Origin of the sequence: Pseudomonas sp. USHLN015 (genome assembly GCF_037153275.1) — a bacterium.
GTDB classification, from domain to species: domain Bacteria; phylum Pseudomonadota; class Gammaproteobacteria; order Pseudomonadales; family Pseudomonadaceae; genus Metapseudomonas; species Metapseudomonas tohonis.
This window is the reverse complement of record NZ_JBBCKP010000008.1, coordinates 1-57,671: the sequence shown is the minus strand read 5'-3', so window position 1 is coordinate 57,671 and position 57,671 is coordinate 1. Positions and strand designations below refer to the sequence as shown.

41 protein-coding genes and 2 pseudogenes (1 of these 43 running past the window's edge) are annotated in these 57,671 nt (G+C 68.7%); 23 read left to right on the top strand and 20 right to left on the bottom strand.

The window, feature by feature from the left end:
* The 5 genes from WFQ67_RS17120 to WFQ67_RS17100 form a co-directional block, all read right to left on the bottom strand.
* Window positions 1-957, bottom strand: the 5' portion of a protein-coding gene (locus WFQ67_RS17120; protein ID WP_442969601.1) for a 3-hydroxybutyryl-CoA dehydrogenase. 33 nt of this gene lie to the left of the window's left edge; 957 of the gene's 990 nt are visible here — the first part of the coding sequence; the start codon lies at window positions 955-957; its stop codon lies beyond the left edge, outside the window.
* Complete coding sequence (locus WFQ67_RS17115; RefSeq protein ID WP_213630154.1) at window positions 957-2,063, bottom strand: NAD/NADP-dependent octopine/nopaline dehydrogenase family protein; 1,107 nt, start codon at window positions 2,061-2,063, stop codon at window positions 957-959. The genes WFQ67_RS17120 and WFQ67_RS17115 overlap by 1 nt, the downstream gene beginning before the upstream one ends.
* A 444-nt stretch (window positions 2,064-2,507) precedes the next feature.
* Window positions 2,508-3,437, bottom strand: a complete 930-nt coding sequence (gene catA / locus WFQ67_RS17110; RefSeq protein ID WP_285961744.1) for a catechol 1,2-dioxygenase — start codon at window positions 3,435-3,437, stop codon at window positions 2,508-2,510.
* A 54-nt stretch (window positions 3,438-3,491) separates the two neighbouring features.
* On the bottom strand, window positions 3,492-3,782 hold the full coding sequence (gene catC, locus WFQ67_RS17105; protein ID WP_021217318.1) for a muconolactone Delta-isomerase: 291 nt from the start codon (window positions 3,780-3,782) through the stop codon (window positions 3,492-3,494).
* 23 nt (window positions 3,783-3,805) lie between these two features.
* Entirely contained in the window at window positions 3,806-4,927 is a 1,122-nt protein-coding gene (locus tag WFQ67_RS17100) for a muconate cycloisomerase family protein (RefSeq protein WP_337057652.1), read from the bottom strand.
* A gap of 124 nt (window positions 4,928-5,051) precedes the next feature.
* Between WFQ67_RS17100 and WFQ67_RS17095 the strand changes: the two genes are divergently transcribed.
* Window positions 5,052-5,933 (top strand): LysR family transcriptional regulator, encoded by an 882-nt coding sequence (locus tag WFQ67_RS17095; protein WP_173178074.1) that lies wholly within the window; start codon window positions 5,052-5,054, stop codon window positions 5,931-5,933.
* A 354-nt stretch (window positions 5,934-6,287) separates the two neighbouring features.
* Here the strand turns inward: WFQ67_RS17095 and WFQ67_RS17090 are convergent, their stop codons facing one another.
* From WFQ67_RS17090 to WFQ67_RS17045, 10 genes are all read right to left on the bottom strand, one after another.
* Window positions 6,288-7,565 (bottom strand): OprD family porin, encoded by a 1,278-nt coding sequence (locus tag WFQ67_RS17090; RefSeq protein WP_213630151.1) that lies wholly within the window; start codon window positions 7,563-7,565, stop codon window positions 6,288-6,290.
* Window positions 7,566-7,846: 281 nt separating this feature from the next.
* Window positions 7,847-8,347, bottom strand: a complete 501-nt coding sequence (locus WFQ67_RS17085; protein ID WP_337057651.1) for a flavin reductase — start codon at window positions 8,345-8,347, stop codon at window positions 7,847-7,849.
* A gap of 18 nt (window positions 8,348-8,365) precedes the next feature.
* Complete coding sequence (locus WFQ67_RS17080) at window positions 8,366-9,322, bottom strand: PDR/VanB family oxidoreductase (protein ID WP_213630149.1); 957 nt, start codon at window positions 9,320-9,322, stop codon at window positions 8,366-8,368.
* Window positions 9,323-9,399: 77 nt separating this feature from the next.
* The gene (locus WFQ67_RS17075; protein WP_337057649.1) at window positions 9,400-10,140 is read right to left on the bottom strand and encodes an SDR family NAD(P)-dependent oxidoreductase; all 741 of its coding nucleotides are present in this window, start codon (window positions 10,138-10,140) and stop codon (window positions 9,400-9,402) included.
* A gap of 153 nt (window positions 10,141-10,293) precedes the next feature.
* Complete coding sequence (locus WFQ67_RS17070; protein ID WP_173178070.1) at window positions 10,294-10,770, bottom strand: aromatic-ring-hydroxylating dioxygenase subunit beta; 477 nt, start codon at window positions 10,768-10,770, stop codon at window positions 10,294-10,296.
* Between the two features lie 179 nt (window positions 10,771-10,949).
* On the bottom strand, window positions 10,950-12,224 hold the full coding sequence (locus WFQ67_RS17065) for an aromatic ring-hydroxylating oxygenase subunit alpha (RefSeq protein WP_173178069.1): 1,275 nt from the start codon (window positions 12,222-12,224) through the stop codon (window positions 10,950-10,952).
* A 137-nt stretch (window positions 12,225-12,361) separates the two neighbouring features.
* Window positions 12,362-12,883, bottom strand: coding sequence for a nuclear transport factor 2 family protein (locus WFQ67_RS17060; RefSeq protein ID WP_271103042.1), 522 nt, complete (start codon window positions 12,881-12,883; stop codon window positions 12,362-12,364).
* Window positions 12,884-12,888: 5 nt separating this feature from the next.
* Window positions 12,889-13,251 (bottom strand): hypothetical protein, encoded by a 363-nt coding sequence (locus WFQ67_RS17055; protein WP_021217328.1) that lies wholly within the window; start codon window positions 13,249-13,251, stop codon window positions 12,889-12,891.
* A 27-nt stretch (window positions 13,252-13,278) separates the two neighbouring features.
* The gene (locus tag WFQ67_RS17050; protein WP_337057644.1) at window positions 13,279-14,451 is read right to left on the bottom strand and encodes an acyl-CoA dehydrogenase family protein; all 1,173 of its coding nucleotides are present in this window, start codon (window positions 14,449-14,451) and stop codon (window positions 13,279-13,281) included.
* Between the two features lie 24 nt (window positions 14,452-14,475).
* A complete protein-coding gene (locus WFQ67_RS17045) occupies window positions 14,476-15,588 on the bottom strand; it encodes an amidase (RefSeq protein WP_337057642.1) in 1,113 nt (370 codons plus the stop codon).
* Between the two features lie 785 nt (window positions 15,589-16,373).
* Here WFQ67_RS17045 and WFQ67_RS17040 point away from each other — a divergent pair.
* The 7 genes from WFQ67_RS17040 to WFQ67_RS17010 all read left to right on the top strand — a co-directional run bounded on the left by WFQ67_RS17040 (window position 16,374) and on the right by WFQ67_RS17010 (window position 24,678).
* Window positions 16,374-17,525: an ABC transporter substrate-binding protein gene (locus WFQ67_RS17040; RefSeq protein ID WP_337057641.1), complete on the top strand. Its 1,152-nt coding sequence runs from the start codon at window positions 16,374-16,376 to the stop codon at window positions 17,523-17,525.
* 157 nt (window positions 17,526-17,682) lie between these two features.
* Complete coding sequence (locus tag WFQ67_RS17035; RefSeq protein ID WP_213630135.1) at window positions 17,683-18,720, top strand: branched-chain amino acid ABC transporter permease; 1,038 nt, start codon at window positions 17,683-17,685, stop codon at window positions 18,718-18,720.
* Entirely contained in the window at window positions 18,717-20,519 is a 1,803-nt protein-coding gene (locus WFQ67_RS17030; RefSeq protein WP_337057640.1) for a branched-chain amino acid ABC transporter ATP-binding protein/permease, read from the top strand. Before WFQ67_RS17035 ends, WFQ67_RS17030 begins: the two co-directional genes overlap by 4 nt.
* A 5-nt stretch (window positions 20,520-20,524) precedes the next feature.
* Complete coding sequence (locus WFQ67_RS17025; RefSeq protein ID WP_442969600.1) at window positions 20,525-21,310, top strand: ABC transporter ATP-binding protein; 786 nt, start codon at window positions 20,525-20,527, stop codon at window positions 21,308-21,310.
* Between the two features lie 49 nt (window positions 21,311-21,359).
* Window positions 21,360-22,340 (top strand): ketopantoate reductase family protein, encoded by a 981-nt coding sequence (locus WFQ67_RS17020; protein WP_337057636.1) that lies wholly within the window; start codon window positions 21,360-21,362, stop codon window positions 22,338-22,340.
* Window positions 22,341-22,354: 14 nt separating this feature from the next.
* Window positions 22,355-23,119 carry a class II aldolase/adducin family protein gene (locus tag WFQ67_RS17015; RefSeq protein ID WP_213630129.1) on the top strand — a complete coding sequence of 255 codons (765 nt, stop codon included), beginning with the start codon at window positions 22,355-22,357 and terminating at the stop codon, window positions 23,117-23,119.
* Between the two features lie 2 nt (window positions 23,120-23,121).
* Window positions 23,122-24,678: a methyl-accepting chemotaxis protein gene (locus tag WFQ67_RS17010; protein ID WP_213630128.1), complete on the top strand. Its 1,557-nt coding sequence runs from the start codon at window positions 23,122-23,124 to the stop codon at window positions 24,676-24,678.
* Between the two features lie 118 nt (window positions 24,679-24,796).
* On the opposite strand, the gene WFQ67_RS17005 is transcribed toward WFQ67_RS17010, so the two are convergent.
* Complete coding sequence (locus WFQ67_RS17005) at window positions 24,797-25,849, bottom strand: AraC family transcriptional regulator (RefSeq protein ID WP_337057633.1); 1,053 nt, start codon at window positions 25,847-25,849, stop codon at window positions 24,797-24,799.
* Between the two features lie 254 nt (window positions 25,850-26,103).
* Here WFQ67_RS17005 and WFQ67_RS17000 point away from each other — a divergent pair, with 254 nt between their 5' ends.
* The 4 genes from WFQ67_RS17000 (at window position 26,104) to WFQ67_RS16985 (ending at window position 29,625) form a co-directional block, all read left to right on the top strand.
* On the top strand, window positions 26,104-27,447 hold the full coding sequence (locus WFQ67_RS17000; protein ID WP_337057632.1) for a spinster family MFS transporter: 1,344 nt from the start codon (window positions 26,104-26,106) through the stop codon (window positions 27,445-27,447).
* Between the two features lie 171 nt (window positions 27,448-27,618).
* A complete protein-coding gene (locus tag WFQ67_RS16995; protein WP_021217341.1) occupies window positions 27,619-28,095 on the top strand; it encodes a MarR family winged helix-turn-helix transcriptional regulator in 477 nt (158 codons plus the stop codon).
* Window positions 28,096-28,189: 94 nt separating this feature from the next.
* Window positions 28,190-28,933 (top strand): hypothetical protein, encoded by a 744-nt coding sequence (locus tag WFQ67_RS16990; protein ID WP_213630124.1) that lies wholly within the window; start codon window positions 28,190-28,192, stop codon window positions 28,931-28,933.
* A 119-nt stretch (window positions 28,934-29,052) separates the two neighbouring features.
* Window positions 29,053-29,625, top strand: a complete 573-nt coding sequence (locus tag WFQ67_RS16985; RefSeq protein ID WP_337057629.1) for a hypothetical protein — start codon at window positions 29,053-29,055, stop codon at window positions 29,623-29,625.
* Window positions 29,626-29,757: 132 nt separating this feature from the next.
* On the opposite strand, the gene pvdQ is transcribed toward WFQ67_RS16985, so the two are convergent.
* The 3 genes from pvdQ to WFQ67_RS16970 form a co-directional block, all read right to left on the bottom strand.
* Window positions 29,758-32,019, bottom strand: a complete 2,262-nt coding sequence (gene pvdQ / locus WFQ67_RS16980; RefSeq protein WP_442969599.1) for a bifunctional acylase PvdQ — start codon at window positions 32,017-32,019, stop codon at window positions 29,758-29,760.
* 58 nt (window positions 32,020-32,077) lie between these two features.
* A complete protein-coding gene (locus WFQ67_RS16975) occupies window positions 32,078-33,412 on the bottom strand; it encodes a lysine N(6)-hydroxylase/L-ornithine N(5)-oxygenase family protein (protein ID WP_337057628.1) in 1,335 nt (444 codons plus the stop codon).
* Window positions 33,413-33,534: 122 nt separating this feature from the next.
* Window positions 33,535-34,020, bottom strand: coding sequence for a sigma-70 family RNA polymerase sigma factor (locus WFQ67_RS16970; protein ID WP_337057627.1), 486 nt, complete (start codon window positions 34,018-34,020; stop codon window positions 33,535-33,537).
* Between the two features lie 185 nt (window positions 34,021-34,205).
* Between WFQ67_RS16970 and WFQ67_RS16965 the strand changes: the two genes are divergently transcribed.
* The 4 genes from WFQ67_RS16965 to WFQ67_RS16950 all read left to right on the top strand — a co-directional run bounded on the left by WFQ67_RS16965 (window position 34,206) and on the right by WFQ67_RS16950 (window position 40,392).
* On the top strand, window positions 34,206-35,237 hold the full coding sequence (locus WFQ67_RS16965) for a FecR family protein (RefSeq protein WP_244862896.1): 1,032 nt from the start codon (window positions 34,206-34,208) through the stop codon (window positions 35,235-35,237).
* Between the two features lie 612 nt (window positions 35,238-35,849).
* Window positions 35,850-36,992, top strand: a complete 1,143-nt coding sequence (locus WFQ67_RS16960; RefSeq protein ID WP_337057626.1) for an efflux RND transporter periplasmic adaptor subunit — start codon at window positions 35,850-35,852, stop codon at window positions 36,990-36,992.
* Complete coding sequence (locus WFQ67_RS16955) at window positions 36,989-38,965, top strand: MacB family efflux pump subunit (protein WP_337057625.1); 1,977 nt, start codon at window positions 36,989-36,991, stop codon at window positions 38,963-38,965. Before WFQ67_RS16960 ends, WFQ67_RS16955 begins: the two co-directional genes overlap by 4 nt.
* A complete protein-coding gene (locus tag WFQ67_RS16950) occupies window positions 38,962-40,392 on the top strand; it encodes an efflux transporter outer membrane subunit (protein WP_337057624.1) in 1,431 nt (476 codons plus the stop codon). The genes WFQ67_RS16955 and WFQ67_RS16950 overlap by 4 nt, the downstream gene beginning before the upstream one ends.
* Before the next feature lie 699 nt (window positions 40,393-41,091).
* On the opposite strand, the gene pvdP is transcribed toward WFQ67_RS16950, so the two are convergent.
* Window positions 41,092-42,723 carry a pyoverdine maturation tyrosinase PvdP gene (gene pvdP / locus WFQ67_RS16945; RefSeq protein ID WP_337057623.1) on the bottom strand — a complete coding sequence of 544 codons (1,632 nt, stop codon included), beginning with the start codon at window positions 42,721-42,723 and terminating at the stop codon, window positions 41,092-41,094.
* Between the two features lie 178 nt (window positions 42,724-42,901).
* On the opposite strand from pvdP, the gene pvdM reads away from it, so the two are divergent.
* From pvdM to WFQ67_RS16915, 7 genes and pseudogenes are all read left to right on the top strand, one after another.
* Complete coding sequence (gene pvdM, locus WFQ67_RS16940; RefSeq protein ID WP_337057621.1) at window positions 42,902-44,275, top strand: pyoverdine-tailoring dipeptidase-like protein PvdM; 1,374 nt, start codon at window positions 42,902-42,904, stop codon at window positions 44,273-44,275.
* Window positions 44,275-45,564, top strand: a complete 1,290-nt coding sequence (gene pvdN / locus WFQ67_RS16935; protein WP_337057620.1) for a pyoverdine-tailoring periplasmic protein PvdN — start codon at window positions 44,275-44,277, stop codon at window positions 45,562-45,564. The genes pvdM and pvdN overlap by 1 nt, the downstream gene beginning before the upstream one ends.
* Window positions 45,565-45,590: 26 nt before the next feature.
* Entirely contained in the window at window positions 45,591-46,445 is an 855-nt protein-coding gene (pvdO, locus tag WFQ67_RS16930; protein WP_337057618.1) for a dihydropyoverdine dehydrogenase, read from the top strand.
* 112 nt (window positions 46,446-46,557) lie between these two features.
* Entirely contained in the window at window positions 46,558-48,210 is a 1,653-nt protein-coding gene (locus WFQ67_RS16925) for a cyclic peptide export ABC transporter (RefSeq protein ID WP_337057617.1), read from the top strand.
* A gap of 141 nt (window positions 48,211-48,351) precedes the next feature.
* Window positions 48,352-54,306 (top strand): annotated as a pseudogene (locus WFQ67_RS16920) (amino acid adenylation domain-containing protein); the annotation flags it as partial.
* A 3-nt stretch (window positions 54,307-54,309) separates the two neighbouring features.
* A pseudogene (locus WFQ67_RS30420) lies at window positions 54,310-56,157 on the top strand (amino acid adenylation domain-containing protein); the annotation flags it as partial.
* A gap of 83 nt (window positions 56,158-56,240) precedes the next feature.
* Window positions 56,241-57,671 (top strand): condensation domain-containing protein (locus WFQ67_RS16915; protein WP_337057615.1); only part of this gene is annotated, 1,431 nt, incomplete at its 3' end.

Below are 57,671 nucleotides of genomic sequence, written 5' to 3'. Positions count from 1 at the left end.
GGCGAGCCCCATCAGGTCGAGCTTGCGGGTGAACTCGCCGAGGCGCCGCAGCTTGTAGGCCTCCACGTCCACGCCCGCGTAGTCGTAGAAACCCTGCCCCTCGCGCAGGCCGTTGCGTCCCTCGTGCATGTTGTCGGCGATCACCTGGGGCGATGCGAAGCGCGGGTCGATGGCGCCGGCCAGGTAGCGCGAGGCGTAGTAGAGGATGTCGCCGCCGCCCCAGTCGATGAACTCCAGCAGGCCCAGCACCGAGAAGCGCAGGCCGAAGCCGACGCGGATCGCCGTGTCGATGTCCTCGGCGCTGGCCACGCCCTCTTCCACCATGCGCGCGGCCTCGTTCATCGCCAGGGCCTGGATGCGCGGCACGATGTAGCCCGCCGCCGGGGCGCAGAGCACCGGCACCTTGCCCACCCGCCGCAGCAACGCCAGCAGGCGCTCGACCACAGCGCCGTCGGTGGCTGCACTGCGGCTCACCTCCACCAGCGGGATCAGGTAGGCGGGGTTGAGCCAGTGGGCGTTGACGAAGCGCCCGGGGTGGCTGACCAGCCCGGCCAGCTCGGTGACCAGGAATGTGGAGGTGGTCGAAGCGATGATGCAGTCCGCGCCGCACTGCCCGCTCAGCCAGGCGAAGCACTCGCGCTTGACCTCCAGCACCTCGGGCACCGCCTCGAACACCAGCTCCGCGCACGCCAGGTCGCCCCGCGCCTGGTCGCGATCGCACAGGCGCACGCGGCCCAGCGCCTCGTCCGCCTGCCCGGGCTCGAGCACGCCGAGGCGCACCAGGGTCTGCAGTTCATTGGCCAGGCCGGCGCGCACCTTGGCGAAGTACAGCCGCTGCTGCTCGGGCTCGCGGGCCTTGATGTCGATGAGGGTCACCGGCAGCCCGGCATGCATGAAGGCCAGGGCGATGCCTTCGCCCATGCGCCCGGCGCCGACCACGGCGATGCGCGCGGCCATCAGTGGATGCCCTCGCGCAGCAGCTCGGCCATCTCCGCGCGGCTGAGGCCGGCCAGGCCCAGGCGTTCCAGGGTGCGGCCCTCGGCATAGAGGTCGAAGCCGGCCACCGCCGAGGCGATGCTCAGCAGGCCCTGGGCGACGGGCATCGGCACGCCGGCCCAGCGGCCGACCGAGACCAGAAAGGACAGGCCCAGGCGGGTGTCTTCGAGCATGTAGCGGTGGCGCTGCAGGTCGATGTCCTCGCGCCAGTCGCCACTGTCGGTGAGCTTGCCGTGGGCGCCACGGCCGTACATCCACTCATCGCCCTCGGTGGTGTTGTAGTGGTCGGCCAGGGGGAAATGTGGCGCCGGGTAGCCGAGGGCCTCACGCAACGCCATGCGCTCGGCATCCAGCGCGGTGGTCACGCGGCGGATGGCCGGCTGGGTGCCTTCGTTGTGGATGTCCCAGGTCTCGAAGTGCTCCAGCGGGGCGGCGTTCATCAGGATCAGCGGCGGGTGGATGATCGGCCCGGCATTCATCAGCGCGCCGGCGAGGCCATCCTCGATCGGCTCGACGCTCGGGTAGGCCTGGCGCAGCAGGGCGAAGGCCGGCTCGGCCAGGCGGCTGGGGAACACCCCGGTGGGCAGGCGCGTGGCGTAGCCGCTGATCACCACGTCCGCCGCGCCATGCTTGCGGGCGAGGTAGGGCAAGGTGCCGGTCTCGGCGAAGGCCACTTCGGCGCGGTTACCGGCCTCGTGCATGGCCTTGGCGAACAGGTAGCTGCCGAAGGTGCCGGGCGGCAGGAACACCACCTGGCCGTCGCGCAGCAACGGGGCCATTTCCGGTGCCAGGCTCTCATGGGTGGTGGACGGCAGCGGGACCACCAGCAGCTCGGCGAAGGCCACGGCTTCGGCCAGGTCGTCGGTCAGGCCGAGGTTGGCGCCCTCGCCGCCCACCGCCACCTGGCGGGTGCCCCGGTAGTCCTTCACGGTGAGGCTGCCGATCGCCGCCAGTTCCTTGAGCGCCACTCCGTCACGCCGCCACAGGCATACGCGATGGCCCTTCTCCGCCAGTTCGATGGCTGCTGCGTAGCAACCGTGTCCACCGCCGATAACGCTGATATTCATGGGTCAAGCTCCTCGTTCAAGAGCCTCGATCCTAGGGGGCCCACCCGCCACCGGCTGCGCGGGATGCGCAAGGAGGATTCGGAATGTGCAACCGATTGCACACCCTGGATTCGACACCGCGTCGTTGATCGGAAAAGGCACGATGCTGCGGCTCACCGTGGGAGCGGCTTCAGCCGCGAAAGGCCCACCGCTGGCACCTGGCTGCCAATGGCCGGATATTCCATCGCGAATGAATTCGCTCCCACGGGGTGGGCAACGGCGTGTGGCTCGACATCGCCGCGTGGATGAAGGAGCGCCATCGTTCCGTGGGTTCCCGCGTTCGCGAGAATGAGGAGTCCCTTTAGCGGCCTGAGCCGGGGCACAAAAAAACCACGCCGGCATGACCACCGGCGTGGTTTAAAACAGCGGGGAAAATCGGGTGAATCCCCGCCGCAACCGGGAGCCTCAGCCTTCCAGGGCGCGGACGCGATCGCGGCGCGCTTCTTCATCCGGCTTGGCGGCGGCCTGCAGCTGGAAGTCGAAGTCGATCTCGGCGAAGCGCCCTTCGATGCCGCGGGCGTCGGCTGCGGCGGCGTCCTCGATGAAGCGCACCTCGGCCACCAGGCCTTCGCGGGTGGCGTAGGCGAAGTCGTCCCACAGGTACTGGTCGCCCGAGAGGTTGATCTGGGTGGTCAGGTGGCGATGGCCGGGGGCGGAGATGAAGAAGTGGATGTGCGCCGGGCGGTTGCCGTGGCGGCCCAGGCTGTCGAGCAGCTCCTGGGTCGGGCCGTCCGGCGGGCAGCCGTAGCCGGAGGGCACGATGCTGCGGGCGCGGTAGCGGCCTTCGCTGTCGGTGATGATGCGGCGGCGCAGGTTGAACTCGGACTGGGTGCTGTCGAAGTAGGAATAGGTGCCATTGGTATTGGCGTGCCACAGGTCGACGGTGGCGCCGGCGATGGGCTGGCCGTCGGCGTCCAGCACCTGGCCCTGGAGGAACAGCACGGTGCCCGGGTCGGTGCCATCGTCCATGCGTGCCTCGCCCTCGGACAGCGGCGCACCGGCCACGTAGAGCGGGCCTTCGATGGTGCGCGGGGTGCCGCCGCTGTAGCCGGCGGCTTCGTCCTGGGCATCCAGCAGCAGGTCGAGGTAATGCTCGACGCCGAGGCCGGCCACCAGCAGGCCGGCTTCCTGGCGGCTGCCCAGGCGGTTGAGGTAGTCAACCGCCTTCCAGAACTCCTCGGTGGTCACGTCCAGGTCCTCGATGATCTTCACGGTGTCGAGGAGGATGCGGTTCACCAGCGCCTTCATGCGCGGGCTGCCCTGGTCGTTGTCGAAGCCGGAGGCTTGCTTGAAGAACTGCTGGACGCTTTCGGTCTGGGAGAGTTTGACAGTCATGGTTGGAACCTCATCTTGTAGTTATTGGCCGGGCTTGGCTGGGCGATGCGGCGATCAGCGATCGTCCTGGTGGATCGACGAAGGGTGGCGGCAGAGCCCGTCGACCTCGATCTCCATGTAGGGGAACAGCGGCAACTGCATCAGGGTGTCATGCAGCTCCTCGACGCTGGCCAGGTCGAACACGCTGTAGTTGGCGTAGTGCCCGGCGATGCGCCACAGGTGGCGCCACTTGCCCTCGCGCTGCAGGCGCTGGGCCAGTTCCTTCTCGTCGGCCTTGAGCTTCGCGGCCTTGTCCGGGTCCATGTCGAGCGGCAGCTTCACGGTCATCTTCACGTGGAACAGCATGCGTGTGTCTCCTTCAGGCGGTATCAGGTGCGACGGAAGCGCGCCAGGCGCTCCTCGTCCAGGGTCAGGCCGAGGCCGGGCAGGCGCGGTACGTGCAGCTGGAAGTCCTCGTAGCGCGGTGGCTCGGTGACGATCTCCTCGGTCAGCAGCAGCGGGCCGAACAGCTCGGTGTCCCAGGCCAGCTCGGCCAGGGTGATGAAGGCGTGGGCGGAGGCCAGGGTGCCGACGCTGCCTTCGAGCATGGTGCCGCCGTAGAGGCCGATCCCGGCCGCCTCGGCGATCGCGGCGGTGCGCAACACGGCGCGCGGGCCGCCGTTCTTGGCGATCTTCAGGGCGAACACCGGGGCCGCGCCTTCACGGGCCAGGTTGAAGGCGTCCTCGACGCACTCGATGGATTCGTCCGCCATGATCGGTGCCGGGCTGCGCAGCGCGAGGCGGGCCTGGCCGGCGCGGTTGTTGCGCGAGATGGGCTGCTCGATCAGGTCGATGCCGTTGTCGCCGAGCACCTGGCAGGCGCGCAGGGCCACGGCCTCGTCCCAGTACTGGTTGACGTCCACGCGCACGCTGGCGCGGTCGCCCAAGGCCTTCTTGATGGCGATGACGTGGCGCAGGTCCTGGTTCACCTCGTTGGCGCCGATCTTCAGCTTGAAGATGCGATGGCGACGCACCTCCAGCATGTGTTCACCCTCGGCGATGTCGCGGGCGGTGTCGCCGCTGGCCAGGGTCCAGGCCACTTCCAGGCTGTCGCGCACGCGGCCGCCGAGCAGCTCGCTCACCGGCAGGCCCAGGCGCTTGCCCTGGGCGTCCAGCAGCGCGGTCTCCACTGCCGAGCGGGCGAAGGTGTTGCCGGTGATGGTGCGGTCGATACGCTGCATCGCGGCATTGACGTTGCTGGCGTCCTGGCCGACCAGCAGCGGCGCGAAGTAGCGGTCGAGGTTGGTCTTGATGCTCTCGGGGCTTTCGTAGCCATAGGCCAGGCCGCCGATGGTGGTGCCTTCGCCGATGCCTTCGATGCCGTCGGCGCAGCGGATGCGCAGGATCACCAGGGTCTGGTTCTGCATGGTGTGCATCGCCAGCTTGTGCGGGCGGATGGTCGGCAGGTCGACGATGATCGCTTCGAGGGACTCGATCGCGGTAGAAATCATTTCAATACCCATCAGGTTCTGTTTTCAATGAACCGGAGCCTAAATCCGCGATTGAACCGGTTCCAATATTGAGTTTGTCTGGCACCATACTCGCCAGGTATAGAACCAGCACCACGGAGATCCCATGGAGCTTCGCCATCTGCGCTACTTCCAGGCACTCGCCGAAACCCTCAACTTCACCCGTGCCGCCGAGCGCCTGCATATCGCCCAGCCACCCTTGAGCCGGCAGATCCAGCAGCTCGAGGAAGAACTCGGCGTCACCCTGCTCGAGCGCGGCCGCCCGTTGCGCCTGACCGAGGCCGGGCGCTTCTTCCATGAGCACTCCAGCGCCCTGCTGGAGCAACTGGCCAAGGTCTGCGACAACACCCGGCGCATCGGCCAGGGCGAGAAGACCTGGCTGGGCATCGGCTTCGCCCCCTCGACCCTCTACGGCGTGCTGCCGGAGCTGATCCGCCGCCTGCGCAGCGACGCCGAGCTGGAGCTGGGCCTCAACGAGATGACCACGCTGCAGCAGGTGGAAGCGCTCAAGGCCGGGCGCATCGACATCGGCTTCGGCCGCATCCACATCGAGGACCCGGCCATCCAGCAGCAGGTGCTGACCCTGGACCCGCTGGTCGCCGCCCTCCCCGCCGGCCACCCGTTGCTGGCCGCCCCGGCGAGTCTCGAGGCCCTCGCTCGCGAGCCCTTCGTGCTCTACCCGGGCAACCCGCGGCCGAGCTACGCCGACCATGTGCTCGCGCTGTTCGCCACCCACGGCTTGCAGATCCGCGTGGCGCAGTGGACCAACGAACTGCAGACCGCCATCGGCCTCGTCGCCGCCGGCATCGGCATCACCCTGGTGCCCGCCTCGGTGCAGCTGCAGCACCGCGACGACATCGGCTACACCCGCCTGCTGGAAGGCAACGCCACCTCGCCGATCATCATCAGCCGCCGCGTCGGCGACAGCTCCCCGGCCTTGGCGGACTGCCTGGCGCTGATCGAGCAACTGGTGACGCAGGACGCCTGAGCACGCAGGCGCATCGCAATAAAAAAGGCCCGCAAAGGAGTGGCCGGGCCGAGGTGAAAACAAAGGGGTTGGTACAGGACGCGGGCTCACTACCCGCACGATCCGTAGGAGCGAGCTCTGCTCGCGAAGCGCCCTCATGCGGGCTCGCAATCCGTGCCTGTCGGGGCCGCCCGCAGCACATAGGATGGACCGTTCGTAGGATGGGTAGAGCGGAGCGAAACCCATGCTGTGTCGGGGCCGCTGCGCATCCCTTGGCGAATGAATTCGCCCCTACGGGTTGGGTCCGGCCCGGGCGCGCGCTTCCGGCCTTTGCAGGAAGCGACGACGCCGGGCCGGTCCTTCATGCCCCGCTCCTCAGAACTTGAAGGTGTAGGTGGTGATCAGGCGGTTCTCCTTGTAGTCCGCCCCCGAGGCCGCGCCGTTGCCGTAGCGGGTCTTGACGTCGATGTTGCGCCACTCGAAGCCGACACCCTTGAGCGGGCCGCTCTGCACCACGTAGCTGAGGAAGATGTTGCGTTCGCTCTCGACGTTCTCGTCCAGCGCGTTGTTGCCCCGGTCGATGCCGGTGCCGCGCATGTAGCGGGTCATCAGCTTGAGGCCGGGCACGCCGTAGCCGGCGAAGTCCAGGTCGTAGCGCAGCTGCCAGGAGCTCTCGTTGGGCTTGACGAAGGCGACGGTGGACCAGTTCACCAGGTACGGCTGCGGCGCATAGCCATTGAGCGTGGGGAAGGTGCTGTCGCCGAGCATGCGCTGGTAGCCGACGCCGATGGCGTGGGCGCCCTTGCGCAGGGTGGTCATGGCCCCGTAGGAACGGTTGTCGATCTCGCCGTAGAGCGCCTTGCCGTCCTCCTTGTTGTCGAAGTAGCGCAGGTCGGTCTTCAGGCCGAAGCCGTCCCCCAGGTCGGCGTTATGGGTCAGCCCGCCGTAGTGCTGCTCGTAGATGTCCTCCAGCTGGCCGTAGAAGTAGGTGGCCGAGAGCGAGGGGCTGAAGGCGTAGGTGGCGCCGCCGAAGTTGAGGCCGTCGCTGCGGCGTTTGATGTCCGGGCCATTGAACAGGTACATCTTCTCCCGGTCGGACGACTCGCGGCCGCTGATCTCGGTGAAGCGCCCGCCGGTGAGGGTGAGCTTGTCGATCTCGCGGGACTCGACCAGGAAGCCGTGGTAGGTGGTGACCAGTTGCCGCGAGTCGTCCATGAAGGCCACCGGCAGCATCGGCCGGTGCTCGCCGATCTTCAGCTCGGTCTTGGAGTACCTGACCTTGGCGGTCAGCGCGGCGCGGCCATAGTCGCGCACCTGCTCACCCTTGCTGTCGTCGTAGGGGATGATGCTGTCCGGGCCACGGCCACCGCCGCCATCCAGGCGATAGGCATATTGCGCGGACAGATCGAGGCCGAACTGAATGGGGCCTTCGGTATAACCGGAGATGGCGCGGAAGTCGAAACCCTGGGTCCAGCTGCCGATACGCGACTTCGGTGCATCGCTCTGCTTGTAATCACGGTCGATATAGAAGTTGCGCAAGCCGAGGCTCACTTGCCGATCATCGATGAAGTCCGCCTGGGCGGTAATCGGCGCGAGCGCACCCATCAGGCTCGCGGCAGCAACGCCGCGGGCCAGCCAGCTTTTCTGAAACATGGGATGTTCCTTTAATACATGTGCAAGGCACTAGAGTGGGAGCAGATTAATTGGCAAATCAGCAAACGCAGGCAGTTAATCCGCAGTGTTGTTTTTATGACCACTTACTGCAAAAAGGCGAAACAGACCCTGTTACCCGAACAGAAGTAACGGGCACCCTCCTTTATTGTTATGTGTTTCATACAGCAGACTTTGCGCGGGAATAACTCGCAAAGTTTCCGGTAACGAGTACCGAAACCTTCAATACCGGGACGTTGCTCGCCCCCGGTCTCCGGCCCGTGTCAGCAGGCCGCCTTGGAAGCGTCGCCGAGGCGGTGGTAGGCGCGGTCGAAGTACACCAGCCCCTCCCGGTTGTCGCCGTGGCGGATACCCAGCACCTCGCAGTAGAAGATGGTGTGCGAGCCCACTTCATGGGCCTGGGCGATGCGGCAGTCGAAGCTCACCAGCGCGCCGTTCAGCAACGGGGCGCCGCTCTCCAGGGTGCTCCAGCTGGCTGCGGCGAAACGCTGCTCGGAATCCAGTTCGCGGTTGGCGAATACCGCCGAGATGTCCTTCAGCTCGGCGCTCAGCACATTGACGCTGAGCACGCCGTTGCTCTTGAAGTGCACGTTGGAGAACGAGGAGCGGTTCATGCACACCAGCAGCGTCGGCGGCTGGTCGGTGACGCTGCACACCGCCGAGGCGGTGAAGCCGAAGCGCCCGGCGGCGCCATTGGTGGTGATGACCGAGACGGCGCCGCCCAGCAGCGCCATCGCATTACGAAATCCCGTGGTGTCGACCATGGTTCTACCCTCCGGTATTCAGATGTCCAGGACCAGCTTCGGGGTCCTGGCGCGCGAGCAGCAGACCAGGATCTGGTCGTTGGCGGCCTTCTCCTCGTCGGTCAGGTAGACGTCGCGGTGGTCCGGTTCGCCTTCCAGCACGTCGCACAGGCAGGTGCCGCAGACGCCCTGCTCGCAGGAGATCTCCACCTTGATGCCGACGGTCGCCAGGGCTTCGAGGATGCTCTGCCCCTGGGCCACCTGCACCGTCTTGCCGCTGCGCGCGGCGACCACTTCGAAGGCATCGCCACTGGCGTCGACCTCGACCTGGAAGTACTCGCGGTGGATGTTGGCCTCGGCGTAGCCCGCCTCGCGCGCCGCGCCGATCACCCAGTCCATGAACCCGGCCGGGCCGCATACGTAGACGTGCACGTCGGCCCGGGGCGTGCCCAGCACGCGCGGCAGGTCGAGCTTCTGCGCCGGCTCATCGTCGAAATGGGTCTGCACGCGCCCGGCGAAGGGTGCGGCGGCCAGCTCGTCGAGAAAAGCGGTGCGGCTGCGCGAACGGCCACAGTAGTGCAGTTCGAACTCGCTGCCGGCAGCCTGCAGTGCATGGGCCATGGCGATCATCGGGGTGATGCCGATGCCGCCACCGATGAGGATCGAACGGCGCGCATCGGTGGCCAGCGGGAACAGGTTGCGCGGGGTGCTGATCTGCACCTCGGTGCCTTCCAGCAGGCTGTCATGCACGCCCAGGGAGCCCCCGCGCGAGGCCGGGTCCTTGAGCACGCCAAGGCGATAGAGGCTGGAGTCGGCCGGATCACTGCACAGCGAGTACTGGCGCACCAGGCCGGGGGCGACGTGGATGTCCACGTGGGCCCCGGCTTCGAAGGCAGGAAGCGTCGTGCCGCCGACGGGAAGCAGGTCGAGGACGACGACGCCGTCGCCCTGCAACTGGCGCTTGTGCACCACGACCTTGAGGAGTTGTTCTGTCATCTCGGGTTCACCCGCATTGCACGTCATGGAAAGAAGGCGGCCGTTCGGCGGCCGTCGCATCGTTGTTCGGTTGCGCCTCAGCGCATGTACAGGCCGCCGTTCACGTCCCAGGTGGCGCCGGTGGTGAAGTAGGCTTCCGGCCGCGTCAGCTGCACGACCAGGTCGCCGACGAAATCCGCATCGCCCAGGCGCCTGACCGGGATATTGGCCAGCAGCCCCTCCATGCGCTCCGGCGGGATCGCCGCGCGCACCGCCGGGGATTCGATGGGCCCCGGGGCGATGGCGTTGACGGTGACGCCGCTGGCCGCCAGCTCCTTGGCGAAGACCTTGGTCAGGGTGACGATGGCGCCCTTGGAAGCGGCGTAATGCGCGCCGGTGGCGGTGCCGCCGTTCTGCCCGGCCAGGGACGCCAGGTTGACGATGCGCCCGTAGCCGGCCGCCGCCATGTGCGCGCCGAACACCTGGCAGCCGACGAACACGCTGCGGGTGTTGAGGCTCAGCACCCGGTCGAACTCCTCGGGGCTGATCTGCATCACCGGCGTCGTCAGGGTCATCGCGGCGTTGTTGACCACTGCGTGCAACGCGCCGAAGCGCTCAAGGGTCGCACCCAGCGCCGCCTCGAAATCGGCCTTGCTGGCCACGTCGAGCTGCAGCGCCAGGCTGCGCTGGCCACCCGGGTCGAGGCGATCGGCGGCGGCCTGGGCGCGTTCCAGCGACAGGTCGGTGATCACCACCGAATGGCCGGCGGCGAACAGTCGGCCGGCGATGGCGAAACCCAGGCCCTGGGCGGCGCCGGTGACGAGTGCGATCTGGGTCATTTCAAGCTCCCAAGGGTCTGCTCATGGGCTCGCGAGCTAGAGCGAGACAAGGAAGCAATGGCTGAGAGAGCGGAATTTACGTGCTGTAAATGAGCATCTCGAAGCCATTGATGACGCCGTATCGCCGACGCGCAGCAGCTCATGGGCAGACCCTCACAGGATGTAGCCGATACCGGCAAGGGTATCGGTGGAGTTGATGAGTTGAATCAGCTTGCGCTGGATGCGGAAGCCCTCGCCTTCGCGCTGGAGCTCGAAGGTGATGTCGGCGGTGTAGTGCTTGAGCACGTCCTTGCGGAACTCCCGCAGGTTCTGTGCACAGCGCACGGTGACCACGCCGTCCTCGTCGCCCAGCACGCGGAAGCGCGACAGGGCGCGCACGGTGCGGGCGCGCGGGCTGGTGGAGATGGATTCGCCACCGATCAGGCGCTGCACGCGCAGCTTGCGCATGTGATGGTCGTCGTAGGCGTAGTTGAGGGTGTTCTCGAAGTCGGTCTCGTTGGGGTCGATGGGGATGATGTAGGTCCCCTTGTCGGCCCAGAGGTCCAGCCAGGCGTCGAATTCGCCGTGGTCGAGCATGTCCGCTTCCTGCCAGATGAAGGCGCTGACGTGGTTGAGCAATTCAAGGTTCATGTTCGGTCTCTCAAGTAGTGCGTCGAGCAGCAGTGCCGTCACTTGTTTCGCTCACAGGAATGGGGTTCTCCCCATTCCGTAGGAGCGAGCTCTGCTCGCGAAGCTTTCGTGGCGTCCGTGTTCGCGAGCAGAGCTCGCTCCTACCGGCATGTGCCATCCGGGTTGGATATCGATCCGCCCTAGGCCGACATCATCTTTTTCCACTGCTGGTAGGCGGCGCGCATGCCGGTCTCGGCACTCACGTCGCTGACCCGCCCGTCCTCGCTGGGCTTCTCGCCCGGCAGGCCGCGGTTGAGCATGATCCACAGGTCGGTGCCGGCCTGGGCACCCTTCTGCACGCGCTCCCAGGCCTCGGAATCGTCCGGGGTGCCGAAGCCCATCGGGCCCTGGAAGTGCTCGTGCAGGCGCAGGCGGTAGCGGTTGGCCACGGCCGGGCCGCCGTCCATGGTGATCACCGCGTGGTGGATCTCGGTCTCGTTCACCGAGATCGGCTGCAGCACGCGGAAGAAGGCCATGGAGCAGGCGACGTTGGGGAACAGGTTGAGGTTGAAGCCCGAGCCGCCGACGGCGCGGACGATGCGGCGCACCTGCTGCTCGTCGATGCCTTCGCCGCGCAGCTCATCGGCCAGGGCCTCGAATCGCTCGGGGATGGGTTTGTCGAGGTCGGCCTCGAGGTCGATCAGGTCCGGGATCATCACCATCACGCTGTGGCCGTTGCCCAGGTCCTCGACATAGCCCGGGCCCTTCACGAAGTCGAAGAGCTCCAGGGTCTGCTCGTCCACCGAGGACAGGAACGACTTGTGCACCAGCGGGAAGTGGTAGGCGTCGGTGGTGTTCTCCAGCTGGATCTTCCAGTTGCCGGGGAAGCGGAAGCGGTGCTCGCCGGAGACCTTCACGCCGTAGCCGGCGCCCTGCTTCATGAACAGGTCGATCCACTTCTTCGCAGGACCAAGGAAGTCCACCAGCGGCTCGATGTCGTCCTTGAAGGTGGCGAAGATCATGCCGTTGTACTGCTCGACGCGCAGGCTCACCAGGGGCAGCTCGCCCTTGTCCAGGCAGTCGGCGTAGCTCTCCGGGTGCGGCACGCCGCGCAGGCTGCCGTCCAGGCCGTAGCTCCAGCCGTGGTAGGGGCAGACGAAGCTGTTGGCCTTGCCCTTCTTGTGCTCGCAGACGGTGGCGCCACGGTGGCGGCAGCGGTTGAGCAGCACGTGCACGTCCTTCTTGCGGTCACGCACCACGATCACCGGCTGCTTGCCGATGTAGGTGCTCTTGTAGCTGCCGCTGTCGGGGATCTCGCTGGCGTGGGCGACCCAGATCCAGGTGCTGTAGAACACCTTCTCCAGCTCCTCGTCGAAGATGCGCCCGTCGGTGTAGAGCGAGGTGTGCACGCGGTCATGCAGTACCAGGTCGGCCGGGGTGGCGGCCAGGTTCACGGTTTCGATCAGGTTGGTCACGATCACTCCTCGTCGGCGCTGGGTGCCGACTTGATTTTTCTCGCCGTGCCGGCAAGTCGGAGCTTCCGGTCGGCGCGATCTTTGTAGGGTGGGCTTCAGCCCACGTCTGGCCTTTCTGTGGTGGGCTGAAGCCCACCCTACGTCTGTTGGTTCTTGCCCGGCACCGGCAGGTGCGCGGCGCTGTTCCAGGTATCCACCGGGCGGCTGAACAGGTTCTCGGTCTGGAAGTGCGCCATGCGCCAGGTGCCCTCCTCCTCGCGGAACTCCACCGTCAGGCGCGCCGCATTGAGGTGCGAGCCGCCGGCGGCGAAGGTCGAGGTCTGCAACATCACCCAGCTGCCGGTCGCCACGCCGCCCTCCACGCGGATCAGTTCCGAGCAGAGGAAATGCACGTTGAGGGCGAAGTGCGCGGGCTCGACCATGTAGGTGGCGAACATCGCGGCGATGGCCTCGCGGCCCCGGTAGCCGCCGAAGCTCTTGGCGTACTTCGCCCCCTTGCCTTCCCATACCGCATCCGTGGTGAACAACCCGGCCAGCTCGTCGAGCGGGGTGCTGGCATCCAGCGCATCGCACAGCACCATGTAGCGGTTCATGCAGGCGCGTATGGCGTTCTCGCTTTCCAGCTGGCGCAGGCGCGCCTCCAGGGCTTCGGTCGGCATGGCGGTCACGCGCGCTGGATGATCAGTTCGCGGCCGGTGCGGGCCTCGACCTTGCAGTAGCGCCACAGCTTGTAGGGGCCGGTGCCCACGGCGGTGGTGCGGAACAGGTTGCAGGCGGCGTGCACGGTCTCGATGTCCGGCACGTCGGCCAGCAGGTAGGTGGTCCAGGGGTAGCCGGTGGACGGGCCGACCATGCTCTGGTCGTCGTCCATGTTGCCGAACACGGTCACGCCGGGCAGGTCGTGGATGCCGTTCCACATGGCGCTGAACGCGGCCCAGACTTCCAGCTGCTCTTCGCGCGGGGCGTCGAAGAAGTTCTGGTTGATTCCCATGCAGAACAACACACGCAGGGCTTTTTTCTCGCTCATCACAATCACCGATCAGTCAGTTGGAATTCACAGGTAGCCGGGCAGCGGCTTGTTGCCGAAGAAGATCGCGCCGGCGTTCTGGTAGGTCATGTCACCCATGAAGGCGTGCTGGGTGATCACCAGGGTGTCGTTGACGAAACGCGACAGCGGGTTTTCGCGGTACACGCCGCTCATGCCGGACAGCATCTGCGCGCTGCGCGCCACCTCGGCGGACACGCGGGTCGCATGGGTCGAGGACAGGCGCAGCAGGTTGGTCTGCTCCACCGACACCGCGTCGCCGGCGAGGATGCTGGCCCAGGCACTTTCCATCGCCTCGTAGAACCAGGCGCGGGCGGCACGCAGCTCGGCTTCGGCCTTGGCCACCTGCATCTGCGCCAGGGGGCGGTCGGAGAGCGCCGGGGCGCCGGTCACCGAGAATCGGCCGCTGGCCATGCCGCTGAGGTAGTCCAGCGCGGCGCGGGCGACACCAAGCCCGACCACGGACAGCACCTGGGTGGCGAAGGACAGCGACGGGTAGCGGAACATCGGCTCATCGAGGTTGGCCGGGCCGCCGCGGACGAAGGTCCAGTCCTCGGGCACCACCACGCCGTCGATCACCACGTCGTGGCTGCCGGTGCCGATCAGGCCCACCACGTCCCAGGTTTCCTCGATCTTCACCTTGTCCCGCGGCATCACCGCCAGGCGCGGCAGGCCGAGCATCTCGCCGTTCTTCGGGGCGATGCCGACGCCGATCAGCGAGGCGCCCATGCAGCCGCTGGAGAACTTCCAGCGACCGTTCACTTCCAGCCCGCCCTCGACGAAGGTGGCCGGTTGCGGCGGGAAGATGCCGCCGGCGAAGACCACGTCCGGGCCGTTGGCGTAGACCTTCTCCAGGGTCGCCACCGGCAGCGAGGCCAGGTACACCGGGTTCATGCCGAAGCTCGCCACCCAGCCGGCGGAGCCGTCGGCGATGGAGATGTCTTCGATCATCTGGCAGAACTCCATCGGCGAGCGCTCATCGCCACCGAAGCGCTTGGGCACCAGGGCGCGGTACACGCCCAACGCCTTGAAGCGCTCGATGATGTCCTGGGAGATGTATTTCTGCCGGTCGAATTCCTCGCTCCGGGCGCGCTCGCGGATCTCGGCGAGCAGCGCCTGGAACGCGTCGTTGGCGGTGATCGACACGGGGCGCTGGTAGTCCAGCTCGCTTAGCGAAGACATGGTGTGCTCCAGGGTTGGCATGGGTTAGGGCTCCAGGCGCCGGACCAGCTCGCGGGCGACTGCGCAAAGCAGCTCGTCCGCGCCCTTGGCGGCGATCAGTTGCAGGCCCACCGGCAGTTGCGAGGCGCCCACCAGGGGGATGCTCAGCGCGGGGTGGCCGGTGAGGTTGAAGGGCCGTACGAAGGCGGTCATGCCGATCACCGCGCGGGTGTCGGCGGCATCGGCGGTCGGCAGCGGGTAGTCGGGCATGGTCGGCATGGCGAGGATCGGGCACTGCGCCAGGGCTGCATCCACCTCGGCGGTGAAGGCCTCGCGGCAGGCCTCGGCTGCCGCCAGCGCCTCGTCGGTGGTGGTGCCGGCGGCTTCCAGGCGGCCGGCGATATCGGCGCCGACCTTGCCGCTGGCCAGCAGGTGCTGGCAGGCGTTCCAGGTCTCGCGGTTGATCACCGTGAGGCCGGCGTCATAGGCGGCGCGCATGCCCGGCAAGGGCAGCGTCTGCAGGGGGAAATCCGCGGCGGCCAGGGCCGCATCGACGGCGAACTGCACTTCGTCCAGCGCCTGCACCGGCACCACGCCGATGCGCACGCCCTCTATAGAGGGCAGCGGGCCGAAACCGGGGGCGATCAGGCCCATGGCCTCGATCAGCATGTCCATGTCACGGGCGAAGGGCCCGACGCAATCGAGTGTCGACCGTTCCGGCATCACGCCCCGACGGCTCACGCGGCCGAAGCTGGGCTTGAGGCCGAACACGCCGCAGCAGGCGGCGGGGATGCGCACCGAGCCACCGGTGTCGGTGCCCAGCGAGAAGTCGCATAGCCCGGCGGCCACCGCCACGGCGGAGCCACTGGAGGAGCCACCGGGAATGCGCCCGGGATAAAGAGGGTTGTCCGGCGTGCCGGTCCAGGCATTGATCCCGGTGGTGCCGAAGGCCAGCTCATGGAGGCTGGTCTTGCCGATGATGCGGCAGCCGCCATCGAGCAGTGCCTGGATCACATCGGCGTTGCGGGTGGCGTCGGGGGCTTCTTCCAAAGCACGACTGGAAGCGCGGGTCGGGTAGCCGGCGATGTCGATGGTGTCCTTCACCATCACGGTCCTGCCGGACCCTCCCAACTGCAGTTTCTCGACGACTGTCGCCATGCCTTCACCTGTATTCGAGTTGTTCGCGCTGTGCGCTTTCAGGGAAGCCTTCTGCCTGCCTGAGCAAGTGAACGCTTAAATCTAAAATCGGAATATTTACGTGAAATGTCAATTGAATTTTGGCAAATAAATCCGTGTGTAGATTCGGTGCATTTTTCTCTATTTCGCACCCTTTCCGTGCATTTCAGTAACAACGACAAAAATGGATATTTCACCCATAAATTATATTTTTATTGTTTATTTTCAATAGTTTAAATAATTAATGAGAAACACAATCATTCAGAAAGGTGTTCCCGCGCCCTGTTCGACGGCCCTACATAAAGCCCTTGGGAAAAGAATTTTCAGCCCCTGAAATCAGGCCAAAAACGCCATCAAAAATCAGGTGTTTTTATTCTGAAAAAACGAGATTTTTTGGTCAGGAAAACGACTTTCCGGAAGCCGTATTGATCCAGATCAATGCCTTGTCGCCTGCGGGATCGGAGCGCATCGGCAGCGGTGCGCGAGTGGCCACGAGAACCCCGACGCCAACCCCTCGCCCAGCACCCGCAGACGAGGTGCCGAAACACCCCCTGCACGACGGCATCGCAACGGGGTAACGATTTTTCCTGGCATGCAACCTGCTATCGCCCTACACGCCAATCGGCCCTCCATGGGCTCGACGGCGCCGCCCTGCCCTCGGCAGCGTGCAGCGCACGGGCATCACAACAAGAAGGACCACGGGCCCGCCACGCGGCACCCCGTCGGACAACCGCCCCGTATCGCCTTGCAACTCTTCGGAGAAAGTCATGCTCTTCAAGAAAGCTGTGTCCACGTTGCTCCTGAGTGCCGCCTGCGCCTCCCTTGCGCAGGCCGACGTCAAAGTCGGCGTCATCACCTCCTCCACCGGCCCCATCGCCCTGGTGGGCCTGCCGCAGAAGAACAGCGTGCCGCTGCTGCCGACCCAGGCGGGCGACCAGCAGGTGAAGTACATCGCCCTGGATGACGGCAGCGACCCGACCGCCACGGTCAAGGCGCTGAAGAAGCTGATCAGCGAGGAGAACGTCGACGCCATCATCGGCCCGAGCGGCTCGCCCAACGCCATGGGCGTGATCCAGTTCGCCGCCGAGGCCGGCGTACCGCTGCTGGCGCCGGTGGGCACCGCCGCCGTGGTGCTGCCGATGAACGAGCAGAAGAAATGGGTGTTCAAGACCACCCAGAACGACGACCTGATCGCCAAGGCCCTGGTGGACGACATGGTCGCCAAGGGCGTGAAGACCCTGGGCTTCATCGGCACCGCCGACCCCTATGGCGAGAACTGGTCCAAGGTGATGGGCGCGATGGCCGCCGAGCACGGCATCAAGGTGGTCGCCAACGAACGCTTCCAGCGCCAGGACACCTCGGTCACCGGGCAGAGCCTCAAGGTGCTGGCCGCGCGCCCCGACGCGGTCCTGGTCGCCGCGCCCGGCAGCTCTGCAGTGATGCCGCAGACCACCCTGTTCGACCAGGGCTACCGCGGGCAGATGTACCAGACCCACGGCGCCGCCCTGCCCGACTTCCTCAAGCTCGGCGGCAAGAAGGTCGAGGGCACCATCCTCGCCGCCAGCCTGATGCTGGTGCTGGACGAAGTGCCGGACAGCCACCCCTCGAAGAAGGTCGCCGCCGACTACATCGCCGCCTACGAGAAGCTCAATGGCAGCAAGCCGGCAACCTTCGGCGCCAACACCTTCGACGCCGGCCTGCTGCTGCAGAACGCCATCCCCGTGGCCGCCGCCAAGGCCGCGCCGGGTACGCCGGAGTTCCGCGCGGCGCTGCGTGACGCGCTGGAGCAGAGCCACGAGCTGGCCGCCACCCAGGGCGTCTACAACATGACGCCCGAGGACCACAGCGGCTTCGACGAACGCGGCCGCGAGCTGATCCAGGTGAAGAACGGCAACTGGACGCTGCTGCGCGGCAACTGATCGCGAGCACGGGCTCCGCCTGGTGGACAGCGCTTTTCTGTCCACCAGGCGGAGCCCGGGCCGACGCCGAAAGGTGGATGGAAAAAGCGTCATCCACCCTACGCCCCGGTCATGCCGCACACACGTACGCCCCCATACCGCAACAAGAGTTCCCACCATGAATTTCCAGATAGCCATGCTGCTCGGCCAGGACGGCATCACCAACGGCGCGATCTACGCGCTGCTGGCCCTGTCGATCCTGCTGGTCTTCACCGTCACGCGCATCCTGCTGATCCCCCAGGGCGAGTTCGTCACCTATGGCGCGCTGACCATGGCCACCCTGCAGGCCGGCCACCCCACCGCACTGGTCTGGCTGCTGCTGGGCCTGACCCTGGTCGACTGCGCGCTGGACCTGTACGACGCCGCGCGCTCCAGCCACGCCTTCCGCTTCCCCAGGCGCATCCTCGCCAAGCTCGCCTACGCCCTGGCCATGGTCGCGGCCATCCGCCTGCTGCCGCTGGCCGAGCTGCCCATGGCGGTGCAGGCGCTGCTGACCCTGGCCCTGGTGGTGCCCCTGGGCCCGCAGATCTACCGCCTGGTGTTCCAGCCCATCGCCTCGGCCAGCTCCCTGGTGCTGCTGATCGTCTCCATCGCCGTGCACGTGGCCATGGTCGGCATCGCCCTGCTGCTGTTCGGCCCGGAAGGCGCGCGCACCGCGCCCTTCTCCGAAGCCGGCCTGGAGCTAGGCCCGGTGACCTTCAACAGCCAGACGCTGTGGGTGATAGCCGTCTCCCTGGGGCTGATCATCGGCCTGTTCCTGTTCTTCGAACGCAGCCTCTACGGCAAGGCCCTGCGCGCCACCGCGGTCAACCGCATGGGCGCACGGCTGATGGGCATCTCGCCGAGCCTGGCGGGCAAGGCCACCTTCCTCCTCGCCACCTTCATCGGTGCGCTGTCGGGCATCCTCATCGCGCCCATCACCACGCTGTACTTCGACTCCGGCTTCATCATCAGCCTCAAGGGCTTCGTCGGCGCCATCATCGGCGGCCTGGCGAGCTACCCGGTGGCCGCCCTGGGCGCGCTCTCGGTGGGGCTGATCGAAGCCTTCTCGATGTTCTGGGCCAGCACCTACAAGGAGATCATCGTCTTCACCCTGATCATCCCCTTCCTGCTCTGGCGCTCGTTCACCCGTCGTCACGTGGAGGAAGAGGAATGAAACCCCGCTACCTGATCCTCGGCCTCGTCGTCCTGCTCGGCATCGCGCCGCTGGCGTTGCCGCCGTTCTACGTCACCCTGCTCAACTACATCGGTCTCTACACCCTGGTGGTGCTGGGCCTGGTCCTGCTCACCGGCGTCGGTGGCATGACCAGCTTCGGCCAGGCGGCCTTCGTCGGCCTCGGTGCCTACACCACCGCCTACCTGACCACCGCCGAGCAGTTGCCGGCCTGGCTCGCCTGGGCCAGCGCATCGCCCTGGCTGACGCTGCTGGTGGGCGTGGCCATCACCGCCCTGGTGGCCCTGCTGCTGGGCGCGCTGACGCTCAAGCTCTCGGGCCACTACCTGCCCCTGGGCACCATTGCCTGGGGCCTGTCGCTGTACTACCTGTTCGGCACGGTGGAATCCCTGGGCGGCCACACCGGCGTCAGCGGGTTGCCGTCGATCTCGCTGTTCGGCGTGCTGCTCGACAAGGGCGAGAAGGTCTTCTACCTGATCTGGGTGGTGCTCCTGCTGGCCATGCTGATCACCCAGAACCTGCTGGATTCCCGCGAGGGCCGCGCCATCCGCGCGCTCAAGGGCGGCCAGCTGATGGCCGAATCCATGGGCGTCGACACCTTCCGCTCCAAGCTGGTGATCTTCCTCATCTCGGCGGTGTTCGCGGCGGTGTCCGGCTGGCTCTACGCCCATACCCAGCGCTTCGTGAACCCCACGCCCTTCGGCCTCAACATGGGCATCGACTACCTGTTCATGGCGCTGATCGGCGGCGTCGGCAGCGTCTGGGGCGCCCTGCTCGGCAGCGGCATCCTCACCCTGCTCAAGCAATGGCTGCAGGACCTGCTGCCGCACCTGCTGGGTAGCACCGGCAACTACGAGACCATCGTCTTCGGCCTGCTCATCGTGCTGCTGATGCAGCGCGCACCGGGTGGCCTGTGGCCGCTGCTGGTGCGCCTGGCGCCCAGTCGCCTGCGTGCCCGCCAGCGCCTGCCGGCGGCCGAAGCCCCCGCCCGCGAGCTGCCGCAACGGCAGCGCCCGGCCCACGGCGAGGTGATCCTCGAAGCGCGCCATGTCACCCGGCGCTTCGGCGGCCTGGTGGCCAACAACGACATGAGCCTGGAGGTGCGCGCCGGCGAGATCCTCGCCCTGATCGGCCCCAACGGCGCCGGCAAGAGCACCCTGTTCAACCAGCTCTCCGGCGTCGACACCCCCAGCAGCGGCGACGTGCTGTTCATGGGCAGGCGCATCAACGGCCTGGCCTCGCGCCGTGTCGCCGGCATGGGCATGAGCCGCACCTTCCAGCACGTGAAACTGCTGCCCGGCATGAGCGTGCTGGAGAACGTCGCCATCGGTGCCCACCTGCGCGGCGGCAAGGGCGTGCTGGCCTCGGCCCTGCGCCTGGACCGCGCAGAGGAAGCCGACCTGCTCGCCGAGGCACGGCGCCAGCTGGAACGCGTCGGCCTGGGCGCCTACCTGCATGAAGAGGCCGGCAGCCTCGCGCTCGGCCAGCAGCGCATCCTCGAGATCGCCCGCGCGCTGTGCGCCGACCCCTGCCTGCTGCTGCTCGACGAGCCCGCCGCCGGCCTGCGCCACAAGGAGAAGGAGGCCCTCGGCCTGCTCCTCAGCCGCCTGCGCAGCGAAGGCATGGCCATCCTCCTGGTGGAGCACGACATGGACTTCGTCATGGGCCTGGTGGACCGCGTGGTGGTGATGGAATTCGGCCAGCGCATCGCCCAGGGCCTGCCCGACGACGTGCAGAAGAACCCCGCCGTGCTGGAAGCCTATCTCGGAGGCGCAGAGTGATGAACATGCAGATCGAACCCCTCAAGAGCGTGGAAAACCAGGTGGCCGACGCCGTGCTGGAGGTCAGCGACCTGTGCGTCGCCTACGGCAAGGTGGAAGCCCTGTCCAACGCCAGCCTGCGGGTCGGCCAGGGGCAGATCGTCACCGTCATCGGCCCCAACGGCGCCGGCAAGACCACCCTGCTCTCGGCCATCATGGGCGTGCTCGGCTCCCGTGGCCGGGTCGAGTTCGATGGCAGCCTGGAAGCGGTGCCGGAGGTGGAGACCCTGGTCTCACGCGGCCTCGGCCTGGTGCCGGAGAAGCGCGAGCTGTTCACCAGCATGAGCGTGGCCGACAACCTGCTGCTGGGCGCATTCCAGCGTCACCGCCGGGGCGACCGCAGCCACGCCGCCACCCTGGCCGAGGTCTACGAGCTGTTCCCGCGCCTGTGGGAACGTCGCGACCAGCTGGCCGCCACCCTCTCCGGCGGCGAGCGGCAGATGCTCGCCGTGGGCCGCGCGCTGATGGCCAAGCCCAAGCTGCTGATGCTCGACGAACCCAGCCTGGGCCTGGCGCCGCTGATCACCCGCGAGATCTTCCGCATCATCACCGCGCTGCGCCAGCAGGGAGTCTCCATCCTGCTGGTGGAGCAGAACGCGCGTGCGGCACTGCGCGTGGCGGACTATGCCTACGTACTGGAAACCGGGCGCATCGCCATGCAGGGCCCCGCCGCCCAGCTGGCCGATGACCCGCGCGTGATCGAGGCCTACCTCGGCCTCGCCAGCAAGCATCAGGACATGCTTGCCGGTTGACCCGTGCCCGCCCGGCGATCCCGGGCGGGCCACTCGATGGAGCGACCCCATGAAGCAACCTCCCCTGCGTATCTGCATCGCCGGTGCCGGCGCCATCGGCTGCACCCTCGCCGCCCGTTTCGCCGCCAGCGGCCAGCGGGTCAGCGTGCTGGCCCGAGGCGAGACCCTGGACGCGATCCGCCGCGACGGCATCCGCCTGCACGACCTCGACGGCACGCACCAGGTGCGCGTCGACGCCAGTGACGATGCCGCCGAACTGGGCCCCCAGGACCTGGTGTTCCTCTGCACCAAGGCCCCGGCGCTGGCCACGCTGCTGCCACGGATCGCGCCGTTGCTGGATGAAGAGACGAGCGTGGTGCCGGTGGTCAACGGCGTGCCCTGGTGGTACTTCCACGGCCTGCCCGGGCGCTTCGCCGGGCGCCGCATCACGGCCGTGGACCCGGACGGCGCGCTGCTGGCGGCCCTCGATCCGGCGCGGCTGATCGGCTGCGTGGTGTTCATCACCGCGCAGTGCCCGGCGCCCGGCGTGGCCGAGTCCGGCAACCCGCACCTGATGATCGTCGGCGAGCCGGACAACCGCCTGACGCCCCGCCTGGAACGCCTGCGCTCGGTGATCGCCGACGCCGGCATCGAAGCCCGCGCCAGCGAACGTATCCGCGACCCGCTGTGGACCAAGATCATCGCCAACCTCACCTCCAACCCGTTGTCCGTGGTCAGCGGCGCCACCCTGGAGCAGCTCTACAGCCAGCCCGGCCTGCGCGAGCTGGCCCGCGCCACGCTGCACGAGGCGCTGCTGGTGGCCGCCGGCCACGGCGCACGGGTCGACATCGACCCGCAGACCTTCCTCGAGCTCGGCGCCGGCATGGGCGCGGTACGCACCTCGATGCTGCAGGACCACGACAAGGGCCGCCCGCTGGAGCTGGCCGCCATCGGCGACGCCGTGCTGGAACTGGCCGAACTGCTCGACCTGCCCATGCCCATCACCCGCCACCTCATCGCCCTGGCGCGCTTCCGCAGCGCCAGCCACTGAACAAGGAGATTTCCATGAACGCCATCGCCGTCACCCAGCCCCAGCATTGCAGCGACGAGGAATGGGCCCTGCGCGTGCAGCTCGCCCACTGCTACCACCTGGTGGATTTCTTCGGCTGGACCGAAACCATCTTCAACCACATCTCCGCGCGCCTGCCGGGGCCCGCGCACCACTACCTGGTCAACCCCTTCGGCCTCAACTACCGCGAGGTGACCCCGGCCAACCTGCTCAAGGTCGACCTCGACGGCCACAAGCTGGAAGACTCGCCCTACGACGCCAACCCCGCCGGCTTCGCCCTGCACAGCGCGGTGCACGGCGCCCGCGACGACATCCACTGCCTGATCCACACCCACACCACGCCCATCTCCGCCGTGGTGCAGAAGAAGGCCGGCTTCGGCCACCACGACTTCTACGGCGCGCAACTGTACGGCCGCATCGGCTACCACACCTTCGAGGGCATCACCCTGTTCGACGACGAGAAGGCGCGGATGATCCAGAGCCTCGGCGACAAGCACATCCTGGTGCTGCGCAACCACGGCATCGCGGTGGGCGAAAGCAGCATCGCCAAGGCCTTCTTCCTGCTCTGGACGGTGCAGCGCGCGGCAGAGATCCAGTGCGCGGCCGGCGCCCTCGGCGGCGAGGACAACCCGCTACCCGAAGCCGTCAGCCAGAAGTGCGCCGACCTCACCGCCATGCTGATCCGCGAGAGCGGCTTCGCGGTGAAGTTCTTCGACGCCATGGTGCGCAAGATGCAGGCCGAACGCGGCGCGGGCTGGTGAGCATGGGCGCCTCCCTCGCCACCCTGCCCGCCTTCGTCGAGCCGCCCATTTCGCGGCTCGCCCCGGACGGCCGCCTGCTGGCCTGCAACGACGCGTACCTGGCGCTCTCCGGCTACCGCCGCGAAGAGCTGCTGAACCAGAGCTTCGAGCTGATCAACCACCCGCAGATGCCCGCACCAGTGATCGAGCGCATGTGGCGCACACTGCGCGCCGGCACGCCCTGGAGCGGCCCGCTGATGGGCCGCACCCGGGACGGCGCGAGCTTCTGGAGCCAGCTCTACGTGGTGCCGCTGTTCGATGGCGGCGAGCTGGTGGCCCTGGGCACCGTCTACCACCCCATCGACGCGGCGCAGAGCCGCCGCGCCGAGGCCCTCTACGCGCGCCTGCGCCAGGGCCGCGCCCCGCTGCCGCTGGCCAGCCGCGTGCACCAGTGGCTGGCCGGCCAGGGCCTCGGCCTCGCGCTGGCCCTGCTGCTGGGTGGCGCCACCCTCGGCGCTCATGTCGCGCCGGCACTGGGCGGCCTGGCCCTGGCGCTGCTGTTCGGCGCCGCCTGGCAACGGCGGGCGGCCCAGCGCCGCGACCTGCAACGCGCCCTCGGCGGCCACGCCCAGGTTTACAGCGACACGCTGCTGGCACCGATCTACTGCAGTGCATCCGGCGGCAGCGGCCTGTTCGAGATGGCGCTCAACAGCCAGAAGCTGCGCATGCGCACGGTCATGGCACGGATCAGCATCAACGGCGAGATCCTCCGCGCCCGCAGCGAGGAGTCCGCGCAACTGGTGGCCAGCGGCGCCGAGCAACTCGACCGCCAGTTGCAGGAAGCCGAGCAGTCGGCGGCGGCCATCCACGAGATGAGCGCCACCATCCAGGCGCTGTCGCGCAATCTGCAGGACGCCGCCCAGGCCACCGCCCAGGTCGACCAGTTGGCCCACGACGGGGAGCGCCTGGCCGAGCAGAGCCAGGCCTCGATGCAGGGCATGCGCGCGTCGGTGGCGGACATCGATCTGGCCGTGGGCCGGCTGGCGGAGTCCATCGAGTCCATCAGCGGCATCGCCACGGTGATCCAGAGCATCGCCGAGCAGACCAACCTGCTGGCGCTGAACGCGGCGATCGAGGCGGCGCGGGCCGGGGAATCGGGGCGCGGTTTCGCCGTGGTCGCCGACGAAGTGCGCACCCTCGCCTCGCGCACCCGCGACTCCACGGGGCAGATCCAGCACTCCATCCAGCGCCTGCGCGACGGCAGCGCCGAGGCCCTGGCCACCGCGCGCCGTGGCGAGCTGGCGGCGCAGCAGTCCGGGCAGGACGTGGAGCAGGTGCGCCAGGCGCTGCGCCGCATCTGCGGGGAAGTCGGGCAGATCAGCGGCATGAGCCTGCAGATGGCGGCCGCCATCGAGCAACAGGGTCAGGTCGCCGAGGAGGTCAACCGGCAGATCGCGCAGATCGCCGGGCTGGCCGAATGCAGCGCCGGCCAGGCCCAGCGCAACAGCCAGATCGGCCAGGAGCTGCACCAGTTGGCCAACTCCCAGCTGGACCTGGCCCAGCGCTTTCTCGACGGCTGAGTCGTGCCTGATGCTTCCGCCCCTTCAAGGGAGCGAAAGCCGTGCAGCCATCCCGCGTTTCGCCCGTAGGGTGTGCTGCGCGCACCTGCCCCTCACCGGACGCACCGAGCGGCGGTGCTCACCAGCCGCTGCGCAGGGTCTCCGAAGGCAGGCAGCCGTACTGGCGGCGGTAGTGGGTGGCGAAGTGGCCGAAGCTGCTGACACCGTGGCGCAGGAGGATGTCGGTGACGCTGTCGCCGGCACCCGCCCGCTGCAAGGCCTCGTGCACCCGCGCCAGCCGCCGGCTGCGCACGTAGTCGGTGGGCGACTGCTGGAGGAAGTGGGCGAAGCCGTTCTGCAAGGTGCGGATGGAGACGCCGGAGAGCTCGGCCAGGGTGGCCAGGGCGATGGGTTCGTCCAGGTGTTCCTCGATGTAGTCGCGGGCCCGGCGCACGTGCACCGGCATCGGCTGGCGACGGTCCTCGCAGAGCGCTGCGGAGTAGTTGTGCGGCAACTGCGTCAGCAGCACCGAAAGCAGGTAGTCCGAGAGGCCGCTGCCCAGGGTCGGTGCCAGGTCCGTGGCCATCGGCCCCTGGTGCAGGCGGCAGATGTAGTCCAGCGTCTCGCGCACCACCGCCATCCCCGGGTGCACCGGCGCCACCTGGATATCGAACAGCAACGGCTGCTTCAGCGGCCGCTCCAGCAAGCGTTGCAGCTGGCGCTCCAGGGCATCGCGCTCGACCCGCAGGATGAGGTTGCGGCAGTCCTCGTCGATACGGATCAAGCTGCGCTCGGAGGGCGAGGAGACGGTCAGGCTGCCCTGCTGCATCGCCACGCTCTGGCGGCCCAGGGTGAGGGTGCCGGAGCCCTGCAGGGTGACGCGCACCAGGTAGTAGCTGGCGATGTCGCCGGCATCGATCTCCACCCGTGCGCCGTAATGCAGGTCGAACAGCGCGGAGCTGCCGAAGAACACGCCGTAGAGCATCGAGTTCAGCGCCTCGCTGCGCTGCATGTGCATCCGGTGCGGCCACAGGTAGTGGCTGACCTTGTCACGGATCTCGCCGATCCCGGCGGTCGGGTTCAACAGACGGTGTCGCTGGAGAAGGGGTGCGTCGTCGAGCATGCTGGTGGCCCCGCTGTCGCTGCGGCGCGCCCACTGCAGGCGCCGCGAAATGGTGGAAATGGAAAGCAATTTCCACGCCACGCAAAGCAAATCTGCGCAGCCGGAACAGCGGCTGCGCCTGGGGCATAGAGGCCGGGGGAACAAGCGCATAAAAAGACGGTACGGGGCCCCGCGACGACGGGTTCCGCGACTTGGCGATGCATGAAAACAAGAAAGGGCGCACCCGGGCGAGGCGCATCGGTAACGCAGGCGTCACCGATCTACCCCCACCCATTCGACGCTGCCGCAGACCTCATCACCACCGCCTCGAGGGGCCGAACCGAATGACCAGCCAGACACCCACCGACACCACCCGCAAGCGTTACGTCTACGAGTGGTACGTCGTCGCCATCTGCATGGTGGCCTACATCTTCTCCTTCGTTGACCGGCAGATCCTCGCGCTGATGATCGAGCCGATCAAACACGACCTGCAGCTCTCCGACACCCAGTTCAGCCTGCTCCACGGGCTGGCCTTCTCGCTGTTCTATGCCTTCATGGGCATGCCCATCGCGCTGCTCGCCGACCGCTTCTCGCGGCCCCGGATCATCGCCATCGGCGTCGCCTTCTGGAGCCTCGCCACCGCCGTCTGCGGGCTGAGCAGGAACTTCACCCAGATGTTCCTCGCGCGCATCGGCGTCGGCATCGGCGAGGCGGCGCTGTCACCGGCCACCTATTCGATGCTCAGCGACATGTTCCCGCGCGAGAAGCTCGGCCGCGCCGTGGCCATCTACTCCATCGGCTCCTTCATCGGCGGTGGCGTGGCCTTCCTCATCGGCGGCTACGTGATCGACCTGCTGAAGAACCTCGACAGCGTGACCGTGCCGCTGCTGGGCAGCATGCGCCCGTGGCAGGTGACCTTCTTCCTGGTCGGCCTGCCGGGGCTGCTGGTCGCCCTGCTGATCGCCACCACCGTGCGCGACCCGGCGCGCAAGGGCCTCAAGCTCGATGCCAACGGCCAGGTGCACAAGCCCAGCCTGGGCCAGGCCTTCGCCTTCCTCGGCCACCACCGGCAGACCTTCACCTGCCACTACCTGGGCTTCTCCTTCTATGCCATGACGCTGTTCTGCATGCTCAGCTGGACCCCGGCCTTCTACATGCGCAACTTCGGCCTGGCGCCGAGCCAGGCCGGCTACATCCTCGGGCTGATCGTGCTGCTGGCCAACACCAGCGGCGTGCTCTGCGGCGGCTGGCTGATCGACTGGCTGGCCAGGCGCGGCCATGCCGACGCGCCGATCCGCGCCGGGGTGATCGGCGCCATCGGCATGGCGGTGCCCGCGGTTGCCTTCACCCAGGTGGGCGAGCTGTGGCTGTCCCTGGCGCTGCTGGTGCCGGCGATGTTCTTCGCCTCCTTCCCCATGCCCGCCTCCACCGCGGCCATGCAGATCCTCCCGCCCAACCAGATGCGCGCCCAGGTCTCGGCGCTGTTCCTGCTCATCTCCAACCTCATCGGCCTGGGCCTGGGCACCACCCTGGTGGCGCTGCTCACCGACCGCCTGTTCCAGTCGCCGGCGCTGGTCGGCCACTCGGTCTCCCTGCTCAACCTGGCTGCCGTGGTGCTGACCCTGGCCCTGCTGGGCAAGGGCTGCGGGCACTTCCGCCGCAGCCTCGCGCGCGAGGGGATCGCCTGACGCCCCGCCCCACCCTCGCGGCGGCGCAGCCCGCCGCGAGCCCACCGCCAAGGCCCCCGGCCTCCCCGCCGAACCTGACCTGCATCAAGGCAATGGCGAGCGCCTGTCGACAGCCCGCGTGCAACCCCCTATAAATCACCCCCACCACACCCGCAGCAGCACGCAGTCACCATGACCACCCCGAAGAAACGCCAGAGCCGCTACAACCCCGCCAGCGACAACTTCCGCAAGGAAGACTTCCCCTTCTACTGGCTGGCACGGGTGCATGGCCGCTATTCCATGGCCATGGAGAAGGCGCTGAAGAAGATCGACATGGACATCCCGCGCTGGCGCATCCTGTTCATCCTCAAGGAGAACGGCGAGTCGAGCATCTCGGAAATCTCCGAGCACGCCATCGCCAAGCTCTCCACCGTCACCAAGATCGTCTACCGCATGAAGGCCGATGGCCTGGTGGACACCAATCCCTGCAGCAACGACGGCCGTGTCACCCAGGTCTCCATCACCGAGGCCGGCCGCCGCACCGCCGAACAGATCCAGGTCACCACCGCGCACATCTTCACCAACAGTTTCAAGGACCTCAGCGAAGCGCAGATCACCAAACTCAACGGCACGCTGGAGAAGATCTTCAACAACCTGCCGGAGGATTGAGACCCGCACAGCGTCCGCTGCACAGTCTGTCGACATTCTCGGCAAGCGCCCCCGGGCCGTTGTCTGCCGTCCACCAGGAAGGAGGAACGCTTCAATGGCCAAACGCATACTCTTCGTGCCCTTCGTCATGCCCGACGCCAATAACTTCCGGGACAACCGGGGCGAGCCCGGGACCCGGCCGGGGCTTTCATACACCAGCAAGAACAACAGCTGGATCAACAGCTATCAGGGAAAGAGATCCTCCGTGCTCGATGGCGAATGCCACGACATCTATCAGCTCTGGTACTGCCCTGGCTCCACGGGAAGCCCGATGCTGAGGGGCCTCGGCGAGGACGACCAGGTCTACATCCGGGGCCACTCGGTGGCCGGCATGAGAGGCATCTTCGACAACTGCACCCTCGATGAAAAAGGCAATCGGCTCAACGTGCAGCGGATCCTCGATAAGTCCAATCACTTGCTCAAGGTAACGGATGAGAACTACGCCGGCAGCCGCGCCAGGTACTTCGTCCTCAACGCCGACGAGGTGGCGCTGCGGTTGCAGGAAATGGGCCTGCCGAAGGGTTTCGCCGGCACCATCAAGTGCTACAACTGCCACAGCGCGGAGGGCGTTCAGAACTTCAGCCAATCACTGACGGATGAGCTCTACGACCTCGGCTACACCGCATGCAAGGTCTACGGCTATACCGGCGCGCTCAGCTCGATGTACGAGAACGCCCACAAGGAGAGCCTGCACGAACACCGGACCGTACGAGCCAGCGCCAATCGCGTGCGTATCTACCCGACGGCGCAGGCCGCCAGCTCATCCGGTGCACCGGGCGCCTCCAGCCCCGGGCAGTGACCCACGCTGCGAACCCCGCCCCAGACACGTCGGCCTTCCATCCGGGCGCCTTTCCAATCACCGATCCGTTGCTAACCTTGCTGCGCATCCGATCAATCGCAGCAAGGAACCGGACTCCGATGAAAAAGCGCTACACCCTCGACCAGGACGTGATCTGCCACATCTTCAAATCCGGCAAGCACACCAACAATCTGTCCGAGCCCAACGACGGCGCGGGCGGGCATGCGACCCACGACATCAAGAGCAAAATCACCGAGTACACCATCCTCGCCGTGCCCCAGGCAAAACAGGGCGAGCTGGCAGGCTGGGCGGGCGAGACGCTGTCCGAGCGCATCCTCTGCCCCTATCCCCACGTCGCCACCTTCAAGATCGGCACCCAGTCGTACAACAGCAAGTCGATGTTCCCCGGCACGGGCACCAAGGCCGAACTGATCAAGACCATCGAGCGCGCGCTCACCAGCGGCACCTCGGCGCACACCTACAACGGCTCGGCCAAGGTGAACGCGGCCAGTGGCAGAGCCTGGGTCGCGCCGGCGGACTTCAAGCGGCCGCTGTCGGACATGACGACGGAGAATGGCGACTACGTGGTCGGTCGCGCCAATGGCCTGCGCATCAAGGGCCAGAAGAAAGGCGCCGGTGGCGCCGGCCTGACCTCGGCCTTCCCCGACACCACCGGGTTCTACTGGGGCTGAGCCACTCCAATCCCGAGGGTGGACCACGCTTCAGCGGTCCACCTCCCGCGCTTCCCTGCAGCTCCGCCGGTGGAGGTAAAAAGCGAACTCCACCCTACGCCCTGTCAATCACGGCGTTGCAGGGAGCACCGCTCACCTCACCCGCAGCACCTTGCGCTCCAGCTCCGGGTCGGCCTCGATCTCGGCGTTGGTGAAGGGCAGCTTCTGCCATTGCTGGCGGGCGAAGAGTTCGGTCTGGTCGCTGTGGTGCGGCGAGCCGGCTTCGCTGGATTGGGAGAAGGCCAGCAGCCCGCGCGCCTGGGGCCCGTTGTCGTCGAAGGTCACCAGCTGCAGGTAGCTGGTGCCGCTGACCACTTCCAGGTGGTCGCCCTGCAACTCGCTCTGCATGGCGTTGTAGACGCCGAAGTGGCCGTCGCCGCCGGGTACGCCGATGGCGCCCGCGCGCTGGATGTCGCCCCAGCGGGCCTCTTCGGGGATACCGGCCCTGGCCACTTCCTCGCCAGCCGCGACCAGCGCCTGGATCACCTCGCCTCGCGCCGCCGGGTTCAGCCCGCGCGGGGTGACGGTCGGGCGCTGCGGATCGAAGGGCTCGCGCCAGCCATTGCCGATCCCGGCGAAGGCCTGCATGAAGTGCTGGAAATGCAGGAAGCCGATACCACTTTCGAGGTTGGCCTTGCCATCCCAGGCCGCCAGCGCCTTGCAGGGTGCGGCCAGCCCGGCGTTGCCCGCCTCGGCCTTGCACAACGCCAGCAGTTCGGGCAGCAGGCCGGTGGCCAGCCCCACTTCATTGTCGGTGACCAGCGCCTGGAGGACGTCGGCGCCGAGCGGTGCGTCGCCCTGCAGGCGGCCGAGGGCGAAGCGCGCACGCGGCGACAGCTCGCGGCCTTCACGGCTGACCAGCGGCGAGTAGCCGGCGAGCGGGCTGGCGGGGTTGCTCAGCCAGGCGCTGTCGTTGGAGTTCTGCACGAAGTCCTCGCGCTGCAGCACCGGCAGCTGCGCCGCCGGGGTGATGCCGGGCTGGGCGGCGCCGGCATCGGGGGTCCACTCGCAGGCACTGCGGTTGCCCTGCAAGGCGGGCAGGCCTTCGGCGGCCAGCTGCGGGATCACGCATTCGGCCAGTTGCCCGGGCAGCAGGTGCGGCACCACGGACTGGTTCATGTACAACGCCTTGCCGCTGGCGTCGGCGGCCAGGGTGTTGACCCAGGGGATGCCCTGGATCTTCGTCACCGCGGCGCGCAGAGCGTCGAGGTCACGGGCCTGGTTGATCGCGTACCACTGCTGCAGCACGCGGGTGTTGCCAAGGTTGGCGTCCTTCAGCGCCCAGGCTTCGCCGGCGGTCCACTCCAGCTTGCCCGGCCAGTCGAGCAACGGGCCGAAGCGCGATTCGTAGAGGTCGTGGCTGCGCACCGAGAGGGTGCCGTCGGCATTGCGCACCTGCACCTGCAGGCGGGTCTTGTTCAGCGTCTCGGTGCGGCCGTCGACGCGGTAACGGGTCGGGTCGCCGGGGTCGAGTTCCAGGCGGTAGAGGGTGAAGTGCGCGGAGGTGTCGACGGTGTGGGTCCAGGCCAGCTGCCGGCCGAAGCCGATGTTGACCACCGGCAGGCCGGGCAGCGCCGCCCCCATCACGTCGAGCTTGCCGGGAATGGTCAGGTGCAGCTGCCAGAAGCGCAGCGCGCCGCTCCAGGGAAAGTGCGGGTTGGCCAGCAGCATGCCGCGTCCGTTGGCACTGCGCTTGCCGCCCACGGCCACGGCATTGCTGCCACGCTCCAGGCGGAAACCCTCGGTGCGTACGGCAGTGTAGCCGGCGTCCAGCCGCGCCTGGCGCACACCGGGCGGGGCAGCACCGACCAGCGCCTCGGCGAACTGCCCGGCGCCGCCTTCCACCAGTAGGCGCCGGGTCAGGCGCAGCAGGTCGTCGGCATCGATGGGGCGCAGCCAACCCTCGCCCAGGCAAGGGGTGGTGCGTGCATCGGCTTCCTGCAGGTAGTGGTTGAAGCCGGCGGCGTAGCCGTCCAGCAGCTGGGCCACCTCACGCGTCTGCGCCTGGCGGAAGGCGGCGACCGAGGCCGGCTGGTTGAGCCAGGCGAAGAAGAAGTCGGACGGCAGGTTGTCGAGGTGGGCAGAGGACTGGCCCTGCTCGCCGAACCAGCGGGAGCGCTCGCCCCGGGCGGTGACGATCTCCTCGGCCAGCAGGCAGGCGTTGTCGCGGGCATAGGCGTAGCCGATGCCATAGCCGAGGCCGCGTTCGTCCGCCGCCTGGATGTGCGGGACGCCGTGGGCGGTCCAGCGGATGAGGGTGTCTCGCGGCGTGGCGGCCGGAGCAGCGGCCAGAACGGAAAAGGCCGGGCACAGCAACAACGCTGCGACACCGGCGGCAAGGCTGCGCATGGGCATCGGAAGTACTCGCAAGGGATGGGGAAGCGCGCCGGCGGGGCCGGCGCGGGCGAAGCGGTCAGCTGGCGGCGGCGAGGGCCTGCTGGAGGCCGCGCTCGACACGGGCGCCCGGCTCGATGTGGGCGTAGAGCGAGGCGGCGATCTCGTCGGCGCGGATCGGCAGCACCGACAGCAGGGTGTCGCTGAGCCCGTGGCTGGCCTGGCAGAAGCCCTGCATGTAGACGGCCGCCTGGCAACGCTCGTCGGTGCGGATGCGGTAGTCGCGGCCCACTTCGAAGTCGCCCATCCACTGCGCCAGGGGCTCCAGCAGGTGGCGATGGGCCTGGCGCTCGTAGCCGGTGGCGAGCACCACGGCGTCGTAGCGCTGCACGCTCTGCTCGCCGCTGGCGTTGTTGCGCAGCACCAGCTCGATGCCGTCGGCGCCGGCATTGGCGCGCTCCACGGTGCTGAGGATGTGGAAGGCGTGGCGGCGGATGCCGGAGACCTTCTGGCGGTAGAAGATGCCGTAGATGCGCTCGATCAGGTCGATGTCCACCACCGAGTAGTTGGTGTTGTGGTACTCGCGGATGAAGCGCTCACGCTCGGCACCGGTCTGGTTGAAGATCAGGTCGGTGAACTCGGGGGAGAACACTTCGTTGACGAAGGGGCTGTCGTCCGCAGGCTTGAGCGCCGAGCCGCGCAGGATCATGTCCACCTGCACCGAGGGGTAGCTGTCGTTGAGGTCGATGAAGGCCTCGGCCGCGCTCTGCCCGCCGCCGATGATGGCGATGCGCATGGGCTTGCCGCCGACGCAGGGCTGCCTGGCGATGCGCTCCAGGTACTGCGAGTGGTGGAACACCCGGGCATCGTCCTTGAGATGGCGGAAGGCCTGGGGAATGCGCGCGGTCCCCCCGGCGCTGACCACCACCGAACGCGTGGCGCGGACATGGGTCTCGCCGCCGGCATCGCGGGAGATCACCCGCAGCGCCTCGACGCGCTGGCCCTCCAGCACCGGCTCGATGGCCAGCACCTCCTCGCCGTAGCGGCTCTGCTCCTGGAATTGCCCGGCCACCCAGCGCAGGTAGTCGTTGAACTCCATGCGGCACGGGTAGAAGGTGCCGAGGTTGATGAAGTCCACCAGGCGGCCGTGCTGGTGCAGGTAGTTGACGAAGGAATAGGGGCTGGTGGGGTTGCGCAGGGACACCAGGTCCTTGAGGAAGGAAATCTGCAGCTCGCTCTGGGTCACCAGGGTGTTGCCGTGCCAGCGGTAGTCGGCCTGCTTGTCGAGGAACAGCGCATCCAGCGCACCCTGGTGGCGGGCACGCTCCTGCAGGGCGATGGCCAGGGCCAGGTTGGAGGGGCCGAAGCCGATGCCGATCAGGTCGTGGAGGGCGGTGTTCAGGGGCTGAGTCATGTCCAGTGTCCTCTGGAGGCGCCCCGGCGAGGGCGGCAGTCATTCGATGACGGCCCCACTGGCCGCCTGTTGACTAGGAACGAGGACAGGGAAATGAAATTTAGCCGGCGTGTAGACCGGCGTCAGGCGGACTCCCACTCGCGCATGCGCAGGCGACAGTGCTTCATGGCGTTGACGATGTGCTTCTCCACCAGCGACCGGGAGATTCCCAGGCGCGCGGCGATCTCGTCATGGGAAAGGCCCTCCAGCCTGCGCAGCAGGAAGGCGTCGCGGCACAACGCCGGCAACTCGTCGAGGGCGCGCTGCAGCAGGCCCAGCCGCTGCACCTGGGCCAGCGAGCGCAAGGGCGAAGGCGAGCGGTGCCGCGAGTCCTCTTCCTCGTCCAGCACCTCCAGCGGTTCGTTGCGCCGCACGGCGTTGCGGCGGTGTTCGTCGACCACCAGGTTCAGCGCCGTTCGGTAGAGAAACGCCCGTGGGGATTCGATCCGCTCTTGACTCGCGCGCTCCATCACCCGCAAATACGCGTCATGCACCACATCCGCGGCCGCCTGCCGATCCCCGAGCCTGGCGCTGAGGAAACGCACCAGCTCCCGATAGTAGATTTCCAATTCGCTCCCCCGGCGCCGGCCGCAAGCGGCGCTTACACTTGAGCTGGATCAAACCTCACCCACAGGGTGATGCTGGCAGTCTGAAATTATTAAATTTATAATAATTCTCATCAAGATTCATATCTCAGTGCGCCGCGTCAACGTGTGAAGCAACCACTCGAATTCAGGCAGAACCGGTAATCCTGATGAACAACGCCTCCTCCAAACCCCAAGGCGACTCGCTGGTCGAAGTCGCCGCCCACTGGTGCATGCGCCTGCACGCGGAGGATTGCACGGACGAGGAGCGTGCCCAGTTCCAGGCCTGGATCGAAGCGGACCCGGCCCACGCCCTCGAATACGCCGAGATGCTGGAGATCTGGGACCTCAGCGAACACCTGCCGCCGACCCAGCCGTCCCCCCGCCTGCACGTACCCCGCCAGCTTCCCAAACCGCCGCCGAGCCTCGCCCAGTTGCCGCCCCGCCAGCGCCCGCGCGGCCTCCTGCGTCGCCATGCGCGCGCCCTGGCGCTGGCCCTGGTCGCCCTGCCGCTCGCCGGCTACAGCGGCTGGATCGCCGGCTGGCTGCCCGACAGCTACCAGCGCTTCGAAGCCGAGAACAGCATCCGCCGCATCACCCTGCCCGACGGCAGCGACGTGGAACTGAACCTCGCCACGCGCCTGAGCTACGCCAACTTCATCGACCAGCGCCGCGTCAGCCTCGACAGCGGCGAAGCCTACTTCCACGTCAGCCACGACAGCGCCCACCCGTTCGTGGTGCAGGCCGGCCAGGGCTCGATCACTGTCACCGGCACCCGCTTCAACGTCTGGAAGTACCAGGACAACGTCGTGGTCACCGTCACCGAGGGCTCGGTCAAGGTGCGCAGCGAGCAGCGCGGCAACGACAGCAACCTCAGCCCCGGCATGCAAGCCAGCTTCGGTCCGGGCGACATGAAGCCGGCGGTCGGCGCCGTGGACACGCAGAAGGCCCTGGCCTGGCGCGACGGCAAGCTGATCCTCGACGACCTGACCCTCGCCGAGGCCGTGCCGCTGATCAACCGCTACCTCGACGCCCCGCTGGTACTGGGTGACCAGGCTAGTGCCGACCAGCGCATCGGCGGCATCTACAGCACCCGCGACATCCGCAGCCTGGTCAGCGCCCTGCCCCAGGTCCTGCCCGTCAGCCTCGCCCAGCAGGCCGATGGCAGCACCCTGATCAGCAACCGCAAGATGCGCCTGTGAAGCCGGGCGCCATGCCCGGAACGCCCCATCCGGTAAATTTGTCTCTGTCTGCGTTAAGTGTTGCTAGAAGGTTTCGAGCCCAGCTGATTGTCGAGCTTTGCTGATGTTTCTGGTTTCGCCCCCCGGCGAGTCTCTTTTTTCAATCGCCAAAAAAGAAACCAAAAACGCTTGCCCCATCATCCGGCCCGACTGCGTCGGGTGCCCTCACTCCGTCGTCGCTCTGGGGGCCGGCGCGATGGGCCATCCATGGCCTGGCGCGCCTCTCGCGGCATCCATGCCGCTCGTCCCCCGACGCAACGACTGCGTTCGGCCTCCTGAAGGGGCGTTTCCGCTGCTCCAACGTCTTCGCCGGAATCTTCATCGATGTGCGCATCACGCTTTGGGGGCGGAGTGGTTTACGTAGGGTGGCGTAGAGCGAAGCGAAACCCACGCGGTGGGCGTGACAGGGAGTCATAAATGCTCAGAAAGCACCGGACTTGAGCCTTCGCACCAAGCTCACAACAGCTAACGCAGACAGAGCCGTAAATTTCCCCGCGCCGTGATCGTTCATCTGGCAGCGCCCCTTCGCCGTCGCAGTGTGCCGGCCGGGGCCCCTCCAGAGCCGGACACCCCATGAGCGCCCCACGACTTCCACGCCGCCTGATCCTCGCCCCGCTGCTGCTCGTCCCCCTCCTCGCGCTCGCCGCCTGGAAGGCCATGCCCGACGCCGTCCATGAAGGCGACACCGTGACCGTCGCCGTCAGCACCATCGAAAGCAGCGTCAGCGCCCTCGGCACCCTGCAGCCACGCCGCTACGTCGATGTCGGCGCCCAGGCCTCCGGGCAGATCCGCAAGCTGCACGTGGAGCCCGGCGACAGCGTCGAGGAAGGCCAGCTGCTGGTGGAGATCGACCCCTCCACCCAGCAGGCGCGGGTCGATGCCGGGCGCTCCTCCATCGACACCCTCGCGGCGCAGCGGGAAGAACAGCAGGCCCAGCACGCGCTGGCCCGCCAGCAGTACGCCCGCCAGCAGAAACTCGCCGCCAGCGGCGCCACCCGCGACGAGGACCTGCAGGTCGCCCACGCCCAGGTGCGCACCACCCGGGCGCGCATCGCCATGATCGAGGCACAGATCCGCCAGGCCCAGGCGACCCTGCGCAGCGACGAGGCCGAGCTCGGCTACACGCGCATCTACGCCCCCATCTCCGGCACCGTGGTAGCGGTCGACGCCCGTGTCGGCCAGACCCTCAACGCCCAGCAGCAGACTCCCCTGATCCTGCGTATCGCCAAGCTCTCGCCGATGACCGTCTGGGCCCAGGTCTCGGAAGCCGACATCGGCCGCGTGCGGCCCGGCATGCCCGCCTGGTTCACCACCCTCAGCGGCGAAGGCCGGCGCTGGGAAGCCCGCGTGCGCCAGGTGCTGCCGCTGCCGCCGCGCCCGCTCGACCAGCTCAGCCAGGGCGGTGGCAGCCCCACCGGCAGCGGCGGCCGCGTGGTGCTCTACACCGTGCTGCTGGACGTGGACAACCAGGACAACGCCCTGATGACCGAGATGACCGCCCAGGTCCACTTCGTCTCCGAGCGCGTCGAGAACGCCCTGGCCGTGCCCATCGCCGCGCTGCTGGACGACGACAGGGTACGGGTGGTCGGCGCCCGGGGCGCCATCGAGGAGCGCCAGGTGCGCACCGGCGTGCGCGACCGCATGCAGGTCCAGGTGCTGGCCGGGCTCAGCGAGGGCGAATGCCTGCTGATCGGCGAGCCCGGCGACGCTCGATGAAGGCCCTGCACGAACCCGCCCTGCTGGAACTGATCGACGTCCGCAAGCGCTACGGCGGCAACGGCACGCCGGAAGTCGAGGTGCTGCGCGGCGTCTCCCTGCGCATCGAGGCCGGCGAATTCGTCGCGATAGTCGGCGCCTCCGGCTCCGGCAAGTCGACCCTGATGAACATCCTCGGCTGCCTCGACCGCCCCAGCTCCGGAACCTATCGCTTCGCCGGTCGCGACGTCGCCGCGCTGGACGGCGACGAACTGGCCTGGCTGCGCCGCGAGGCCTTCGGCTTCGTCTTCCAGGGCTACCATCTGATCCCCTCCGCCTCCGCCCGCGAGAACGTCGAGATGCCGGCCATCTATGCCGGCACCCCCGCGCCCGAGCGCAGCGCCCGCGCCGCCGAACTGCTGCGCCGCCTGGGCCTGGAGAGCCGCGCCGGCAACCGCCCGCACCAGCTTTCCGGCGGGCAGCAGCAACGCGTCTCCATCGCCCGCGCGCTGATGAACGGCGGCCACGTGATCCTCGCCGACGAACCCACCGGCGCCCTCGACAGCCAGAGCGGCATCGAGGTGATGAAGCTGCTCGAGGAACTGTCCGCCCAGGGCCACGCGGTGATCCTCATCACCCACGACCGCGAAGTCGCCGCCCGCGCCCAGCGCATCATCGAAGTGCGCGACGGCCATGTCGTCAGTGACAGCGCCGACGCCCGGACGCCCGGCGCGAACGCCGGTGCACTGCCAGCCAGCCGCCTGCGCGAACGCCTCGAAGAGCGCCGCGAACTGGCCCCCGGCGCCTGGCGGGGCGAACTGCTCGAAGCCCTGCGCGCCGCCTGGCGGGTGATGTGGGTGAACCGCTTCCGCACCGCCCTGACCCTGCTCGGCATCGTCATCGGCGTCGCCTCGGTGGTGGTCATGCTGGCCATCGGCGAAGGCAGCAAGCGCCAGGTCATGGCGCAGATGGGCGCCTTCGGCTCCAACATCATCTACCTCTCCGGCTACTCGCCGAACCCGCGCGTGCCCGAGGGCGTGGTCAGCCTCGCCGACATCGCCGCGCTGTCCGGGCTGCCCCAGGTCGAGCGGATCATGCCGGTCACCGGCGGCGACACCCTGGTGCGTCGCGGCAACCTCGACTTCCAGGCCTACACCCGTGGCAACGGCGTCGACTTCCCCAGCATCCTCAACTGGCCCGTCGTCGAAGGCGCCTTCTTCGACCAGGCCGACGAGGACAGCGCCGCCACCGTGGCGGTGATCGGCCAGAAGGTACGCGACAAGCTGTTCGCCGGACGCGACCCCATCGGCCAGCACATCCTCATCGAGAACGTGCCCTTCCAGGTGATCGGCACCCTCGCGGCCAAGGGCGCCAGCTCCGGCGACGAGGACGCCGACTCGCAGATCGTCGTGCCCTACTCCACCGCCAGCATCCGCCTGTTCGGCAAGCCCGAGCCGGACTTCGTCGTGGTCGCCGCCGCCGACGCCGACCGCGTGCAGCAGGCCGAGGCCGCCATCGACCGCCTGCTGCTGCGCCTGCACCGCGGCATCCGCGACTTCGAGCTGACCAACAACGCCGCACTGATCCAGGCCGAGGCCAGCACGCGCAACAGCCTGTCGCTGATGCTCGGCGCCATCGCCGCCATCTCCCTGCTGGTGGGCGGCATCGGCGTCATGAACATCATGCTCATGACGGTGCGCGAGCGGACCCGTGAAATCGGCATCCGCATGGCCACCGGCGCCCGCCAGCGCGACATCCTCCGCCAGTTCCTCACCGAAGCCACGCTGCTCTCGGTCACCGGCGGCATCACCGGCATCGCCATCGCCCTGCTGGTGGGCGGCGCCCTGTTGCTGGCCGATGTCGCCATCGCCTTCTCCCTCACCGCCATGCTCGGCGCCTTCGCCTGCGCCCTGGCCACCGGCGTCGCCTTCGGCTTCATGCCGGCACGCAAGGCCGCGCGGCTCGACCCGGTAACCGCACTGACCAGCCCATGACCGCACTCGCCCCCCGCACCCTGCTGCCCCTGTGCCTGGCGCTCGGCGCCTGCACCGGCGCCGATACCACACCGACGGCGGCGATCACGCCGCCTCCCCACTGGCAGTCCCCTGCCCGCCAGGGCGCCGCGCAGATCAGCGCCGACTGGTGGCACGCCTTCGGCAGCCCTGAACTCAGCCGGCTGATCCAGCAGGCCCGCCAGGGCAGCTTCGACCTCGCCGCCGGCCGCGCGCGGATACGCCAGGCCAGCGCCGCCGCCGTGATCGCCGGCGCCCCGCTGCTGCCCGAAGTGAAGGCCAAGCTGAGCGGCAGCTACCAGCAACTGCTGGGTGACGAAGGCTTCAGCGCCCTGGATGCCGAGCGCGACAAGCCGCGTTTCGACACCTATGCCGCCGGCCTCAGCGCCAGCTACGAGCTGGACTTCTGGGGCGGCAGGCGCGCCGCCCGCGACAGCGCCCTGCACAGCCTGGAGGCCAGCCGCTTCGACCAGGCGACCCTGGAGCTGACCCTGCTCGCCGGCGTCGCCAGCAGCTACCTGCAGGTGCTGGCCCTGGGCGACCAGGTGCGCATCGCCGAAGGCAACCTCGACAACGCCCGCCAGGTGCTGCAACTGGTGGAGGCACGCCAGGCCGCCGGCGCCGCCACGCGCCTGGAACTGGCCCAGCAGCGCAGCCTGGTGGCCGGCCGCGAACGCGCCCTGGAACGCCTGCGCCAACAGGGCGGCGAAGCCCGTGTCGCCCTGGCCACGCTGCTCGGCCAACCGGTGCAGGCACTGGACCTGAAGGGCGGGAAACTGGCCGGCATCCAGTGGCCCGGCATCGGCGCCGGCGTGCCCAGCGAACTGCTCGGCCGTCGCCCCGACATCGCCGCCGCCGAAGCACGCCTGGCCGCCGCCGACGCCGATGTGCGCGTCGCCCGCGCCGCGATGCTGCCGAGCCTGACCCTGAGCGCCAGCCTCGGCACCGGCTCCGAGCAGTTCTCCGACATCCTGCGCAACCCTTACTACGGCGTCGCCGCCGGCCTCGCCGCGCCTATCTTCAACGCCGGCCGCCTCGACGCCGGCCATCGCCAGCGCCAGGCCCGCGAGGAGGAGCTGCTGGCCACCTACCGCGCCGCCATAGTCGCGGCCTTCGGCGACGTGGAGCGCGCCCTGCTGGCCATCGACGGCCTCGACCGCCAGCGCCAGTGGCAAGCTGAGGAACTCGCCCAGGCCCAGCGCGCCTTCGAACTGGCGGAAAACCGCTACCGCGCCGGCGCCGAGACCCTGCTCACCGTGCTGGAGACCCAGCGCAGCCTCTACCAGGCCGAAGACGACGCCGTGCAACTGCACCTCGCCCGCCTGCAAGCCGCCGTCGGCCTGTACAAGGCCCTGGGCGGCGGCTGGACGCCAGACACCCGCCTGCAAGCCGACCGCTCCCCGGGCTGAAGCCCGGGCTGCCCGATACGCACCAGGCAATACCTGCTCGCGAGAAATGCCGTGCCATGCTCGGCTCCGCCTGGTGGAGGTAAAAAGCGACCTCCACCCTACGCTCCGGGGTACGCCCTGCCCGTAGGGGCGAATTCATTCGTCTGACTGCACTAGCTGTTGTGAATTTGATGCGAAGCCTCAAGCGCGGTGCTTTCCGGGGCATTTATGACTTCCTGTCGCGCCCACCGCATGGGTTTCGCCTCGCTCTACGCCATCCTACGGAAACCGTTGCGCACCGAGCGTGATGCGCACATTGATGAAGATTTTGGCGAAGAGGTTGGAGCGGCGGCCAAACGCCCCTTCAGGAGGCCGAGCGCAATCGTCGTTTCAGGGGTTGAGCGACATGGATGTCGCGAAAGGCGTACCGGGCCATGGATGGCCCGTTACGCCGGGCCCCTGAAACGATGATGGAGCGAGGGAAGTCTGGCTTCAGCCAGACCCGTATGCAGGGGCAAGCCCTTTTGGTTTCTTTTGGGTGGTTCGGCACCCCGACGACTGCCAAAAGAAACTCGCCCGGCAAGGCGAAACAGGAACCATCAGCAAGACTCGGCAATCGGCCTGACCAAAGACCCTCTAGCAACACATAACGCAGGCAGAACCAATTCATCCGCGATCCATTGCCCGGGACGCCCCGGATACCGATGGGCAGCGCCCCGGTCACCCCTTGCCCGGCAGCTTCAGGTTGCGCGCATACCAGGGCCGGCGCGGGGTCCGGCGCAGCAGGTCGCCGATGTCCTCCTCGCCGCTGAAGGCGATGCGCAGGGCCAGTTTCATGGCTTCGACCTCCAGCTCCCCGGCACCGCCGCCGGCATCGGCGATGCCGCCGCAACCGTGGGTGGTGGGCCCGAGCCAGGGGTCGGCCACTTCCACCCAGCGCCCCGGCGCGAACCAGGGCACGCCGTTGACTTCGCGACGCTGCACCTCGCCCGGGTGGGCGCGCTCGTGGGCGCGGAACCAGTCCTCGATGCGGTCGTCGATCCAGCCGTGGAAGCGCCAGAACACCGGGTTGACGTGGGACGAGAAGGGGTCGCCCAGGTAGTCGTTCTCATCGCGGAACCAGCGCGCGGCATAGTCGGAGGGCTCGCGATCGCCCACCACCGGCATGCCGTTGGACGGGTCGCGGGTCACGGTCGCCCAGCGCATGTGCAGCCAGTCGTGGATGTTCAGCTCCACTTCCGAACCGAACTGCGCCAGGGTCAGGCGACTCAGGTAGTCCGGGTCCTGGTACTGCGACTCCCAGACCTGGAAGTTGCCGAAGAAGGTCTCGGCCGCCTTGATGCCGTGCAGCCACTGGCTCAGCTCCTCGTCGTCGGCGGCCACCCAGGCCGGGGGCACCGAATCGCCGTCCCGGTTCTCCTGGTAGCGGATGAACCCCAGGCGGTCATGCTCGACATAGGGCGAGGGCAGCGGCAGGCGCGTCCAGTTCGGCAGGTCGGGCTGCAGGGCACGGGCCTGGCCGAGCATGTGCCGGTGCATGAAGAAGAAATCCTCGCCCGAGCCGTTGAGGTGCTTGCGCCGCCCCCGTGCGCCGCGCTCGGCATCGCGCGGGCCGGGTTGCCAGCCGGCACCGCGCAGCGCATCGCGCCTGGCGTCGTCGAGGCGGTGCCACTTGTCCCGCGTGGCGTGCCAGAGCTGGTGGAACAGCCGGTGCCCGGGCGAGACCAGCCAGGCCAGCAGCGCCGGCGCCAGCGGGGTGACCCGCTGCGCCTCGGGGAAGGCACGCTTGATGGCGACGAAGCGGCTGTCCGGCTCGGGCAGGTCCAGCGGCCGGTCGAGGCGGCGGATGCGGCCGCTGAGGGTGCCCGCACCGGCGTCCCCCCACCCGCCCCACACCTCGTCGAGGATCGCCTCCAGCTCGTGGCTGGGCGCCGATTCGCCGGCCGGCACCAGGCGCCAGCGCACCGTGCGCGCGTCCGCCGCCGCCAGTTCGCCCAGCACCCGGTAACGCGGCTCGCCAAGGCCACGCAGGCGCGCGCCCACATCGATGAAACCGCGCAGGGAACGGCCACCGGGACCGACGTCGAGCAGCATCTCGACGCCCTGCAACGGCAGGTCGTCCAGGCCGATGTCCATGCCGCTGAAACGCAGGTCCCAGATACCGCGCAGCGTGTCGGCGATGCGCACGCCCTCGCCGGCCGCGACCTCGACGCTGGCCTCGCCGGGCGTCTCCACCTGGCCCGGCTCCAGCCTGTCGTCGTGGTCCACCGGCTGGCGCGCGTACCACACCGCGGGCGCTGCCGCCCCGACCACCGCCAGCCCCGCCATGAACCCACGCCTGGAAAACCTCATCGTCACATCCGCATCCGTGTCAGCCACGCCTATCCAGCTAGAACGAGAGGCCCTGAAACAAATTTACAGCTGGCCGAACGCTAAATTTCCCACCGCCACCCTCGTTCCTCCGTGACAGGCGAACCCCGCAGCGGCGGGCGTCGCACACGTATCGACCCTGGCAATCAACGGGATGGCAATGAACACGACCCGCTCCAGCAAGGCCCCCTACCTAGCCGCCCTGGCACTCCTCCTCGCCCTCGTCGCTGTGGCGGCCTGGTACGTCCTCGCGTACCGCCAGGCCGAGGGCTACCCGAAGGAGGTGGTGAAGCACGCCGCCGAGCTGCAGGACCGCATCCTCTCCTTCGACAGCCACATCACCGTGCCCACCGACTTCGGCACCGAAGGCAAGGAGGCCGACCGGGACGGCGACGGCCAGTTCGACCTGATCAAGGCCGGGCGCGGGCGCCTCTCCGGTGCGGCGCTGACCATTTTCGGCTGGCCGGAGATCTGGAACGGCCCCAACGCGCCCCATCGCCCCACCGCCGCCTTCGTCGACGAGGCGCGCCACCAGCAGGAGCTGCGCTACAGGATCATCAGCGGCATGGTGCGCGACTTCCCCAACCAGGTCGGCATCGCCTACACCCCGGCCGATTTCCGCCGCCTGCACGGCGAAGGCAAGTTCGCCATCTTCATCAGCATGCTCAACGCCTATCCCATGGGCGACGACCTCGGCGCCCTGGACACCTGGGCCGCGCGCGGCATGCGCATGTTCGGCTTCAGCTACGTGGGCAACAACGCCTGGGCCGACTCCTCGCGCCCGCTGCCCTTCTTCAACGACAGCGTCGACGCCCTCGGCGGCCTCTCGCCCCTGGGCGAGCAGGCGGTGGCACGGCTGAACGACCTGGGCGTGGTGATCGACGTGTCGCAGATGTCCACCCTGGCCCTGGAAGACGTCGCCCGCCTCAGCCGCGCGCCCATCGTCGCCTCGCACTCGGCGCCGCGCGCGCTGGTGGACATCCCGCGCAACCTCAGCGACCCGGAAATGCAGCGGATCAAGGCAAGCGGCGGGGTGATCCAGGTGGTGGGCTTCCCCGCCTACCTCAAGCCGCTGAGCCAGCCCACCCTGGACAAGCTCAACGCCCTGCGTGCGCGCTTCGGCCTGCAACCGCTCGACGGCCTGGCCAACGCCCTGATGCCGGGCGACCCGATCATCGCCATCTGGCCGGAGCAGCGCTTCGGCGAGTACGCCAGCGCGCTCTACGCCATCCTCGAGGAAGAGCCCCGCGCCAGCGTCAAGGAACTGGTGGACGCCATCGACTACACCGTGCGCAAGGTCGGCATCGACCATGTCGGCATCGCCAGCGACTTCAATGACGGCGGCGGCGTCGAGGGCTGGATGAACGTCGGCGAGTCGCGCAACCTCACCGCCGAGCTGATCCTGCGCGGCTACTCCGACGCCGACATCGCCAAGCTCTGGGGCGGCAACTTCCTCCGCGTCTGGGAGGAGGTGCAGCGCCGTGCCAAACCGGCCGCCGCCAGCGCCGCACAACCGCAAGCGGAGCGTGGCTGATGAGCGACCGTCGCACCTTCCTCAAGCACGCCGGCCTCATCGCCGCCGCCCTGCCCCTGGGCTCCGCCCTCGCCGGCGACGCCCGGGCCGCCACACTGCCGGCCAGCCCCGCCCGGGACAAGTGGCAAGCCCTGCGCCAGCAGTTCGACCTGGACCCGGACTACCTGCACTTCTGCTCCTTCCTGCTCGCCTCCCACCCCCGCGTGGTGCGCGAGGCCATCGCCCACTTCCGTGCCCGGCTGGATGCCAACCCCGGCGAGGTGCTGGACTGGGACCGTGAGGAGCTCTGGGGCTACGAGAACGACGTGCGCGCCTGGGCCGGCCGCTACTTCGGCGTGCGCCCCGGCCAGGTCGCCTTAACCGGCAGCACCACCGACGGCCTGGCGATGATCTATGGCGGCCTGCAGCTGGCGCCGGACAAGGAGATCCTGGTCAGCGCCCACGAGCACTACTCCACCAACGCGCGCCTGGACTACCGCGAGCAGTTGATGGGCACCCGGGTGCGCCGCGTCGCGCTGTTCAAGGACCCGCACCTCGCCTCGGTGGACGAGATGCTCGGCAACGTCCGCCAGGCCATCCGCCCCGAGACCCGCGTGCTGGGCATGACCTGGGTGCAGTCCGGCAGCGGCGTGAAGCTGCCGGCGCGCGAGGTCGGCCAGTTGGTGAAGGAGATCAACCAGGGCCGCGACGAGGCGGATCGCCTCCTCTACGTGGTGGACGGCGTCCACGGCTTCGGCGTCGAGGACCTGGACTTCGCCGACTTCAACTGCGACTACTTCATCGCCGGCACCCACAAGTGGCTGTTCGGCCCCCGAGGCACAGGCGTGATCATCGCCCGCGAGGAGACGCCGCAGCCCCATCTGGTGCCCAGCGTCCCCACCTTCACCAAGGGCGAGACCTTCGGCACCCTGATGACCCCCGGCGGCTACCACGCCTTCGACCATCGCCTGGCGGTGGGCAAGGCCTTCGAGCTGCACCTGCAACTGGGCAAGGCCGACGTCCAGGCGCGCATCCACCAGCTCAACGACTACCTCAAGGCCCGCCTCCTCGAGCACGCCAGGGTGCAGCTGGTGACGCCGCGCAGCCGCGAGCTGTCCTCGGGCTTCACCTTCTTCCGCGTCGAGGGCCGCGACTGCGACGCCGTCGCCCGCTACCTGCTGGAGCGCAAGGTGATCAGCGACGCCGTGGACCGCGACGTCGGCCCCGTGGTGCGCCTGGCGCCCAGCCTGCTCAACGACGAAGCCGAGATCGACCGGGTGCTGGAGATCCTCGCCCCGCAGCTCGCCTGACCCTTTCGCCATTCGAGAGAACCGCCATGCACGCACTCAAGCCCCTGGCCCTGGTGGCCACCCTGCTCGCCACCACCCCCGCCATCGCTGCCAGGGCGAACGAACCCGGCACCCCGTTCAAGGACTGCAAGGACTGCCCCGAGATGGTCGTGCTGCCCGCCGGCAGCTTCACCATGGGCACGCCCGAGAACGAGCTCGGCCGCCAGCCAGACGAGGGCCCGCTGCACACCGTGACCTTCGCCAGGCCCTTCGCCATCAGCCGGTTCCAGGTGCTGGCCGGGGAGCTGCAGGCCTGGCAGCGCGAGGCCAAGGTCACCCTCCCCGATGGCGACGACCGCCCCGGCCGCCTGTGCAGCAACGGCAAGCCCAGCTACCCGCAGGGCCCCGAGCAGCCCGCCGTGTGCATCAGCTACGACGAGGTGAGGGCCTATGTCGCCTGGCTGTCGAAGAAGACCGGCAAGCACTACCGCCTGCTCAGCGAGGCCGAACGCGAGTACGCCGCCCGCGCCGGCAGCGAGGGCCCGTTCCCCTTCCCCCTCGACGAAGGCAAGGACTACAGCATCGCCCGGCACGCCAACACCTACGGCGCCGCCGACGGCTACAACTACACCTCCCCGGCGGGCAGCTTCCCGGCCAACGCCTTCGGCGTCCACGACATGCACGGCAACGTCTACGAATGGGTGGCCGACTGCCAGAACGACGACTACCAGGGCGCCCCCGTCGACGGCAGCCCGTGGCTGGCCGGCAACTGCGCATCCCGCATGATCCGCGGCAACGACTACTCCGAGGCGCCGATCTTCTCCCGCTCCGGCAACCGCAACGACCGCGACCCCGCCACCCGTGGCGACTGGCTGGGCTTTCGCGTCGCCCGCGAGCTCTGAGCCCGCCGCGCCGGCGCGCTAAATCCACCCCGCGACGACTCGTCTTCTCTCTACACAGCCCCAGGTTCACCGCCAGGGGCTGCCTCCCCATGCGGTGAACGAGGCCGATTCCATGACTTCATCCCCACGCAGCGCCACCCGAGAACTCCTGAGCCTGATCAAGCCCTACCGCTCGACCCTGTTCGTCTCGATCCTGTGCGGCATCCTCGGCGGCCTGAGCGTCACGGCGCTGCTGGCCACGGTCAACCAGGGCCTGCACAGCGAGGCCGGCATCGACCGCCAGGTCGTGCTGGCCTTCGTCGGCCTGTGCGCCGTCGCTCTGCTGGCCAGCATCGCCGCCGACATCGGCAGCAACTCGGTGGGCCAGCGGGTCATCGCGCTGCTGCGCAAGGACCTGGGGGCCAAGGTGCTCGCCGCGCCGATCGAGCAGATCGAGCGCTATCGCACCCACCGGCTCATCCCGGTGCTGACCCACGACGTCGACACCATCAGCGACTTCGCCTTCGCCTTCGCCCCCCTGGCCATCTCCATGACCGTGGTGCTCGGCTGCCTGGGCTACCTGGCCACGCTGTCGCTGCCCATCTTCGCGCTCACGCTGCTGGCCATCGGCATCGGCTCGGCCGTGCAGTTCGTCGCGCAGAGCAAGGGCCTGCGGGGCTTCCACGCCGCCCGCGACGCCGAGGACAACCTGCAGAAGCACTACCAGGCGATCTCCGAGGGCGCCAAGGAACTGCGCATCCACCGCCCGCGCCGCCAGCGCATGCTCAAGGACAACATCCAGGGCACCGCCGACTTCATCTGCCAGACCCATATCCGCGCGATCAACATCTTCGTCATCGCCAAGAGCTTCGGCTCGATGCTGTTCTTCGTGGTGATCGGCCTGGCCCTGGCCATGCAGTCGATCTGGCCGAGCGCCAACCCGGAGGTGATGAGCGGGTTCGTCCTCGTCCTGCTCTACATGAAGGGGCCGCTGGAGAACCTGATCGGCAACCTACCCATCGTCGGCCGCGCGCAGATCGCCTTCCGCCGCATCGCCGACCTGGCCGAGCGCTTCTCCTCGCCGGAGCCGCACCTGCTGCTGGACACGCCGCCCCGGCCCGCCCCCGCGCTGCACCGCCTGGAGCTGCGCAACGTGCAGTACGCCTTCCCGGCGGTGGACGGCAACGCCCCGTTCACGCTCGGCCCGATCGACCTGGATGTCGAGGCCGGCGAGATCCTCTTCATCGTCGGCGAGAACGGCTGCGGCAAGACCACCCTGATCAAGCTGCTGCTGGGCCTGTACAGCCCGCAGCAGGGCGAGATCCGGGTCAACGGCCAGGCCGTCGACGCCAAGGGCCTGGACGAATACCGGCAGCTGTTCACCACGGTGTTCGCCGACTACTTCCTGTTCGAGGACGTGCTCGCGTCCGACCGGGCCGTCCCCCAGGACGCCACCCGGTACCTGGAGCGCCTGGAGATCGCCCACAAGGTCAGCGTCAAGGATGGCCGCTTCACCACCACCGACCTGTCCACCGGGCAACGCAAGCGCCTGGCACTGGTCAACGCATGGCTCGATGAACGCCCGGTGCTGGTATTCGACGAATGGGCCGCCGACCAGGACCCGACCTTCCGCCGCATCTTCTACACCGAGCTGCTGCCGGACCTGAAGCGCATGGGCAAGACCCTAGTGGTGATCTCCCACGACGACCGCTATTTCGACATCGCCGACCAGCTGATCCGCCTGCAGACCGGCAGGATCACCCGCGACACCCCCGCCCTCGCCTGACCCCTTCGCGGCGGGCGCCCCGGCGCGCCCGCCCAGCTTCCCCGCCACCTCCGGCAAAGCGCCCCAGGCGCCTAAATCCCGCTCGCCAGCCTTCGTCTTCATGACAACGTTTGTTTTCAGCCGACGGCCACGAGATCGACAATGAAGCAACTCCCCTCCCTGCCCGATGACGACCTGCTGGCCCTGCTGCTCGCCGACGAGGGCGAACCGAGCGACGCCATCCGCCGCCTTCCCGACCCGGGCCCCCGCCCGCTTTCATTCGCGCAGCAACGCCTCTGGCTGGCGCAGCAGATCGATCCCCAGGGCTCGGCCTACAACCTGCCGCGCGCCTTCACCATCCGTGGCCCGTTGCAGGCGGACCTGCTGGAGATCGCCCTCGGCAAGGTCGTCGACCGACACGACATCCTGCGCAGCCGTTTCGAGGCCGCCGATGGCACGCCCAGGCAGTGCGTGGACGCCTCCGCCACCGTGCCCCTGGAGGTCCACGACCTTTCGACGCTGGCCGCAGCGGAGCGCGCAGAGCGGCTCGCCCGGCACATCCGGCGGGAGGCCGCGACACCCTTCGATCTCGCCCGGGCGCCGCTGCTGCGCTGCACGCTGCTGCGCATGGGCCGCGATGAGCACACTCTGCTGCTGACTCTGCACCACATCGTCTCGGATGCCTGGTCCAACCCCATCCTCATGCAGGACCTGACAAGGGGCTACCTGCAGGCGGCGAACGGCGACGACCGCCCGTTGCCGCGCCCCGCCATCCAGTACGCCGACTACGCCCACTGGCAGCGCGAGGTCTACCCGGGCAGCGCCGCCTTCGAGAACGCCCACCACTACTGGCGCACCTACCTGGGCACGGACGTCCCGCCACTCGCCCTGCCCCTCGACCGGGCGCCGCAACCCACCGCCCCGGCGACGGCCAGGCAGCTCGCGCACGACCTGCCGGGCGACCTGGTGCAGCGCCTCGGCGCACGCTGCCAGGCGCTTGGCGTGGCGCCCTTCGTCATGCTGCTGGGTGCCTGGCAGCTGCTGCTGGCGCGCTACAGCGGCCAACGCGAATTCACCGTCGGCGTGCCCAACGCCGGGCGCAACCGCGCCGAAACCCAGGAGCTGGTGGGCTGCTTCGTCAACACCCAGGTCTACAAGGCCCGCATCGACGGCGCGCAGACCGGCCTGGCATTCCTCCAGGGGTTGCGCCAGCAGTCGCTGGCCGCCATGGAGCATGCCGACTACCCCATCGAATACCTGCTCGAACACCTCGACCTGCAGCGCAGCGCCGAGGGCAACCCGCTGTTCCAGACGCTCTTCAACTGGCGGGTCGCCGACGCGGGCACCGTCGCGCCGGCCATCGCCGGCCTGTCCATCGAGCCCCTGGAAGCGGGCGAGCAGGACGCCAAGTTCGACCTCTCGCTGGACGTCGAATCCTCGCCGCACGGCCTGCGCGCGACCCTGGAATACCGCGCCTGCGCATTCGACGAGGACACCGTGGCCCGCATCGCCCGCCACTGGCAGCACCTGCTGCAGGGGCTGGTGGAGCACCCCGAGCGGCCCCTCGGTGCGCTCGCCACCCAGCCCGAGCAGGAACGCCAGGCACGCCTGGCGCAGAGCCGTGGCCCGGTCGTGGCGCCGGCCCTGCAGCCCATCCACCTGGCCATCGCCGACCAGGCAAGGGCGACCCCCGAGGCCCCGGCGGTGCGGTTCGAACAGCGCACCCTGAGCTACGCCGAACTGGAGCGCCAGGCCAACCGCCTGGCGCATCGCCTGCTGGCCGAGGGCGTGGGCCCGGACGTGCGCGTCGGCATCGCCCTGCCCCGCTGCCCGGAGCTGGTCATCGCCCTGCTCGCCGTGCTCAAGGCCGGCGGCGCCTACGTGCCGCTGGACCCCGGCTACCCGCGCGAGCGACTGGCGTACATGATCGAAGACAGCGCCATCACCGTGCTGCTCACCCAGGCCGCGCTGGCAGGGCAGCTGCCCGTCCCCGATGCGCTGCCGACCCTGGAACTGGATGCGGCCCGGCCGATCTGGAGCGAGGGCCCGGCGCACGCCGTCGACGCTGCCGCCCACCCCGAACAGCTCGCCTACATGATCTACACCTCCGGCTCCACCGGCCGTCCCAAGGGCGTGCAGGTGCGCCATGGCGCGCTGAGCAACCACATGCAGTGGATGCAGGGCGCGATCCCCCTGTGCGCCGAGGACCGGGTGCTGCAGAAGACCGCCATCAGCTTCGATGCCTCGGTCTGGGAGTTCTGGCTGCCGCTGATGAGCGGCGCGCAACTGGTGCTGGGCTCCTCCGCACTGGCCGAGGACCTGTCGCTGCTGTGGCGGGAAGTCGCCGAACACCGCATCACCCACCTGCAGATGGCCCCCTCGCTGATGCGCGGCCTGCTGCCCCACGGCCAGGCCGGGCAACTGGATTCCCTGCGCCTGCTGGCACTCGGCGGCGAGGCCCTGGACAACGCGCTGCTGCTCCAGATCGGCCAACACTGGGCCGGCCCGCTGGTGAACCTCTACGGCCCCACCGAAAGCACCATCGATGCCTGCTTCCAGCGCTTCGACCTGGGCGAGGCGCCCGGCGAGGCGATGCCGCCGATCGGCCGCGCCATCGACAACCTCGCCTGCTACGTCCTCGACGAGCACCTGCAGCCCTGCCCCATCGGCGTCAGCGGCGAGCTGTACATCGGTGGCGCCGGGCTCGCCCGGGGCTACCACGGCCAGCCCGCGCTGACCGCCGAGCGCTTCGTCGCCGACCCGTTCTCGGACGGTGGCCGCCTCTACCGCACCGGCGACCTGGCCCGCTATCGCCAGGACGGCCGCCTCGAATGCCTGGGGCGCACCGACCACCAGGTCAAGATCAGGGGCCTGCGCATCGAACTGGGCGAGATCGAAGCCGCCATCGCCCAGCTGCCCCTGGTTCACCAGGCCGCCGTGCTCGCCGTGGACATGACCGCCGGCCGCCAGCTGGTGGCCTACTGGAGCCCCCGCGAAGCCGCCCGGGGCGACGAGCAGGCGCTGCGTACGGAGCTGATGCAGGCCCTGGCGCAACGGCTTCCCGAGCACATGGTGCCGGCGCACTGGGTGATGCTCGACCGCCTGCCGCTGACCGCCAACGGCAAGCTCGACCGCGCCGCGCTGCCCCACCCCGATGCCAGCGCCACCCAGCGCCCCTGGCAGGCGCCACAGAACGAGCTGGAGCGGCGCATCGCGGCGATCTGGCAGGAGGTGCTCAAGCGCGAGCGCATCGGCATCGACGAGAACTTCTTCGAGCTGGGCGGCGACTCCATCCTGTCGATCCAGGTCGTCAGCCGCGCCCGGCAGGACGGCCTGCGCTTCACCCCCAGGGACCTCTTCAACAACCAGACCATCCGTGGCCTGGCCACCGTCGCCCAGGTGCTTGAGCACGACGCGCCCGTGGCGGACCAGGGCCCGGTGACCGGTGCGGCACCGCTGCTGCCCGTGCAGCACGCCTTCTTCGAGCGTGAACTGCCCCAGCGCCACCACTGGAACCAGTCGGTGCTGCTGCGACCGGCCCAGCCCCTGCAGCCCGACCTGCTGACCCGCGCCCTGCACGCGCTGGTCAGCCACCACGACGCCCTGCGCATGGCCTTCCACCAGCGGGCCGATGGCTGGCACGCCGAGTACCGGGGCCTCCACGACGACCCGGAACTGCTCTGGCAGCACCGCCTGGAGCGACTGGCGGACCTGGAGCCCCTCGCGCAGCAGGCCCAGCGCAGCCTGGACCTGGCCAAGGGCCCGCTGCTGCGGGCGCTGCTGGTGGACTGCGCCGACGAAGGCCAGCGCCTGCTGGTGGTGATCCACCACCTGGTGGTCGACGGCGTCTCCTGGCGCATCCTGCTGGACGACCTGCAGACGGCCTACCGCCAGCTCCAGGCCGGCGAGCCCCTGCAACTGCCGGCCAAGACCAGCGCCTTCAGACAATGGGGCGAGCGGCTCCAGGCCTACGCGGCCACCCGGGCCGGGCAGGCGCTGCACTGGGCCGACGAGCCCGCGTGCGGCGACGTGCTGCCGGGCGCCCGGGCCGATGCCAGCCTCTCGTCCCGGCACGCCGAGACCGTCGACATCGGCCTCCACCCGGAGAGTACGGCGAAGCTGCTCAACAGCGCCCCCGCCGCCTACCGGACGCGGATCAACGACCTGCTGCTCACCGCCCTCGCCCGGGCCCTGTGCCGCTGGACCGGCGCCCCGTCGGCCCTGGTGGAGCTGGAAGGCCATGGCCGCGAAGACCTGTTCGACGAGCTCGACCTGACCCGCACCGTGGGCTGGTTCACCAGCCTGTACCCGGTACGCCTGGCCCCGCAGGTGGACATCGGCGCCTCGATCAAGGCGATCAAGGAACAGCTGCGCACGGTCCGCGACAACGGCATCGCCTTCGGGGCACTGCGCTACCTGGGTGATGAGGAAACCCGCCGGCGCCTGGCGGCGCTGCCCACTCCGCGCGTCACCTTCAACTACCTGGGCCAGTTCGACGGCAGCTTCGACGACGCCTCGGGCGCGTTCCTGGCCCCCTGCCCGGGCCCGACCGGCGACGAGCGCGACGCCGCCGCGCCCCTGGGCAACTGGCTGACCATCAACGGCCAGGTGTACGACGGCCGCCTCGGCCTCAGCTGGACCTTCAGCCGCGAGATGTTCGACCGCGACGCCATCGCCGCCGTGGCCAACGACTGCCTGGCCGAGATCGAGCAGCTGGTGGAACACTGCTGCACCGGCCGCGCCCTGGGCGTGACGCCCTCGGACTTCCCCCTGGCCAGGCTCGACCAGGCGCAGCTGGACGCCCTGCCGGTCGCCGCCGAGGACATCGAGGACATCTTCCCGCTGTCGCCCATGCAGGAAGGCCTGCTGGTGCACACGCTGCTCGAACGGCATTCCGGCATCTACTTCATGCAGGAGTGCTACGTCATCCGCGAGGCACTCGACTACGCCGAGTTCCGCTCCGCCTGGCGCCAGGTGATCCAGCGCCACGAGGCGGTGCGCGCCTCCTTCGTGTGGAACACCGGTGGCGAGCTGCTGCAGGTGATCCGTCGCGCCCCCGAGGTCGATGTCGCGCCGCTGGACCTCAGCCTGCTGCCCGCCGACGAAGCCAAGGCCCGTATCGAGGCCATGCTCGAAGCGGAGCGCAAGGCCGGCTTCGACCTGGCCGATGCGCCGCCGATCCGCTTCCACCTCTTCCGCCTGCCCGACCAGACCCACCTGTTCGTCATGAGCAACCACCACATCCTGCTCGATGCCTGGTGCCGCTCGTTGCTGATGGCCGACTTCTTCGAGATCTACCGCGCACGCCTGGAGGGCCGCCAGGAACACCTGGAGACGCCCTACCGCTTCCGCCACTTCATCGAATGGCTGCAACGGCAGGCCCCCGAAGCCGCCGAGGCGTTCTGGCGCCAGCAGCTCGAAGGGTTCGAGCAGCCCACCGCCCTGCCGATGGACAGGCCCTCGGTGGGCGAGCAGGCGGCACCGTCCGCCATCGACGACAACTACACCTGGCTGGAGCTCGACGAGAGCCGCCTGCTGCAGGAGCGCGCCACCCAGTACCGCCTGACCCTGAACACCTTCGTCCAGGCGGCCTGGGCCCTCACCCTGCATCACCATTCGCGGGCCCGGGACCTGGTCTTCGGCGTGACCGTATCCGGCCGCCCGGCGCACATCCCGGAGATGCAGCGCACCGTGGGGCTGTTCATCAACAGCGTGCCCCTGCGCGTCGGCATTCCCGAACCGCACCTGGGCACCGGCGTGCTCGAATGGCTGCAGGGCATCCTCGCGACCAACGTCGCGATGCGCGAGTACGACTACCTGCCGCTGGTGAAGATCCAGGCGTGCAGCGAGCTGCAACCGGGCCTCTCGCTGTTCGACACCCTGTTCGTGTACGAGAACGCCCCGCTCGACGATTCGGTCGGCGAGGACGCCAGGAACCTCGGCGTGGCCGCCGAGTCCTCGCGCACCCACACCAACTACCCGATCACCGCCGTCATCTACCCCGGCGAGCAGATGGGCCTGCACCTGTCCTACGACACGCGCTACTTCGACCGCGCGACCATGGACGCGATGCTCGCGCGCTTCCGCGGCTTCCTGGTCGCCCTCGCCCATGGGCTGGAAGGCCCGGTCGAGCCGTTGCTGGACGCCGGGGCGGACGACCCCGAGCAGGTCCTGCGCCATAACCGGACCCAGGTCGGGCACGACCTGTCGACCGGCTACATAGCGCAGTTCGAGGCCCGCGTCGACCGCCACCCCGAGCGGATCGCCGCCTCCTGCGAGGCCCGCAGCTGGACCTACCGCGAGCTGGACGGCCACGCCAACCGCCTCGGCAACCGCCTCGTCGAGGCCGCGGTGGTGCCCGACCAGGCCGTGGCCCTGCTGGCGGACCGCGACCTCGAACTGCTCGGCATGATGATCGGCACCTTCAAGGCCGGGGCCGGCTACCTGCCCCTGGACCCCAGTCACCCGGACGAGCGCCTGAGCGACATCCTGCAACGCAGCCGCGCACCGGCGCTGGTCTGCACGGCGGCCCATCGCCAGCGCGCCCTGGCACTGATCGCCGGCGCCCAGCGGGAGATCGAGCTGATCGTCTGGGAGTCGTTGCCGCACGGCCCGCACCGCGAGGCTCGGCCCGGCATCCCGACCGGGCCGCGCCACCTGGCCTACGTGATCTTCACCTCCGGCTCCACCGGGCAGCCCAAGGGCGTGATGGTCGAGCAGGCCGGCATGCTCAACAACCAGTTGAGCAAGGTGCCCTACCTCGGGCTGGACGAGCACGACGTCATCGCCCAGACCGCCTCCCAGGCCTTCGACATCTCCGTCTGGCAGTTCCTCACCGCACCGCTGTATGGCGCCCAGGTGCGGATCTTCCCCGACGCCGTCTCGCGCCACCCCGCCGCGCTGCTGGAGCAGACGCGTGCGCACCGCATCTCCGTGCTGGAGATCGTCCCGGCCCTGATCCAGGCGATGCTGGAGGAGCCGCCCCAGCCCCTGCCCGGGCTGCGCTGGCTGCTGCCCACCGGCGAGGCCCTGCCGGCGGAGACGGCCGCCGCCTGGCTGCGCCGCTACCCGGGCATCCCCATGGTCAACGCCTATGGCCCCGCCGAGTGCTCGGATGACGTGGCGTTCTGCACGCTGACCCCGGCCTCCGCCCAGCGCCCCGTCGTGCCCATCGGCCACCCCACCGACAACAACCGCCTGTACCTGCTGGACGACTACCTCGCCCTGGTTCCGGACGGCGCCACCGGCGAGATCGGCGTGGCCGGCGTCGGCGTCGGCCGCGGCTACTGCGCCGACCCGGTGCGCACCGCCCTGCAGTTCGTGCCCAACCCCTTCGCCCTGGTGCCCGGCGAACGCCTGTACCGCACCGGCGACCTGGCGCGCCGGCGCACGGACGACCACGCCCTCGAATACATCGGCCGTGTCGACCACCAGGTGAAGATCCACGGTTTCCGCATCGAGCCCGGCGAGATCGAGGCCCGCATCGCCCAGTACCCTGGCATCCGAGAAGCCGCCGTACTGGTCTGCGACAGCGGCCGGGGCAAGCAGCTGGTGGCCTTCCTCACCCTGCACGAAGGCGCCGAGGCGCTGGCCGAGGACCTCGAGCGGCTGCGCGCCTTCCTCAAGAGCCAGCTGCCCGCCTACATGGTGCCGCCGCTGTTCCAGGTGCTGGAACAGATGCCGCGCAACGCCAACGGCAAGCTCGACCGCAAGGTGCTGGCGACCCTGGAGCTGCGCACCGCCGCGCAGCTGCACCGCCCGCCGGAAGGCGCCCTGCAGGAAGGTGTCGCCGCCATCTGGCGCGCCGTGCTGGGCATCGAGCAGGTCGGCCAGGACGACAACTTCTTCGCCCTGGGCGGCAACTCGCTGCTGGCGACCCAGGTGATCTCGCGGGTCCATCTGAAGCTGAAGATCGAGGCGCCGCTGGCCAGCCTGTTCGAAAGCGCGACCTTCGAGGATTTCGCCGGCCGGCTCGCCGCCCACCAGACCCCCACCACCGATTCTGACCTGAGTGATCTGTTCGATCTGCTCGATGTGCTGGAGACGCACTGATGCAAAGCCACTCCCTGTCCGCCCTGGTCGAACGCTTCATCAAGCTCCCCGCCGAGCCGCGCAAGACGCTGTACCGGCAGATGAGCGACAAGGGCATCAGCCTGTCGCGCCTGCCCATCCCGGTCACCCGGGGCCAGTTCGAGCACCTGCCGCTGTCCTTCGCCCAGGAGCGCCAGTGGTTCCTCTGGGAGCTGGACCCCACCAGCACGGCCTACAACATGCCCCTGGCCCTGCGCCTGCGCGGCCCGCTGGACCGCGCCGCCCTGCAGCATGCGTTCGACGGCCTGGTGGCGCGCCACGAGAGCCTGCGCACCCGCTTCTACGAGCACGACGCCCGCCGCTACCAGCGCGTCGAGGCAGCGGCGCCGCTGGCCATCGTCGACGAGACGCTGCCGCCGGGAACCGACCTGCACAGGCACCTGGAAGCGCTGATCGACGAGCCGTTCGACCTGCTCGCCGGTGACCTGCTGCGGGTGCGCCTGATCCCGCTCGGCGAGCAGGACCACATCCTGCTGCTGGTGCAGCACCACATCATCTCCGACGCCTGGTCCATGCAGGTGATGGCCCAGGAACTGGTGCAGCTCTACAGCGCCCACCAGGCCGGCCAGCCGGACGCCCTGGAGCCGCTGCCCATCCAGTACGGCGACTACGCGCTCTGGCAGCGGCACTGGATGGAAGCCGGCGAACGCGACCGCCAGCTGGGCTGGTGGAAGGCCCAGCTGGGCGCCCACCACCCCGTGCTGGAACTGCCCACCGACCGCCCCCGCCCGGCCGTGCAGGGCAGCGGCGGTGCCAGCCTGGACGTACCGCTGCCCGCTGCGCTGGCGCGCCGCCTGCACGCCCTGGCCCAGCAGGAAAACGCCACGCCCTTCATGCTCCTGCTGGCCTCCTTCCAGGCCCTGCTGCACCGCTACAGCGGCCAGCAGGAAATCCGCGTCGGCGTGCCCGTGGCCAACCGCCAGCGCGCGGAAGTCCAGCGGCTGATCGGCTTCTTCGTCAACACCCAGGTGCTCAATGCGCGCTTCGAGGAGAACCCCGGCTTCCGGGCCCTCCTGCAACAGGTGCGGCAGCTGGCCCTGGGCGCGCAGACCCACCAGGACCTGCCCTTCGAGCAACTGGTGGAAGCCCTGCAACCGGAGCGCAGCCTCAGCCACACGCCCCTGTTCCAGGTGATGTACAACCACCTGGAGGCGGAGCGCGGCACGCCAGCCCAGGGCTCCGCCGAGCTGCAGGTCGAGCCGGTGCCGCGCGAGGTGCGCAGCGCCCAGTTCGACCTCAGCCTCACCACCTTCGAATCGGCGGAGGGCCTCACCGCCACGCTGGTGTACGCCACCGACCTGTTCGAGGCCGCTACCATCGAGCGCATGGCCGGCCACTGGCTGGGCCTGCTGGAGGCCATCGTCACCCGGCCCGATGCGCCCATCGCGGAG

Bases quoted from the DNA above. Each gene is read 5' to 3' on its own strand.
- WFQ67_RS17115 (WP_213630154.1), bottom strand. From the start codon at position 2,063: ATGAATATCAGCGTTATCGGCGGTGGACACGGTTGCTACGCAGCAGCC.
- catA (WP_285961744.1), bottom strand. From the start codon at position 3,437: ATGACTGTCAAACTCTCCCAGACCGAAAGCGTCCAGCAGTTCTTCAAG.
- catC (WP_021217318.1), bottom strand. From the start codon at position 3,782: ATGCTGTTCCACGTGAAGATGACCGTGAAGCTGCCGCTCGACATGGAC.
- WFQ67_RS17100 (WP_337057652.1), bottom strand. From the start codon at position 4,927: ATGATTTCTACCGCGATCGAGTCCCTCGAAGCGATCATCGTCGACCTG.
- WFQ67_RS17095 (WP_173178074.1), top strand. From the start codon at position 5,052: ATGGAGCTTCGCCATCTGCGCTACTTCCAGGCACTCGCCGAAACCCTC.
- WFQ67_RS17090 (WP_213630151.1), bottom strand. From the start codon at position 7,565: ATGTTTCAGAAAAGCTGGCTGGCCCGCGGCGTTGCTGCCGCGAGCCTG.
- WFQ67_RS17085 (WP_337057651.1), bottom strand. From the start codon at position 8,347: ATGGTCGACACCACGGGATTTCGTAATGCGATGGCGCTGCTGGGCGGC.
- WFQ67_RS17080 (WP_213630149.1), bottom strand. From the start codon at position 9,322: ATGACAGAACAACTCCTCAAGGTCGTGGTGCACAAGCGCCAGTTGCAG.
- WFQ67_RS17075 (WP_337057649.1), bottom strand. From the start codon at position 10,140: ATGACCCAGATCGCACTCGTCACCGGCGCCGCCCAGGGCCTGGGTTTC.
- WFQ67_RS17070 (WP_173178070.1), bottom strand. From the start codon at position 10,770: ATGAACCTTGAATTGCTCAACCACGTCAGCGCCTTCATCTGGCAGGAA.
- WFQ67_RS17060 (WP_271103042.1), bottom strand. From the start codon at position 12,883: ATGCCGACCGAAGCCCTGGAGGCGCGCCTGCGCCAGCTGGAAAGCGAG.
- WFQ67_RS17055 (WP_021217328.1), bottom strand. From the start codon at position 13,251: ATGAGCGAGAAAAAAGCCCTGCGTGTGTTGTTCTGCATGGGAATCAAC.
- WFQ67_RS17050 (WP_337057644.1), bottom strand. From the start codon at position 14,451: ATGTCTTCGCTAAGCGAGCTGGACTACCAGCGCCCCGTGTCGATCACC.
- WFQ67_RS17045 (WP_337057642.1), bottom strand. From the start codon at position 15,588: ATGGCGACAGTCGTCGAGAAACTGCAGTTGGGAGGGTCCGGCAGGACC.
- WFQ67_RS17040 (WP_337057641.1), top strand. From the start codon at position 16,374: ATGCTCTTCAAGAAAGCTGTGTCCACGTTGCTCCTGAGTGCCGCCTGC.
- WFQ67_RS17035 (WP_213630135.1), top strand. From the start codon at position 17,683: ATGAATTTCCAGATAGCCATGCTGCTCGGCCAGGACGGCATCACCAAC.
- WFQ67_RS17030 (WP_337057640.1), top strand. From the start codon at position 18,717: ATGAAACCCCGCTACCTGATCCTCGGCCTCGTCGTCCTGCTCGGCATC.
- WFQ67_RS17025 (WP_442969600.1), top strand. From the start codon at position 20,525: ATGCAGATCGAACCCCTCAAGAGCGTGGAAAACCAGGTGGCCGACGCC.
- WFQ67_RS17020 (WP_337057636.1), top strand. From the start codon at position 21,360: ATGAAGCAACCTCCCCTGCGTATCTGCATCGCCGGTGCCGGCGCCATC.
- WFQ67_RS17015 (WP_213630129.1), top strand. From the start codon at position 22,355: ATGAACGCCATCGCCGTCACCCAGCCCCAGCATTGCAGCGACGAGGAA.
- WFQ67_RS17010 (WP_213630128.1), top strand. From the start codon at position 23,122: ATGGGCGCCTCCCTCGCCACCCTGCCCGCCTTCGTCGAGCCGCCCATT.
- WFQ67_RS17000 (WP_337057632.1), top strand. From the start codon at position 26,104: ATGACCAGCCAGACACCCACCGACACCACCCGCAAGCGTTACGTCTAC.
- WFQ67_RS16995 (WP_021217341.1), top strand. From the start codon at position 27,619: ATGACCACCCCGAAGAAACGCCAGAGCCGCTACAACCCCGCCAGCGAC.
- WFQ67_RS16990 (WP_213630124.1), top strand. From the start codon at position 28,190: ATGGCCAAACGCATACTCTTCGTGCCCTTCGTCATGCCCGACGCCAAT.
- WFQ67_RS16985 (WP_337057629.1), top strand. From the start codon at position 29,053: ATGAAAAAGCGCTACACCCTCGACCAGGACGTGATCTGCCACATCTTC.
- pvdQ (WP_442969599.1), bottom strand. From the start codon at position 32,019: ATGCCCATGCGCAGCCTTGCCGCCGGTGTCGCAGCGTTGTTGCTGTGC.
- WFQ67_RS16975 (WP_337057628.1), bottom strand. From the start codon at position 33,412: ATGACTCAGCCCCTGAACACCGCCCTCCACGACCTGATCGGCATCGGC.
- WFQ67_RS16965 (WP_244862896.1), top strand. From the start codon at position 34,206: ATGAACAACGCCTCCTCCAAACCCCAAGGCGACTCGCTGGTCGAAGTC.
- WFQ67_RS16960 (WP_337057626.1), top strand. From the start codon at position 35,850: ATGAGCGCCCCACGACTTCCACGCCGCCTGATCCTCGCCCCGCTGCTG.
- WFQ67_RS16955 (WP_337057625.1), top strand. From the start codon at position 36,989: ATGAAGGCCCTGCACGAACCCGCCCTGCTGGAACTGATCGACGTCCGC.
- WFQ67_RS16950 (WP_337057624.1), top strand. From the start codon at position 38,962: ATGACCGCACTCGCCCCCCGCACCCTGCTGCCCCTGTGCCTGGCGCTC.
- pvdP (WP_337057623.1), bottom strand. From the start codon at position 42,723: ATGAGGTTTTCCAGGCGTGGGTTCATGGCGGGGCTGGCGGTGGTCGGG.
- pvdM (WP_337057621.1), top strand. From the start codon at position 42,902: ATGAACACGACCCGCTCCAGCAAGGCCCCCTACCTAGCCGCCCTGGCA.
- pvdN (WP_337057620.1), top strand. From the start codon at position 44,275: ATGAGCGACCGTCGCACCTTCCTCAAGCACGCCGGCCTCATCGCCGCC.
- pvdO (WP_337057618.1), top strand. From the start codon at position 45,591: ATGCACGCACTCAAGCCCCTGGCCCTGGTGGCCACCCTGCTCGCCACC.
- WFQ67_RS16925 (WP_337057617.1), top strand. From the start codon at position 46,558: ATGACTTCATCCCCACGCAGCGCCACCCGAGAACTCCTGAGCCTGATC.